The sequence below is a fragment of the Serratia sp. BIGb0163 genome, from assembly GCF_024809935.1.
In the GTDB taxonomy this organism is placed as follows: Bacteria; Pseudomonadota; Gammaproteobacteria; order Enterobacterales; family Enterobacteriaceae; genus Serratia; species Serratia quinivorans.
In genome coordinates this window covers 400,313-457,983 of the sequence record NZ_JANUDZ010000002.1, presented here as the reverse complement: position 1 = coordinate 457,983, position 57,671 = coordinate 400,313, and the positions used below count along the sequence as shown (strand labels likewise).

General features: G+C 54.2%; 59 protein-coding genes, 4 tRNA genes and 1 pseudogene (2 of these 64 running past the window's edge). 30 read left to right on the top strand and 34 right to left on the bottom strand.

Annotation, left to right across the window (positions count from 1 at the left end):
* Positions 1-675, top strand: partial view of a bifunctional chorismate mutase/prephenate dehydratase gene (pheA, locus tag M2406_RS13070; RefSeq protein ID WP_012005326.1) — the 3' portion only. 483 nt of this gene lie to the left of the window's left edge; 675 of the gene's 1,158 nt are visible here — the last part of the coding sequence; its start codon lies off the left edge, out of view; the stop codon is at positions 673-675.
* A 41-nt stretch (positions 676-716) separates the two neighbouring features.
* On the opposite strand, the gene tyrA is transcribed toward pheA, so the two are convergent.
* On the bottom strand, positions 717-1,838 hold the full coding sequence (gene tyrA, locus M2406_RS13065) for a bifunctional chorismate mutase/prephenate dehydrogenase (RefSeq protein ID WP_012005325.1): 1,122 nt from the start codon (positions 1,836-1,838) through the stop codon (positions 717-719).
* A 6-nt stretch (positions 1,839-1,844) separates the two neighbouring features.
* Positions 1,845-2,918, bottom strand: coding sequence for a 3-deoxy-7-phosphoheptulonate synthase (locus M2406_RS13060; protein ID WP_012005324.1), 1,074 nt, complete (start codon positions 2,916-2,918; stop codon positions 1,845-1,847).
* A gap of 584 nt (positions 2,919-3,502) precedes the next feature.
* Between M2406_RS13060 and M2406_RS13055 the strand changes: the two genes are divergently transcribed.
* Entirely contained in the window at positions 3,503-4,267 is a 765-nt protein-coding gene (locus tag M2406_RS13055; RefSeq protein WP_012005323.1) for a YdiY family protein, read from the top strand.
* 54 nt (positions 4,268-4,321) lie between these two features.
* On the opposite strand, the gene M2406_RS13050 is transcribed toward M2406_RS13055, so the two are convergent.
* Positions 4,322-5,218 carry a helix-turn-helix domain-containing protein gene (locus M2406_RS13050; protein ID WP_112362930.1) on the bottom strand — a complete coding sequence of 299 codons (897 nt, stop codon included), beginning with the start codon at positions 5,216-5,218 and terminating at the stop codon, positions 4,322-4,324.
* A gap of 235 nt (positions 5,219-5,453) precedes the next feature.
* On the opposite strand from M2406_RS13050, the gene M2406_RS13045 reads away from it, so the two are divergent.
* The 22 genes and pseudogenes from M2406_RS13045 to M2406_RS12940 all read left to right on the top strand — a co-directional run bounded on the left by M2406_RS13045 (position 5,454) and on the right by M2406_RS12940 (position 23,817).
* Positions 5,454-5,759 carry a hypothetical protein gene (locus M2406_RS13045; RefSeq protein ID WP_012005321.1) on the top strand — a complete coding sequence of 102 codons (306 nt, stop codon included), beginning with the start codon at positions 5,454-5,456 and terminating at the stop codon, positions 5,757-5,759.
* A gap of 74 nt (positions 5,760-5,833) precedes the next feature.
* Entirely contained in the window at positions 5,834-6,055 is a 222-nt protein-coding gene (locus tag M2406_RS13040; protein ID WP_259190280.1) for a TraR/DksA C4-type zinc finger protein, read from the top strand.
* Between the two features lie 4 nt (positions 6,056-6,059).
* On the top strand, positions 6,060-8,123 hold the full coding sequence (locus M2406_RS13035) for a replication endonuclease (protein WP_259190279.1): 2,064 nt from the start codon (positions 6,060-6,062) through the stop codon (positions 8,121-8,123).
* A gap of 63 nt (positions 8,124-8,186) precedes the next feature.
* A complete protein-coding gene (locus tag M2406_RS13030) occupies positions 8,187-8,381 on the top strand; it encodes a hypothetical protein (protein WP_026142210.1) in 195 nt (64 codons plus the stop codon).
* Positions 8,382-8,587: 206 nt separating this feature from the next.
* Positions 8,588-8,791 (top strand): tail protein X, encoded by a 204-nt coding sequence (locus tag M2406_RS13025; RefSeq protein WP_012005318.1) that lies wholly within the window; start codon positions 8,588-8,590, stop codon positions 8,789-8,791.
* Between the two features lie 3 nt (positions 8,792-8,794).
* Positions 8,795-9,013 (top strand): HP1 family phage holin, encoded by a 219-nt coding sequence (locus M2406_RS13020; protein ID WP_012005317.1) that lies wholly within the window; start codon positions 8,795-8,797, stop codon positions 9,011-9,013.
* Complete coding sequence (locus M2406_RS13015) at positions 8,997-9,509, top strand: lysozyme (RefSeq protein WP_259190277.1); 513 nt, start codon at positions 8,997-8,999, stop codon at positions 9,507-9,509. The genes M2406_RS13020 and M2406_RS13015 overlap by 17 nt, the downstream gene beginning before the upstream one ends.
* A 39-nt stretch (positions 9,510-9,548) precedes the next feature.
* On the top strand, positions 9,549-10,013 hold the full coding sequence (locus M2406_RS13010; protein WP_259190276.1) for a phage tail protein: 465 nt from the start codon (positions 9,549-9,551) through the stop codon (positions 10,011-10,013).
* Between the two features lie 88 nt (positions 10,014-10,101).
* The gene (locus M2406_RS13005) at positions 10,102-10,737 is read left to right on the top strand and encodes a phage baseplate assembly protein V (protein WP_017891671.1); all 636 of its coding nucleotides are present in this window, start codon (positions 10,102-10,104) and stop codon (positions 10,735-10,737) included.
* Entirely contained in the window at positions 10,734-11,084 is a 351-nt protein-coding gene (locus M2406_RS13000; protein WP_012005313.1) for a GPW/gp25 family protein, read from the top strand. Before M2406_RS13005 ends, M2406_RS13000 begins: the two co-directional genes overlap by 4 nt.
* 4 nt (positions 11,085-11,088) lie before the next feature.
* Positions 11,089-11,997, top strand: coding sequence for a baseplate assembly protein (locus tag M2406_RS12995; protein WP_259190275.1), 909 nt, complete (start codon positions 11,089-11,091; stop codon positions 11,995-11,997).
* Positions 11,990-12,511 (top strand): annotated as a pseudogene (locus tag M2406_RS26490) (phage tail protein I); the annotation flags it as partial. The gene M2406_RS12995 and the pseudogene M2406_RS26490, both read left to right, overlap by 8 nt.
* Before the next feature lie 2,768 nt (positions 12,512-15,279).
* A complete protein-coding gene (locus M2406_RS12985; RefSeq protein WP_259190273.1) occupies positions 15,280-17,064 on the top strand; it encodes a phage tail protein in 1,785 nt (594 codons plus the stop codon).
* Positions 17,064-17,492 carry a tail fiber assembly protein gene (locus M2406_RS12980; RefSeq protein WP_259190272.1) on the top strand — a complete coding sequence of 143 codons (429 nt, stop codon included), beginning with the start codon at positions 17,064-17,066 and terminating at the stop codon, positions 17,490-17,492. The genes M2406_RS12985 and M2406_RS12980 overlap by 1 nt, the downstream gene beginning before the upstream one ends.
* A 142-nt stretch (positions 17,493-17,634) precedes the next feature.
* The gene (locus M2406_RS12975; RefSeq protein WP_259190271.1) at positions 17,635-18,804 is read left to right on the top strand and encodes a phage tail sheath protein; all 1,170 of its coding nucleotides are present in this window, start codon (positions 17,635-17,637) and stop codon (positions 18,802-18,804) included.
* Positions 18,805-18,817: 13 nt separating this feature from the next.
* The gene (locus tag M2406_RS12970; RefSeq protein ID WP_006323695.1) at positions 18,818-19,327 is read left to right on the top strand and encodes a phage major tail tube protein; all 510 of its coding nucleotides are present in this window, start codon (positions 18,818-18,820) and stop codon (positions 19,325-19,327) included.
* 64 nt (positions 19,328-19,391) lie between these two features.
* Positions 19,392-19,679 (top strand): phage tail assembly protein, encoded by a 288-nt coding sequence (locus M2406_RS12965; RefSeq protein ID WP_259190270.1) that lies wholly within the window; start codon positions 19,392-19,394, stop codon positions 19,677-19,679.
* Between the two features lie 20 nt (positions 19,680-19,699).
* Positions 19,700-19,834 carry a GpE family phage tail protein gene (locus tag M2406_RS12960; protein WP_310473617.1) on the top strand — a complete coding sequence of 45 codons (135 nt, stop codon included), beginning with the start codon at positions 19,700-19,702 and terminating at the stop codon, positions 19,832-19,834.
* The gene (locus M2406_RS12955; protein ID WP_259190268.1) at positions 19,827-21,932 is read left to right on the top strand and encodes a phage tail tape measure protein; all 2,106 of its coding nucleotides are present in this window, start codon (positions 19,827-19,829) and stop codon (positions 21,930-21,932) included. Before M2406_RS12960 ends, M2406_RS12955 begins: the two co-directional genes overlap by 8 nt.
* Positions 21,933-21,948: 16 nt before the next feature.
* A complete protein-coding gene (locus M2406_RS12950) occupies positions 21,949-22,422 on the top strand; it encodes a phage tail protein (protein ID WP_112362939.1) in 474 nt (157 codons plus the stop codon).
* Positions 22,419-23,510 carry a phage late control D family protein gene (locus tag M2406_RS12945; RefSeq protein WP_259190267.1) on the top strand — a complete coding sequence of 364 codons (1,092 nt, stop codon included), beginning with the start codon at positions 22,419-22,421 and terminating at the stop codon, positions 23,508-23,510. Before M2406_RS12950 ends, M2406_RS12945 begins: the two co-directional genes overlap by 4 nt.
* Positions 23,511-23,598: 88 nt before the next feature.
* Positions 23,599-23,817 carry a DNA-binding transcriptional regulator gene (locus M2406_RS12940; protein ID WP_012005301.1) on the top strand — a complete coding sequence of 73 codons (219 nt, stop codon included), beginning with the start codon at positions 23,599-23,601 and terminating at the stop codon, positions 23,815-23,817.
* Between the two features lie 154 nt (positions 23,818-23,971).
* Here M2406_RS12940 and rplS read toward each other — a convergent pair whose 3' ends face one another.
* From rplS to ffh, 5 genes are all read right to left on the bottom strand, one after another.
* On the bottom strand, positions 23,972-24,328 hold the full coding sequence (gene rplS, locus M2406_RS12935; protein WP_012005300.1) for a 50S ribosomal protein L19: 357 nt from the start codon (positions 24,326-24,328) through the stop codon (positions 23,972-23,974).
* A 54-nt stretch (positions 24,329-24,382) separates the two neighbouring features.
* The gene (gene trmD / locus M2406_RS12930; protein WP_012005299.1) at positions 24,383-25,150 is read right to left on the bottom strand and encodes a tRNA (guanosine(37)-N1)-methyltransferase TrmD; all 768 of its coding nucleotides are present in this window, start codon (positions 25,148-25,150) and stop codon (positions 24,383-24,385) included.
* A 52-nt stretch (positions 25,151-25,202) separates the two neighbouring features.
* Positions 25,203-25,751, bottom strand: coding sequence for a ribosome maturation factor RimM (gene rimM / locus M2406_RS12925; protein ID WP_012005298.1), 549 nt, complete (start codon positions 25,749-25,751; stop codon positions 25,203-25,205).
* 18 nt (positions 25,752-25,769) lie between these two features.
* A complete protein-coding gene (rpsP, locus tag M2406_RS12920; RefSeq protein ID WP_004932501.1) occupies positions 25,770-26,018 on the bottom strand; it encodes a 30S ribosomal protein S16 in 249 nt (82 codons plus the stop codon).
* A 216-nt stretch (positions 26,019-26,234) separates the two neighbouring features.
* A complete protein-coding gene (ffh, locus tag M2406_RS12915) occupies positions 26,235-27,596 on the bottom strand; it encodes a signal recognition particle protein (protein WP_012005297.1) in 1,362 nt (453 codons plus the stop codon).
* Positions 27,597-27,765: 169 nt separating this feature from the next.
* Here ffh and M2406_RS12910 point away from each other — a divergent pair, with 169 nt between their 5' ends.
* Complete coding sequence (locus M2406_RS12910; RefSeq protein ID WP_017891659.1) at positions 27,766-28,557, top strand: inner membrane protein YpjD; 792 nt, start codon at positions 27,766-27,768, stop codon at positions 28,555-28,557.
* A gap of 40 nt (positions 28,558-28,597) precedes the next feature.
* Positions 28,598-29,887 carry an HlyC/CorC family transporter gene (locus M2406_RS12905; protein WP_012005295.1) on the top strand — a complete coding sequence of 430 codons (1,290 nt, stop codon included), beginning with the start codon at positions 28,598-28,600 and terminating at the stop codon, positions 29,885-29,887.
* A gap of 68 nt (positions 29,888-29,955) precedes the next feature.
* Here the strand turns inward: M2406_RS12905 and luxS are convergent, their stop codons facing one another.
* The 13 genes from luxS to pncC form a co-directional block, all read right to left on the bottom strand.
* Positions 29,956-30,471 (bottom strand): S-ribosylhomocysteine lyase, encoded by a 516-nt coding sequence (luxS, locus tag M2406_RS12900; RefSeq protein WP_004950350.1) that lies wholly within the window; start codon positions 30,469-30,471, stop codon positions 29,956-29,958.
* Positions 30,472-30,637: 166 nt separating this feature from the next.
* The gene (gshA, locus tag M2406_RS12895) at positions 30,638-32,200 is read right to left on the bottom strand and encodes a glutamate--cysteine ligase (RefSeq protein ID WP_259190261.1); all 1,563 of its coding nucleotides are present in this window, start codon (positions 32,198-32,200) and stop codon (positions 30,638-30,640) included.
* 82 nt (positions 32,201-32,282) lie between these two features.
* Positions 32,283-32,711 (bottom strand): YqaA family protein, encoded by a 429-nt coding sequence (locus tag M2406_RS12890; protein WP_012005293.1) that lies wholly within the window; start codon positions 32,709-32,711, stop codon positions 32,283-32,285.
* Entirely contained in the window at positions 32,708-33,274 is a 567-nt protein-coding gene (gene yqaB / locus M2406_RS12885; RefSeq protein WP_259190260.1) for a fructose-1-phosphate/6-phosphogluconate phosphatase, read from the bottom strand. The genes M2406_RS12890 and yqaB overlap by 4 nt, the downstream gene beginning before the upstream one ends.
* A gap of 227 nt (positions 33,275-33,501) precedes the next feature.
* Positions 33,502-33,578: transfer RNA gene (locus M2406_RS12880), tRNA-Arg, on the bottom strand.
* A gap of 50 nt (positions 33,579-33,628) precedes the next feature.
* Positions 33,629-33,705, bottom strand: a tRNA-Arg gene (locus M2406_RS12875).
* Positions 33,706-33,766: 61 nt separating this feature from the next.
* Positions 33,767-33,843, bottom strand: a tRNA-Arg gene (locus M2406_RS12870).
* Positions 33,844-33,846: 3 nt separating this feature from the next.
* Positions 33,847-33,939, bottom strand: a tRNA-Ser gene (locus tag M2406_RS12865).
* A gap of 310 nt (positions 33,940-34,249) precedes the next feature.
* Entirely contained in the window at positions 34,250-34,435 is a 186-nt protein-coding gene (gene csrA / locus M2406_RS12860) for a carbon storage regulator CsrA (RefSeq protein WP_002209449.1), read from the bottom strand.
* A 252-nt stretch (positions 34,436-34,687) separates the two neighbouring features.
* A complete protein-coding gene (gene alaS / locus M2406_RS12855) occupies positions 34,688-37,315 on the bottom strand; it encodes an alanine--tRNA ligase (RefSeq protein ID WP_135344655.1) in 2,628 nt (875 codons plus the stop codon).
* 133 nt (positions 37,316-37,448) lie between these two features.
* Positions 37,449-37,955, bottom strand: coding sequence for a recombination regulator RecX (recX, locus tag M2406_RS12850; RefSeq protein ID WP_012005290.1), 507 nt, complete (start codon positions 37,953-37,955; stop codon positions 37,449-37,451).
* Positions 37,956-38,019: 64 nt separating this feature from the next.
* Entirely contained in the window at positions 38,020-39,081 is a 1,062-nt protein-coding gene (gene recA, locus M2406_RS12845) for a recombinase RecA (protein WP_012005289.1), read from the bottom strand.
* Between the two features lie 112 nt (positions 39,082-39,193).
* Positions 39,194-39,682, bottom strand: coding sequence for a nicotinamide-nucleotide amidase (pncC, locus tag M2406_RS12840; protein ID WP_012005288.1), 489 nt, complete (start codon positions 39,680-39,682; stop codon positions 39,194-39,196).
* A gap of 250 nt (positions 39,683-39,932) precedes the next feature.
* Here pncC and M2406_RS12835 point away from each other — a divergent pair, with 250 nt between their 5' ends.
* The gene (locus M2406_RS12835) at positions 39,933-41,327 is read left to right on the top strand and encodes an MFS transporter (RefSeq protein WP_259190254.1); all 1,395 of its coding nucleotides are present in this window, start codon (positions 39,933-39,935) and stop codon (positions 41,325-41,327) included.
* A gap of 30 nt (positions 41,328-41,357) precedes the next feature.
* Here the strand turns inward: M2406_RS12835 and chbG are convergent, their stop codons facing one another.
* The 5 genes from chbG to M2406_RS12810 all read right to left on the bottom strand — a co-directional run bounded on the left by chbG (position 41,358) and on the right by M2406_RS12810 (position 46,261).
* Complete coding sequence (gene chbG, locus M2406_RS12830) at positions 41,358-42,119, bottom strand: chitin disaccharide deacetylase (protein WP_041418464.1); 762 nt, start codon at positions 42,117-42,119, stop codon at positions 41,358-41,360.
* 153 nt (positions 42,120-42,272) lie between these two features.
* Positions 42,273-43,136, bottom strand: a complete 864-nt coding sequence (gene chbR / locus M2406_RS12825; RefSeq protein WP_012005285.1) for a transcriptional regulator ChbR — start codon at positions 43,134-43,136, stop codon at positions 42,273-42,275.
* Positions 43,136-44,521: a glycoside hydrolase family 1 protein gene (locus M2406_RS12820; protein ID WP_259190253.1), complete on the bottom strand. Its 1,386-nt coding sequence runs from the start codon at positions 44,519-44,521 to the stop codon at positions 43,136-43,138. The genes chbR and M2406_RS12820 overlap by 1 nt, the downstream gene beginning before the upstream one ends.
* A gap of 49 nt (positions 44,522-44,570) precedes the next feature.
* A complete protein-coding gene (gene chbC / locus M2406_RS12815; protein ID WP_012005283.1) occupies positions 44,571-45,932 on the bottom strand; it encodes a PTS N,N'-diacetylchitobiose transporter subunit IIC in 1,362 nt (453 codons plus the stop codon).
* A gap of 11 nt (positions 45,933-45,943) precedes the next feature.
* Complete coding sequence (locus tag M2406_RS12810; RefSeq protein ID WP_020825274.1) at positions 45,944-46,261, bottom strand: PTS sugar transporter subunit IIB; 318 nt, start codon at positions 46,259-46,261, stop codon at positions 45,944-45,946.
* Positions 46,262-47,076: 815 nt separating this feature from the next.
* Between M2406_RS12810 and mutS the strand changes: the two genes are divergently transcribed.
* Entirely contained in the window at positions 47,077-49,632 is a 2,556-nt protein-coding gene (gene mutS, locus M2406_RS12805; RefSeq protein WP_012005281.1) for a DNA mismatch repair protein MutS, read from the top strand.
* An 80-nt stretch (positions 49,633-49,712) separates the two neighbouring features.
* Here the strand turns inward: mutS and rpoS are convergent, their stop codons facing one another.
* The 8 genes from rpoS to ftsB form a co-directional block, all read right to left on the bottom strand.
* Entirely contained in the window at positions 49,713-50,711 is a 999-nt protein-coding gene (gene rpoS, locus M2406_RS12800) for an RNA polymerase sigma factor RpoS (RefSeq protein ID WP_012005280.1), read from the bottom strand.
* Between the two features lie 53 nt (positions 50,712-50,764).
* Positions 50,765-51,751: a murein hydrolase activator NlpD gene (gene nlpD / locus M2406_RS12795; RefSeq protein ID WP_012005279.1), complete on the bottom strand. Its 987-nt coding sequence runs from the start codon at positions 51,749-51,751 to the stop codon at positions 50,765-50,767.
* Between the two features lie 324 nt (positions 51,752-52,075).
* Entirely contained in the window at positions 52,076-52,702 is a 627-nt protein-coding gene (locus M2406_RS12790) for a protein-L-isoaspartate(D-aspartate) O-methyltransferase (RefSeq protein ID WP_012005278.1), read from the bottom strand.
* Positions 52,696-53,457 (bottom strand): 5'/3'-nucleotidase SurE, encoded by a 762-nt coding sequence (surE, locus tag M2406_RS12785; protein WP_115183266.1) that lies wholly within the window; start codon positions 53,455-53,457, stop codon positions 52,696-52,698. Before surE ends, M2406_RS12790 begins: the two co-directional genes overlap by 7 nt.
* A gap of 271 nt (positions 53,458-53,728) precedes the next feature.
* On the bottom strand, positions 53,729-54,775 hold the full coding sequence (truD, locus tag M2406_RS12780; protein ID WP_012005276.1) for a tRNA pseudouridine(13) synthase TruD: 1,047 nt from the start codon (positions 54,773-54,775) through the stop codon (positions 53,729-53,731).
* Between the two features lie 4 nt (positions 54,776-54,779).
* Positions 54,780-55,253, bottom strand: a complete 474-nt coding sequence (gene ispF, locus M2406_RS12775) for a 2-C-methyl-D-erythritol 2,4-cyclodiphosphate synthase (protein ID WP_012005275.1) — start codon at positions 55,251-55,253, stop codon at positions 54,780-54,782.
* A 10-nt stretch (positions 55,254-55,263) separates the two neighbouring features.
* On the bottom strand, positions 55,264-55,971 hold the full coding sequence (ispD, locus tag M2406_RS12770) for a 2-C-methyl-D-erythritol 4-phosphate cytidylyltransferase (protein ID WP_012005274.1): 708 nt from the start codon (positions 55,969-55,971) through the stop codon (positions 55,264-55,266).
* Positions 55,972-55,974: 3 nt separating this feature from the next.
* Positions 55,975-56,295, bottom strand: coding sequence for a cell division protein FtsB (gene ftsB / locus M2406_RS12765; protein WP_012005273.1), 321 nt, complete (start codon positions 56,293-56,295; stop codon positions 55,975-55,977).
* A gap of 406 nt (positions 56,296-56,701) precedes the next feature.
* Here ftsB and M2406_RS12760 point away from each other — a divergent pair, with 406 nt between their 5' ends.
* Both M2406_RS12760 and M2406_RS12755 read left to right on the top strand, forming a co-directional pair.
* Positions 56,702-57,472 (top strand): basic amino acid ABC transporter substrate-binding protein, encoded by a 771-nt coding sequence (locus M2406_RS12760; RefSeq protein WP_012005272.1) that lies wholly within the window; start codon positions 56,702-56,704, stop codon positions 57,470-57,472.
* A gap of 116 nt (positions 57,473-57,588) precedes the next feature.
* On the top strand, positions 57,589-57,671 hold the beginning of the coding sequence (locus tag M2406_RS12755; protein ID WP_049767937.1) for an amino acid ABC transporter permease. Its footprint extends 637 nt past the window's final position; the window shows 83 of its 720 coding nt (coding positions 1-83); the start codon lies at positions 57,589-57,591; its stop codon lies off the right edge, out of view.

The window sequence follows — 57,671 nt, the reverse complement described above, 5'->3', positions numbered from 1 at the left end:
TCAGGTTCGATTAACGATGTCTACGATCTGCTGCAGCACACCAGCCTGTCGATCGTCGGCGAACTAACCAACCCTATCGATCACTGCGTCCTGGTAGCCAGCGATACCGATCTTGCCCAGATCGAAACCGTGTATAGCCACCCGCAGCCGTTCCAGCAATGCAGCCAGTTCATTAATCGTTATCCGCACTGGAAAATCGAATATTGTGAAAGCACTGCCGCAGCGATGGAAAAAGTCGCCAAATTGAACTCGCCAAAAGCCGCAGCGCTGGGCAGCGAAGCCGGCGGGGCACTGTATGGCCTGCAGGTGCTGGAGCACAATCTGGCCAATCAACAGCAGAACATCACCCGCTTCATCGTGCTGGCGCGTAAGGCTATCGACGTCTCCGAGCAAGTGCCGGCTAAAACCACGCTGATCATGGCCACCGGGCAGCAGTCTGGTGCACTGGTTGAAGCGCTGCTGGTGCTGCGCGAAAACGGCATCATCATGACTAAATTGGAATCTCGCCCGATTAACGGCAACCCGTGGGAAGAAATGTTTTATATCGATGTGCAGGCTAACCTGCGTTCTGAATCAATGCAGAAAGCATTGAGGGATCTGACGCCGATAACTCGCTCGCTGAAGGTGTTGGGCTGCTACCCCAGCGACAACGTGGTGCCGGTCAACCCATCCTGAATGAGATAAAAAAGGGTTCGGCATTGCCGAACCCAGATATTTTACTGTCGACTGTCATTCGCCTGGCGCAACAACGAACGGCTTTCCACCAGGAAACGCTGCGCGTAGTCGCCAAACCAATGCTCGACCTTTTGGAAACTCTGGATAAACGCCTGTTTATCCCCCTGTTCCAGCAGTTTTATCGCCTCGCCAAACCGTTGGTAGTAGCGTTTGATTAACGCAATGTTCTCTTCCGACGACATGATGATATCTGCGTACAACTGCGGATCTTGCGCAAACAGCCGCCCGACCATTGCCAGCTCCAACCGGTAGATTGGTGAAGAGAGTGCCAGCAACTGTTCCAACTGAACGTTTTCTTCCGCCAAATGCAGACCATAGGCAAAAGTGGCAAAATGGCGCAGCGCCTGAATGAAGGCCATATTCTGATCGTGCTCAACCGCGCTGATACGGTGCAAACGCGCGCCCCATACCTGCAGTTGCTCCAGCAACCATTGATAGGCTTGCGGCTCGCGGCCATCGCAATAGACCACCACCTGCTTGGCCACGCTGCCTACGTCCGGACCAAACATCGGATGCAGACCCACCACCGGGCCAGAGTGCGCTGCCAACATGGCATTTAGCGGGCGATTTTTTACCGACGCCAGATCGACCAGGATACAGTCTGCCGGCAGCGGAGGTAATCTTTCAATCACCTGCTCGGTCACGTGAATCGGCACGCTGACAATCACCATTCCGGCGTCTGCCAGCAAAGCATCGGCCTGCGGCCAGTCTTGCTGATCCAATACCTTGACCTGGTAGCCGGACAGCGTCAGCAGGCGATTAAACAACCGTCCCATTTGGCCGTTACCGCCGATGATGACAATAGGACGCAGCTGTGGGTTCAGGGTTTTAAAGCCTTTGTCGTTCTCGCTGACATAAGACTCACGCATTACCCGGCGCAGTACATCTTCAATCAGATCGGGCGGTACACCCAGATTCTCTGCCTCCTGACGCCGTGAGGCCAACATCGCCGCCTCACGCTCGGGAACATATACCGGTAACCCGTGGTGGCTCTTAACCTCACCCACTTCTGCCACCAGCTGCAGGCGTTTTGCCAGCAGCTCCAGCAGCGCCTTATCCACTTCGTCAATTTGATCGCGCAACGCGGTCAGTTCAGCCACCATAACTTACTACTCTCCAGTACGTGCCGTCAGCGCAGTGCCGAGTTCCTGGTGCATATGGCGCAGCAGCGTCTGGGTACTCTCCCAGTTAATGCAGGCGTCAGTAACAGAAACCCCGTAGCGCATATCTGCACGCGGTTGCTCAGAAGACTGGCTGCCTTCGTGCAGGTGGCTTTCCAGCATGATGCCGGTGATCGAACGGTTACCCGCTTTAATCTGCTCTACCACGGACTCGGCAACCGTCGGCTGACGGCGATAGTCTTTATTCGAGTTGCCATGGCTGCAATCTATCATCAAGGACGGGTGGAGTCCCGCGTCCCGCATCTGTTTTTCACAGGCCGCAACGTCTTCGGCACTGTAGTTCGGCGTTTTACCACCGCGCAGGATCACGTGCCCATCCGGGTTACCCTGCGTTTGCAGCAGGCACACTTGCCCTGCCTGGTTGATGCCGACAAAACGGTGTGGCATCGCCGCTGCACGCATGGCGTTGATTGCCGTCCCCAGGCTGCCGTCGGTGCCGTTTTTGAAGCCCACCGGCATCGACAAGCCTGAAGCCATCTCACGGTGAGTCTGCGATTCTGTGGTACGTGCACCAATCGCCGACCAGCTGAACAGGTCACCCAGGTATTGCGGGCTGTTCGGATCCAAGGCTTCGGTGGCCAACGGCAATCCCATGCCAACCAGGTCCAGCAACAGACGACGCGCGATGTGCAAACCGGCTTCAACATCAAACGAACCGTCCATGTACGGATCGTTGATCAGGCCTTTCCAGCCAACGGTGGTGCGTGGTTTTTCAAAATAGACGCGCATAACGATATACAGCTGATCGCTCAATTCAGCCGACAGGGTTTTCAAATGACGGGCGTAATCCAGGGCAGCATCCGGGTCGTGGATAGAACAGGGTCCGCACACCACCAGCAGGCGATGATCGCGCCCCTGCAAAATATCAGCGATGGTTTTACGCGCGGTAGCGATTTCATTTTCATCGCTGGCGCTGAGCGGGAACTGGTTCTTCAGTTCTTCCGGAGTGATCAGAATTTGTTCTGCACTGATATGAACGTTATTGAGCGCGTCTTTTTGCATGATGCTATTCCTGTCGTTTGCCGTTATGCGTAAGCGTTAATACAACCTTGAGCGTTTCAGGTCCTTACCATACCATGTGATGTAAAGTTTTCAATCCGATATCTGTAAATAAAAAATTACCACTGACAAACCCTCTTGAAATGCCATATTAAAAAAGATAACAATAAACATGTAATTGATTGTTTTATAAATAAAAATAAACAAAATCAATCAAGATCTTCGTTTATCTCCTTCAATCTTTAAGAATCGGAGTTATCGCCATTAAGTGTAAATTAAAATATACAGTATATTTTCCACCACAATGCATCAGGCCGCGATACAGCCCTCAGTCTCATCCAGATTATCGAGCACGGCTGCCCACCCGCTGTTGCCACCAGACGACAACCTTAGCCAAAACCCAGCCAAACGCTAAGGATACTCAGCATGATATGCCGCAGGAAGGGGTTAATTAAGTAGAAGAAAAGTGAATAAGTAAGGATGAGAAATTAAAAACTTAAGCTAATCGTAGCTATTTTGGTCGCCATGACGAACCGATATAATGTGACTGACATCACTTATAATCACTCTTAACAACTGGATCCAAAATGCTCTCTTTACGCGCTCGCCGCGCTATTCCGCTGTTCATTAGCTGCTTAACGACTTTCACCAGTGTTTCAGCCCTTGCCGACAATACGCTTTTCACCGCGATGGACGATCCGGCCACCGCTAAAAAGCCGTTTGAAGGCAACGTCCAGGCCGGCTACAACTCGCAGTCTGGTAACTCACAAAGCTCGACCCTGCTGGCCAACACCAGCATGACCTGGTTCAACAGCGATGCCGCCTACAGCCTGTGGGGAGCCGCCAACAACACCACCTCCTCTAACGTGCGCTCGTCTGAAAAGTATCAGGCCGGTGGCCGTACCCGTTATAACCTGTCCGATCGCAACTACCTGTTCGGTCAGGCAAGTTGGCTTAGTGACCGCTTCAACGGTTATGACTCCCGTTCCACGCTGACCGGCGGTTATGGTCGCCAAATCCTCAACGGGCCGCTCAGCGACCTGCGAGTTGAATTTGGTCCCGGCGTACGTCACGATGAATATCATGGCGGTGGTCGCTCCACCAAAGCGCTGGCTTACGGCGCAGCCAACTATTCGTATCAGTTGACCGACAATACCAAGTTCTCCGAAGGTGTTTCCGCACTGGCTAACGAAGAAACTACCTTGAACTCCGAAACCGCGCTAAGCGTCGCGATTAACGAAAGGTTCGCACTGCGTCTGGCTTATAACGTGACTTACAACAGCAAGCCGCCAGCGTCAGCACCGAAAAACACCGACACCACCACTTCCATCAGCCTGGTGTACGGTCTGTAATCTTTTCGGTTCCGCATTTCTTATACGACCAAGCCCATTATTAATGGGCTTTTTTTATGCCTGAGGCGTCAGAGTCAACCAGACCATGCCCAAGGCTTTCAGCGCATCGGTAGAGCACTGGAAGTCAGCATTTCCCCCACTGACCTGAACCTGATTACCCGGCAAACGCGCAATATCATAGACGTCGATATTGCCGTCGATATCGATCAGCCAACGGCCATTGGCAATGTGCGTCACCGCTAAATCCACCAGCCAGGATAACCGACCGCCGTCAATGTAGGCCGGTTGCGCTACCCCTGCCGGGATCAGCGAACTGTCCGCCAACCATTCTCCCGCCTCTTTCAACTGCCCGGCGACGAGCCGGTATTTCGGCAGCGCTTGCCCGCCCTTAGGTACCGTCACCGCCGTGCTGCCACTGCCCATTTCCCCCTGTCCGGTTGCCAGCCACAACAGAGAAACACCGGTATCCAGAGCGCAAGTCACCACGATATCTCCCGGGAAATAATTACGACGAACCCAGGTGCTCATGGTGCCCGACGAAATACCCAGTAAATCTCCCAGCTCTTTCTGCAAACTGAAACCATAGGCATCGAGAATGCGGCGCAGCACACCTTTACCGCCAGAGGCCAGAACCCGATCGTAAAGCGCTTTTCCCTGCGCGGGTTGAATCGGTTTACGTTCACTTTTTGCTTTTGCAAGCTCTCCGGTCATAAGCCAGGCCAAATCCGCCCCCGTAGCCAGCGCGCAGCTGATGATCACATAGCCAGGCACACTGCCACGTTGCTGCCAACTGCTGATGTTGTTAGGGGCTATCCCCAGGATTTCACTCAGCTCTTTCTGCGTGCCAACGCCATAAGATGAAAGGATCCTTTCAATCACTGCGCCTACTGAGGCGTTATCGTTCACAGTCTCTTCACGCATATCATCACCAATTAAAATCAAAATTTGCATTTACAAGTCGCATTTTGCGATCTAAAGTGCCGTATGAATGTTTCACAAACGGCTTAAATGTCACTTTAGTTAAGATGATGCGACATGATTGATGAAAATGCAAACATCCTGGTAGTCCAATAGCAAGTTATGCTGCCATTGGTTAACGGTAAGCTCACACAGTGATGGTGATTCGAACCGAGAGCTACCTCGCTTTTGCAAGCCCATATATCAATCCGCATCCAGGGAGGTTGTTATGCTGCTGGCGAGTGAAGAGCAACGGGCTATCGGCCTACGGCGTATCGCTGAAATCCGCCGCACGCTATTCGCCCAATATAAAAATCAGGCCGAGGAGATCTACAACACGGCACCGCTGCATCTACGTCACACGCTCTGCTTTCATGCAGGCCTGACCGAGCGTCACGTGATGCTGCAGTTCCACGAGATGAGTTATCCCCAGCGACAGAAAATTGTCGCTGCGCTCAATGCATTCATTGAACTGGGCAAATCACTGCCGCGCTATATCAGCGAAGAGGATTGCCTGCTGAATCAGAAAAAATAGCCGTTCTGCAACTTCTGGCGTGCAACCCGCCGGATGTCGTTCGGCCCAAATTTACCCTATCTGGAGAACACACCATGGCTGATACCATAGATATGGCGCAAGAACGCCAGGCGCTGATGCTCGAAAAGCAAATCGCGCACGCCAGGCCCGTAGTCACCCAGGCCTCTGCGCAGTTTTGCACAGACTGTGACGGGGCGATCCCGGAGGTACGACGCCGCGCTATTCCCGGCGTAAGCCGCTGCGTGGCCTGCCAGGAGATCTCAGAGGCTCAGCAACGTCACTTTATCCAGCGTTAATACGATGCCAGCTTCCCCCGGCCTTATTGGCCCCCCGCCTTCAGCCTCGTTTGAAGGTGCCTATCCCTGGAATGCCCCGCGGCCAGCCATTGGCCGCGAACCCACGCTAAACCGCGATCGGTTACGCCAGTGGCAAGCCGCGCTACGGCGCGTCAATTCTCTACCTTATTATCTGCGTATACAGTTTACCGAGCGCCACCAACATCTGTTGAGTCAACAAGGTTCGAAGGCTGCCTGGCACTATTTGGTGTTGGTTTTCGAACGTCGTATATGGCCGCGTATTCAGCAAGTGAATGATAAATTTGCTCTGAATCGGCAGGCCTCGATGCGCTTTGGTAGTGAGTCCGACAACTATAACGCTTTGCCCACGTTGGGTGACAAGGCGCTGGAACAGTTGGCAAAACGTATCGCCGGCCAGTTACTGGCGCTTTATCAAAGCGAGTGCGACACCCTACTGACCAGGCATGCGGGAGACTCTTCTGTCCTGCTGCGGGACGAAATTCAATCGCGGTTGTATGGCCAGATTGCCGGTATGGCACGCGCTTTTAATATTCAGCCCATGCATTGGCACTGTTATCGCAAGGGGTTGCTGGACAGCCACCGCGCGGTAGCGGCACTGTCGAGACTGACCAGCGATCGTTGGTGGCTGCGACGCCTGAAGATGCAACGTATGCAGTGGCGCGAAGCGCTGCTGATCGCCATTGGCAACGTCAGCCGCAACACATCACCCTATGCCAGCCGGCAAGCCATTCGTGACGTGAAGGCGCGACGCCAGTCAAACCTGGATTATCTTCGCCGCTGCGATTTGGAAAATACCGTTACCGGGGAGCGTATCGATCTGATGGAGAAAGTGCTCGGCAGCATTGCCAATCCGGCGATCCGCCGTATGGAGCTAATGAATACCCTCGCAGGCATTGAAACCTACGCCGCGCGCAGCAGCCACATCGGCCTGTTTGTCACCCTGACTACCCCTTCCCGTTTTCATCCCATGCGCACTGCCGGCGACCGCGGTAAGTCACGCTTTAATCACCGCTGGGACCGCGAAGATTTTACCCCCAAAGACGGCCAACGCTACCTGGTGAAACAATGGAGCAAAATGCGCACTGCTTTCAAAGATCGCCAGTTGCAGGTCTACGGTGTTCGCGTGGTGGAACCGCATCACGACGGCACACCGCATTGGCACCTGATGCTGTTTACCCCTCAACCCCATCGTCAGCAGGTGATCGATATTCTGCGCCGTTATGCATTGCAGCAAGATGCCGGGGAACCCGGAGCGCAAGAGAATCGTCTCCAGTATAAGCACCTGAATCGAGGGGGTGCGACCGCTTACATGGCCAAATACATTGCCAAGAATCTCGATGGCTATGCACTGGAGGAAGAACTCGATCATGAGACCGGTAGCCCGCTGAGTGAAACCGCCAATGCCGTCAGCGCCTGGGCCAGCACCTGGCGTATTCCGCAGTTTCATCCTTTTGGTTTGCCCAGCATAGGCGCATATCGCGAGTGTCGTCGCATTCGTGGGCAAAGCCTGACGCAGCAGTTCGATGCGCGAACCGAAGCCGTACGCGCCGCCGCCGATACGGGAGATTTTGCCGGTTATATCAATGCTCAGGGCGGTGCTAACGTGCCGCGCAGCCGGCAGTGGGTGCGCGTAGCGCGTGATGATGCGCCCATGCTGAACAGCTATGACGAACGAGTGCAAAAGGTGGTCGGTATTTATGTCCCCCATCTGGGCCCTGATCGGGTGTACCGGACACGTACGCTACAATGGCGCATCGTCGCTAAAAACCGCGAACCTGCGACACCTTGGAGTTCTGCCAATAACTGTGGATCCTCCTCCTTTAACGCCCCAAAACCGGCGCCCTCCGCACGCCTGACTCCAGCACAACAGCAGTATTGCCTGACTATTGCCCGCGATCTTCGGCGGACAGGCATCGATCCGCAGCGCTGGCAGTTGGAAGTATTAGCAAGAGGAGGGAAAATCAGCTTTGACGGACAACTTGTACAATTTCCGCTAATCAATGACTGGGCAAATTTTTACTGCACAAATGATAAATCCAATCATTGACGCCTTTAGCGTTTTGCTTAATACTGTATAAATAAACAGTATACTTAAGAGAGGGCAAGAACAGTGGAAATTATGGATAAACAACAGCTAACACTGTCCCGCATCCAGTTCATCGCCGATGTTTCGCAGGCTGCGCAGTGCAGTGCCGCCGAATTTCTGATCGCCATGTCGCTGATTTCGGATCTGGCCAGCCAGGTGTTGCCGGACAATGATTATCAAGAAATATTTTACCCGGCTGACGGACAGGACTCTCGCTAAATCAGCGTCTGCTTACGCTAAATCCCCTTTTCCAGCACCCGCCATCGGCGGGTGTTTTCGTTTCTGTGTTTGGCATTTTCTCCCTTCGGTTGTGCCAGCCCATCCACAACCCCATCGCGTTGCCGATGCCTGGTTCTCACGGGAAACTAGTGCTTATCCGGGGCCGTAGCGTCCATCTCAGTCAACCATATCGCAGGAGCGTAATGATGAAAATTTATGCACAACAAGGCGACACCATAGACGCGATTTGCTGGCGCTATTACGGCAGCACTCAGCGTCTGGTGGAGCAGGTCTATCTCGCTAATCGCGATCTGGCCGACGCAGGCCCGCTACTCCCCCACGGTCATCCGGTAGAACTGCCGGATCTGCCGGCGGCCGCTCAACGAGAAACCGTCAAACTGTGGGACTAAGCGATGGAAAAACTCACCTCAACGCTTGCCTACCTCACGGCGGCCTGTCTGGCCTGGATGGGGCGACATTCCACACAGGACATTGCCCTCTTGGTCGGCGCTGCGGTCGGTGTCGGTACTTTCGCAGTGAATTGGTACTACCGGCGTAAAAGTTACCAGCTGTTGAAATCGTTAAAAAAAAACGGTCTGAAACGCGGAGTCTACGATGAGCTCACTCGCTAAACGCTGCAGCGTGGCGGCTATTCTGGCCCTCGCCGCCCTGCTGCCACAGTTCAATACCCTACACACCTCTGAACAGGGATTGCGCCTGATTGCCGATTTCGAAGGCTGCAGACTCTCCCCCTACCAGTGCAGTGCCGGGATCTGGACCAACGGCATCGGCCATACCGCCGGTGTGAAATCCGGCTCCGTCATCGACGAACGTCAGGCCGCGGCCAATCTGATCGAGGATGTCCGCACCGTCGAACACGGCATCGCACGCTGCATGACCGTAGAGATGCCTCAGCCGGTTTACGACGCAGTCAGCGCCTTTGCCTTCAACGTTGGCGTCAGCGCTGCCTGCAATTCCACATTGGCCACCTTTATCAAACGCCAACAATGGCAGGCGGCTTGCGATCAGCTACCGCGCTGGATCTATGTCAAGGGCGTTAAAAGCCAGGGGCTGGAGCGCCGTCGCCATGCCGAACGTGCTCTATGCCTACAGGGTATTCAGCGCTGATGCTGGCTGCATCGCTTCAACCACTCAAGGAGAGACATCATGCTAAAACCCGAGCAGTTGCGTACTGCGCTGACCACCGCTCTGCCAGACCTACAAACGCATCCCGATAAGCTACGCATCAGCCTGGATAATGGCCGCGTGGTTTCAACATTAGGCCCTTCGCTGTCATTCGAATACCAATACCAGCTCAATCTGACGCTGAGCGACCAGACAACCGAAGAAGACCTGGTGATGGTCACTGTCTTGGCCTGGCTGCGCAGTCACCAGCCCGACATTCTCGCCAACCCGGATAAACGTAAAAACGGTTTTGCCTTTAAACGCGACGTCAGCGCCGCCGGCCAGCTGGATCTTCAACTGCAATTGACCGAGCGCATCCAGGTGGAACAGCGCGATGCTGCACTGCATATCACCCCCCTGGCCGAGCCACCGGAGCCGGAAAACGTCATTCGCTTCACCCGTGTTTACCTGCACGGCGAGCTGATCAGCCAATTTCAGCAGCCATAAACTGACCCTGGGGACGGCTTCGGTTGTGCTGGCGTCAGCTAAACGCCGCCGCGTTGTCGCCCCCCTTATACGGCGGCATTCTTAACAAATGAACACAGATAACTTCGATATTCAGCGCCTGGTGCGCAACCTGATACGCATCGGCACCATCAGTGAGCTCGACCTCGAACGCGGGCGCTGTCGCGTTGCCACCGGTGGCAACCTCACCGACTGGCTTAACTGGCTAACCGGCCGAGCCGGTGACGCTCGCTGCTGGTGGGCACCCAGCGTAGGCGAACAGGTGCTGGTGCTGTCGCTGGGGGGCGAGCTTGATACCGCCTTCGTGCTCCCCGGCATTTTTTCCGATGCCCATCCTGCGCCGTCAACCTCGGCTCAGGCAGCACACATCACCTTCCCTGACGGCGCGGTGATCGAATACGAACCAGCAGAGGGGGCACTGAAAGTCATGGGGATCAAAAGCGCCACCATTGAAGCCACAGAGCAGGTAAGCGTCACTGCACCGGCCATCACCTGTCGTGCAACGAGCAAGATCACGCTGGATGCCCCCGAGGTGGAATGCACCCAGCTATTAACCACCGGCACCATCGCCATCCGGCAGGGCGGCTCGATGACCGGCGATCTCAACCACTCCGGCGGCAGCATCAGTTCTAACGGCGTGGTGGTACATAGCCACACCCACGGCGGCGTGCAAAACGGCGGAGGCCAAACGGATAAACCAGCATGAATAACGCGAAATATCTTGGCATGAATCGCGGCTCAGGCCGCGCGATCACCGACATTGAACATATCCGTCAGTCAGTGAGCGACATTCTGATCACCCCAATCGGCTCACGCATCATGCGCCGCAATTACGGTTCGCTGCTGTCCGAGCTGCTGGATCAGCCGCAAAACGACGTGCTGCGGCTGCAGATTATGGCCGCCTGCTACAGCGCGCTGCTGCAGTGGGAGCCGCGCATTCAACTTAGTGGCATCACCTTTAACACTACCATCGACGGAAAAATGGTGGTCGACATTACCGGTAACCGTATCGATACGCCGGATACCTTTTCTCTTTCTGTTTCTGTGAGCTGACACCATGGCAACCATTGACCTGAGCTTATTACCCGCCCCCACGGTGGTGGATCCCCTCGACTACGAGTCGCTGCTGGCCGATCGCAAGGCCACGCTGATTTCCCTTTACCCGGAAGAACAGCGTGAAGCCATTGCACGCACGCTGACGCTGGAGTCGGAACCGATCGTCAAACTGCTGCAGGAAAACGCATACCGTGAGCTGATCCTGCGCCAGCGCATCAATGAGGCCGCTCAGGCGGTGATGCTCGGCTATGCCGGCGGCAGCGATCTCGATCAGCTTGGCGCTAACTTCCAGGTTGAACGCCTGATGGTCCAGCAGCCTGACAATACGGTCATTCCGCCGGTAGCGGCGATTATGGAGTCCGACAGCGATTTCCGCGTACGCATCCAACAGGCATTCGAAGGGCTGAGCGTGGCCGGCTCCAGCGGTTCCTACGAATACCACGGTCGTTCCGCCGATGGCCGGGTGGCCGACGTTTCCGCCACCAGCCCCAGCCCGGCCAACGTGCTGATTTCGGTGCTGTCGCGTGAAGGCGACGGCACCGCCAGCGCCGAGTTGGTGGCAATTGTCGATAAAGCGCTAAACGATGAAGACGTGCGCCCGGTGGCGGATCGGGTCACCGTCCGCTCCGCCACTATCGTCAATTACAATATCGATGCCGTGCTCTACCTCTACCCTGGTCCGGAAGCAGAACCTATCCGCCGCGCCGCCGAAGCCAAGTTAAAAAGCTACATCAGCGCCCAACACCGTCTGGGGCGTGATATCCGTCTGTCGGCAATTTACGCCGCTCTGCATGCCGAAGGGGTGCAACGGGTGGAACTGAAAAGTCCGCAGGCCGATATCGTGCTGGATAAAACCCAGGCTTCGTACTGCGCCAGTTATCTTCTGACCGTCGGAGGCTCCGATGAGTAACCGTCTGCTGCCGGTCGGCTCTTCACCGCTGGAGGTCGCTGCGGCTGCGGCCTGCGCCGAGCTGGCCACGATGCCGGTACCGCTGCGGGAATTGTGGAACCCGGCCACCTGCCCGGTCAACCTGCTGCCGTATCTGGCCTGGGCGTTTTCGGTCGATCACTGGGATGAGGGCTGGACGGAAGAAACCAAACGCAACGTCGTCTCCTCTGCCTTCTTCGTGCATCGCCATAAAGGCACTATCGGCGCCATCCGCCGCGTGGTCGAGCCCTTGGGCTATCTGATCAAACTGCGTGAATGGTGGGAAACCAACGCGGAACCCGGCACCTTTTCACTGGATATCGGCGTGCTGGAAAATGGCATCACCGAAGAAATGTACCTGGAAATGGAACGGATGATCGCCGACGCCAAGCCGGTCAGCCGCCACTTAACCGGCCTGGCGCTGAACCTGGAGGCCTCAGGTAATATCGAGGTGGCCGGTGGTCATTACGACGCCGAGATAACCACGGTATATCCGGATTATGTCGAGTTCGCCCGTCAAATGCTGGAGGGCCACTATCAGTTTTTACAACGTAATACCGGTACCACCCTGGATTCGACCCAACAACATTTTGTTCTCAACGCAGAACATGTTCTGGCCGACTCCCGCCATGAACGAGAGCTTTCACGCATGGCGGGATTGCCCAATGATGCCACCACCGAGGGGCAGGCGTTGCAAATTCTCGGCTATGCCCATGCCTACCTGGCGACCCAACAACAGAAGTATCTGGATCAGGCCATTGCCTGTTTCGATGCTTATGTGACTCATTTTTACGACGGCGCCCCCATCCCGAAAACCCCTCAGCGTTGGGTAGCCAACTGGATCGTCAACGCCAAGGAGCCGGTGCCGGCTAACTGGCCGGTAGACAGTAAAGATCCGACGCACAGCGGTTTCAAAGGCGTCCCCATGACCTTCATTAAAGGCAAAACGCAGATCCCGCAGGGCGCGCCTTACTGGGGGGAATATCTGGATATCGCCACCTTCGCCTTTGACGGCACTCTGGCCTGGGACGCCATCAATGCGCAGGTGCGTGCGGTTGACGCAGCCGGCAACGTGGACTGGAGCAGTGACGGTAAGCGTTACGACGTGGCGTGGATCATTAACTGGCAGGGTTATCAGATTAGCGCCGACGGTGACATTCTGGCCCAGGGTCTGCCCGCCGCGCAGTTTGGTACCGTTCAACTGAAAGATGACAGGCTCAGTGGCAGTCATAAGCTGAACTTCGCCAATCGTCAGCCCGTCGAGCACGGCGGCGTCATGATTGAACGTAATCAGGCTCAGCACAATCGTCCACTGCACGTGCCGGTCCCGCACAATGCCATGGGTAATGCGGCAGACGCCGAGCTATGGTTTGCCGATGCCTGTCACCTGCTGCACAAAATCACCGGCGAGCAACGCTATTTCAATGCCTGGAAAAGCGTTGAATTCACCGCAATGGAATACACCGATATTGACGCGCAGGATAAGTTCTTCCGCCAGAGTTTGCATGCCAATACTCCCTTCACCGACGGCATCTCCTACGACTGGTCATATCCTGCCGGTGCGCCCGTCAGTTATGCACGCAATGCCGATGGCATGATCACCCTGCGCAAAGAAGTGGCGTCACAGCAGTCATTGGAACAGCAATCGGTGTGGTTCCGCGTTGGCAAACAGTCAAAAGTTCGCACTACTTTCGGCGGTGTTGATGACCAGAACCAGCCTATTTCCTGCCGGTTGCAATTGGCCATAGCAGCGGAAAAGGATGCAAAACAAACCACCGACTGGGGCATCGGTCTGCCGCAGTCCACCCAGACGCAGGTAAAAACCTATGATATCGCGCTCACCAGTCTGGCGGCGTTGACTCGCGAGGATGGCTGCGATTATCTGCTGGCCGACCTGCGTGCGGTGACCGATTACGGCGGTTGCGTGATCGGCAGCCGGTTTGAAGAACAGGTTTACGATAGGCGCAGCGCAACGGTGATCAACGCCAGCTACCCCAACGATGACGCTGGCATGGTGATCGGCGCCTGGCTGACCGCCGAGGAACGTTTTCCGGTAAACCAACTGGTTTATCGTGCTGATGCCGACTTCAATCTGCGGCTTGAGGACGACGATAAATGGCGCTGGTACTGGATGCTGCCCGCCACCGAGGGTAAATGGAAGCTGGCAACCTTTGACCCGGCTGCCGCGGTGCTGAGCGGCTATCAGCCAGACCATCAGGATGGCGATGAGAAACCTGCCCGTCCTGATTTCAGCACGGTGGATCAGGTCACTATCCTGCAAGACGGCAATGTGGCGAACGCCAACTTCAGCTACTACGTACTGAATGATATTCCGCCAACCTTCAGCGCCGACGACGGTTACACCATCAAATACCGCGTCACGCTACAGGCAGACAACCCTTACACCGCACTGCTGGGGGATTGCACCCTGCTGGGCCATCGTCAGGACAGCCTGTTCTGCACGCCCGGCGTGATCCCCTTTTCCAATATCTATCAGGCAGACAGCCAACAGTTCGACGGCTGGCACGGCATGCCTTATCCAGGCTACCAATACCCGTTCATTTTCGTGCATGCCGACGCCGATCCTGACGGTGTAATGCTCAACAACATGACCGAGTTTCTGTGGCAATCGCAGCAGTGGTATCAGCAGCAGTTTGGCGTATTGGGGCCGGGAGCTTCCGCTTATATCTGGAATCGCTGGGACAACCTGAGCTATGGCAATGCGGACAGCTGGACCATGTATCACTGGGGCGATGGGACAGCCTGGTCTGGTTATCAGCCGCGAGCTTTCTTTGGCGCTGCACGTGCCTGGCATGAGCTGACACTGGCGGGAAAAACACCGCCAGCCAAACTGGTCGGTTATGTCGAAAACTGGCTGCGCTGGCTGATCGGCTTTACTCAGGACTCAGGCGGTATTACACCGACCGATTTCCCGATGACGGGTATCCCGCAGCCCAACAAACATGATTTTACAGGCCATATGTGCGGCCTGTGGTTGGCCGGCGCCGTGCTGGCAAAAATGGCCGGCAGTGAGATTTCCGGCACCGAACACTTTATCGAACAATGCGTTACAGAGTTACAGAAGAATTATCTCACCACTGGGGATGTGATGGATGGCGCCTGGTCACCGGCACCACGTCCCGGCACGGACAACGGGATGTTCTTCGGTTTTTGGTCGGGTGAAATCCTGCGCGGATTGAGCCTATATGTGATGTACAAGAACGGCCTGAATGACCTGGCCGACAAACAAAAGAGAGCAACGACATGACAGCAAAATATCGCGCCCTGCTCACCGATCAGGGTAAAGCGCTGCTGGCTAACGCCGCGGCAACCGGCCAGAAGCTGGAAATCACCCAGATGGCCGTCGGCGATGGCGGTGGCTCAGCCACTCTGCCCAGCGAAAGCCAAACCAAGCTGGTAAATGAAAAACGACGGGCGATGCTCAATTCCCTGCAGGTTAACGCCGACAGCGGCAACCAGGTGATCGCCGAGCAGGTGATCCCGGAAGATACCGGTGGCTGGTGGATCCGTGAATTGGGTTTGTACGATAAAAATGGCGTACTGGTGGCCGTGGCTAATACACCAGACACTTACAAGCCATTGCTGGCCGAAGGTGCCGGTCGTACTCAGGTAGTGCGCATGGTCCTGCTGGTCAAAGGTGACGCCAGCGCAGTGATTGTGGCAGACAAAACCGCCGTGCTGGTTTCCCGCGATACGCTGGATGCGGCTATCGCCGAACATGCCCGTTCACGTAACCACCCGGATGCCACCCTGCTGGCCAAAGGCTTCACCCAACTGAGCAGCGACAGCAACAGCAACAACGAAGTTCTGGCAGCGACGCCAAAAGCGGTGAAAGCGGTTAATGATGCAAGCCTCAAAAAAACCGATAACCTTTCGGATCTGACCAACAAAGCCGCCGCACGTGGCAATCTCGCACTGGGTAATGCGGCAACGAGAAATGTGGGGACTGAAGCTACAAATCTGATGGAGGTCGGCGCGTTCGGTTTCGGCGCAGGTATAAAGCATCATGCCGATGCCTATAGTAACCTTGGTGAAATTTATCGGGTGAATAACTTATCAAAAAACGCTCCTGGATCAGGTACCTATGGTGTTCTCAATCTCCCTTGCGATGGAGGACCCTCCAGCGGTTATTTGGCAATACAAAACAGCGCGGCTGCCTATATCGGTATTTCCACCGTTCCGGAGAAACCACTGTCGTGGTACCGAATTTATACCACGGCCTATAAACCCACGGCGGCAGATGTCGGGGCTTACAGCAAGGCCGAGGCCGACGGCAAGTTTGTCAAACAGATCGGCGATACTATAACCGGTGGCCTAACGGTTAATGGTTCTATTGAAACCAAGTCAGGGCTGACCACTCCGTCATTATCGGTGAATGGTAACTCGGTTATTTCAGGTCAACTGACAGCTAAAGCCGGCGTCGAACTGTTTGGGACATCTCCTTATATCGATTTTCATTATGGCAATACCAATACGGATTATGACGTTCGTATTATCAATGAAAAACAAGGGCAGCTCACTCTGGGGGCTAAAACCGTTCGAGCCAATGAAAATCTTTCTGTCGGTGTTGATGCTTACATTGATCGCACATTATATGTCGCAGGAGAAAGTCACTTAGGCGCTAATTTGTATGTTGGTGGCACTACATTCCAGACAGATGGCAATATTAGCGGCCCCGTTTGGGGAGGTTATCTGAACAACTGGATCAACGATCGGGTACGTGAAAGTGGTCAACTGTCAGTCAACGGCGACAGCTGGTGGTACAAAGACCACCGCACAGGTCTCTATTTTCAAGGTGGGCACGCGATCGGTAATATTACTGATAATGGAGAAGCCTATCGGATAGCCTTAAATATCTCCGTCCCTAATCGCCTGCTGCATGTTTCAGTCACTATCAAGAACTTTGCTCAGGGGTATCAAACCACCTGGAACCCGCAAGTGAGTGATTTAAGCGGGGCACGGGATGCTTTTACCTGGTTCCATGGAACCGCCGAGCGCGACGTCTATTGGATGGCAGTAGGATACTAATGATGACCACATATAAATTCAGTGCTACCACAACCAGCTTCTACCCTGCAGAAATGTTGGATGATTACCGCAAAGCAGGCACCTTACCTGACGATTTAGTAAGCGTAGATAATGAAGCCTATAACACATTCGTATTGTCTCCTCCTGAAGGCAAGATTAGGGGAGCCGATAAATCGGGTCGCCCCGCATGGGTCGAGGCGCCTCAGCCCACTAAGGATCAGTCAATAATGATGGCTATAACCAGAAAGCACCTGCAAGCTGAAAAAGCAGAGGCTGTTATTGCCCCATTATCACGCGCGGTTAAATTCGGTGAAGCAACACAGGATGAAACAACAAATCTTATCGCCTGGGAAAGGTATTCCGTCCAACTCAGCCGGATCAAACCAGAAGATGCCCCAGACATCGACTGGCCGCAGCCGCCGCAATAATCGCACCTTCAACGCCCCGCCGGGGCGTTTTTTTTATCTTGATTTTCCTGCTGTTGTATCAGTTCTCATACATACCCAATGAGATGCGCGGCCCCATCGCGAAGGGCATTCTGTTGTTACCAACCACAAACGGAGTAATGCTATGGGTGATTATCACCACGGCGTGCGTGTCCTCGAAATCAATGAAGGCACCCGCGTAATTTCCACCGTCTCGACGGCGATTATTGGCATGGTTTGTACTGCAGAAGATGCCGATACAACCCTGTTCCCTCTCAACACTCCGGTGTTGATCACTGACGTTCTGGCCGCCAGTGGCAAGGCCGGCAAAAATGGCACCCTGGCACGCTCGCTGCTGGCGATTGCCGAGCAGGCCAAACCGGTCACCGTCGTGGTACGTGTGGCAGAAGGCAAAGACGAGGCCGAAACCACCTCCAATATCATTGGCGGCGCCGATGAAAACGGTAAATACACCGGTATGAAAGCCTTGCTGGCGGCACAGGCCGAACTGGGCGTGAAGCCGCGTATTCTGGGTGTGCCAGGCCACGACAATCTGGAGGTAGCAACCGCACTGGCCGGCATCTGCCAACAGCTGCGTGCCTTTGGTTATATCAGCGCTTACGGCTGCAAGACCGTCTCCGACGCCATCAAGTACCGCGCAGGCTTTAGCCAACGCGAACTGATGTTGATCTGGCCAGACTTTGTTAACTGGAACACCACCACCAACAGCAGCGACATCGCATACGCCACCGCTCGTGCGCTGGGTCTGCGCGCCAAGATTGACCAGGAGACTGGCTGGCATAAGACCCTGTCCAACGTCGGCGTCAACGGCGTCAGCGGTATTTCAGCCAGCGTATTTTGGGATCTGCAAACCGTCGGTACCGATGCTGACCTGCTAAACGAAGCCTGCGTCACCACCCTGATCCGCAAAGATGGCTTCAAGTTTTGGGGCTCACGCACCTGTTCCGACGATCCATTATTCCAGTTCGAAAACTATACCCGCACCGCGCAGGTATTGGCTGACACCATGGCCGAAGCTCATCTGTGGGCAGTTGACCGCCCGGTTACGCCAACGCTGATCCGCGACATGATCGACGGCATCAAAGCCAAGTTCCGCGAGCTGAAATCCGCCGGGCTGATCATTGACGGCAACTGCTGGTACGACGAAAGCGCCAACGATAAAGAAACCCTGAAGGCCGGCAAACTGTTTATCGATTATGACTACACCCCGGTACCGCCGTTGGAAGATTTAACCCTGCGTCAGCGCATCACCGACCGTTACCTGGCGAACTTCGCCGCGTCCGTGAACAGCTAAGGAGACCTGAATAATGGCACTGCCAAAAAAACTGAAATATCTGAACCTGTTTAACGACGGCTTCAACTATATGGGCGTGGTCTCCGCCATGACCCTACCAAAACTGACCCGTAAGCTGGAAAAATTCCGCGGCGGCGGCATGAGCGGCGCAGCCTCGGTGGACTTCGGTCTGGATGACGATGCGCTGGTAGTCGAATGGACCATGGGCGGCATCGATGAGCTGGTGCTGAAACAATGGGGCCGCGTCGACGCGGTACCGCTGCGCTTTACCGGTTCTTTCCAGCGTGACGACACCGGCGAAGTATCAGCACTCGAAGTCGTGATGCGCGGTCGCCACAAAGAAATCGACAGCGGTGACTTCAAACAAGGCGAAGACACCGAGACCAAGGTTTCTACCGACTGTACCTACTTCAAACTGAGCATCGACGGCAAAGAGCTGATCGAGATCGATACCGTCAACATGATTGAAAAAGTCGACGGCGTGGATCTGCTGGCGGCCCACCGCCGCGCTATCGGCCTGTAATTTATCACTTCAATGGCCAGCCTTGGTGCTGGCCCTGCTTCCCTGACAATAATTGGATACCCCCATGGAACTGAATGCATCCCCAGAAAATACCGTTGTACTGGAAACACCGATCAAACGCGGCGACAGCGAGCTCCGTGAAGTACAGGTCACCAAACCGAATGCAGGCAGCCTGCGCGGTATTGGTCTGGCGGCACTGGCCAACGCCGACGTCGACGCCCTGATCACCATCCTGCCGCGCGTCACCTACCCGAACCTGACCAAAGAAGAGTGCGCCCGACTGGAGCTGCCGGACCTGATCGCGCTGGCCGGCCAGGTGATCGGTTTTTTGTCACCGAAATCGGCCGAGTAAACATCGACCCCGTTCTGACCGTGGACGATCTGATGGCGGATGTCGCAGTGATTTTTCACTGGCCGCCATCGGAGATGAACGGCATGACGCTGACAGAGCTGATGGAATGGCGCTATAAGGCCCTTCAACGTAGTGGAGTAAAAACAGATGAGTAGCAGCGGGCAGGAACTGGAGTCACAAAACGAGATAATTAAAGGGCTCGAAGCGATCGAAAAACAGACCAGCGCTCTGATGAAGCAGTTGCGTCAACCCCTTGGTAATAAAAGTCTATACAACATGCTGGGTAATGATATTCGACGTGCGGAGAAAAACCTGAAAATCCTGCATAAGCAGGAAAATGGCATCGATTCATTCAGGAAAAATAATCAGGAACTGGTTAAAACCAATAAATTATTGACAGCATCGCGGAAAAAATATTCCGTGCTTGAAACGTTGGCAAAAGGTAGCGCGCCGGGTCAACATTCCCAACAAATGAATAACGAAGTTGCGCTGGTGGCGGAAACCATTAGCGCTTTGGAGAAAAAGCACGGACTGCTCAAAACCATCGATCGCAACCAGCGCGATAGCCTGACCAGGCAAGGTATTGATCTTAAGTCACTCAGCAACGAGCAACGACAGCTTCGCGACAAAACAATCAATGCCAATGCCGCTATTGTCTCGATGAAAAACCAACGGCAGGTGATGACCGGCCAGAGATTCAGCACCGCACATGCCGCTAATCAGAATCGCCGTGAAAACCTCAGCCAAATAAACAACGCTAGTGCCGCGGGCTTCACCATCGCAAAAACGGCCGCCATCGGCGGAGCCAGGTTGCTGGCTCCAGGTGTTAATTTCGAAAAACAGCTTTCTCAATTGCAGGCGCAACTCAAGCTGGATAAATCCGATCCGCAACTTGCCGCACTGAGTCAGCAGGCACGCAGTATGGGCCAATCTGGCACCTCACCGGATAAAACAATCCAGGCGCAAACGGCACTGGCTAAAAAAGGGTTAGGTGCCAATGAAATCATGGGGGCATCACCTGCCGCGCTCAGGCTGTCGAATGCCACAGACAGCGGCGTCAATGAAACTGTCGAGGCGATGACCGCGGTGCAGAACGCTTTTAATCTGCCCGCCGACCAGTTCGATCGGATTGCCGATGTGCTGGCACTAGCCAGTAGCCAATATGGTATGACGGTACAATCCGTCGGTGCAGCCTTGAAAAGCAAAGCAGGCTCAGGGACCGACCTGTTCACTGCGGCGCAAAGAATTGCCCCCGCAGGCACAGAAAAACTGCAGGCCAACCAGGTTGGCGGTGCCGCGCAGCATTTGGTCACCGTCAAAGGCGACAATTTGGATGGGGACATCCAAAAGTTGTTTGCCTCCTGGGACAGCCTGCGGATCAATTTGTTTTCCGGCCAAAGCGCAGCCCTGCGGGAGCTGACCCAAACGGCGGCGCAATGGTTGGTGCAACTGAATTCCTGGGTGACCAGTAACCCCGCATTGGCCAGCACCTTGTTGCAAGTCGCCGGCGGACTCACGTTATTGCTTGGTGGGCTTAGCGGCGTCAGCCTGGTCGCCACTCAGGTACTCCAGGGGTTCACCATCATTAACGGCGCAATCCTCAAAGCCGGGCAGGCCATGATTTGGCTGGGGCGCATGGCAATGGCCAACCCATTGCTGGCCATTGTCGGCTTGATTGCCATTGCGGCTTTTGCGGTGATCGAAAACTGGGACAAGCTGGCACCATTCTTTAGCAATCTGTGGGAGAGCATCTCTGCTGGATGCAAAGCAATGGAGAAGAACATTACGGACACCATTGATAGCTGGATAAAAAAATTCATGTCGCTGACTGACTGGCTCCCCGATTGGATGTCATTTGGCAGTAAAAACAGCGCTACAGGCCATACCGAAAATCAAGATGACGACGATGGCTTTTCGTTCGCCGGCAAGTTCGATTCGGGCGGGAGTATTCCTGCCGGGCAATTTGGCCTTGTGGGTGAAAACGGCCCGGAACTGATCGGTGGTCCGGTGCAGGTGACCAGTCGTCGCCGTACGGCAGCGATGTCGGCAGCATTGCTGTCGCTCAGTGCCCCGGTGATGGCAGCCTCGCCGGCACCGGTTTCACCCGCAACGCAGATCCAAATCCCGTCAGTCACTATCAATATCACCGCCAGCGCCGGCCAGAGTGAGCAAGATATCGGTCGTGAAGTCGCGCGGCAATTTGAGTTGCTGACGCGACGTCAGGCCGCAGATGCTCGCAGCCGAATGAGTTAATTGAGGAGAAAAAACCATGATGCTTACCCTCGGCATGTTTGTTTTTATGCTGAAAACCGTGCCCTACCAGAGCATGCAGCGCAGCAGCAGTTTCCGTTGGCCAACCAACGCACGCATCGGCCAGCGCCCTTCCGCGCAGTTTTTGGGTGCCGACAGCGAAAAAATCACCCTGACAGGGGTGCTGATGCCGGAAGTCACCGGCGGAGCACTGTCGTTGATGACGTTGCAACTGATGGCTTCTCAGGGACGAGCCTGGCCGCTAATTGAAGGCAGCGGCACCATTTATGGCATGTATGTCATTGAGAACATAGCTGAAACCAAAACCCAGCTTTTCTCTAACGGTAGCGCCCGGCAGATTGAGTTCACCATCAACCTGATGCGCGTTGATGAGTCACTGATCAGTATGTTTGGCGATCTGCGCCAGCAGGCGCTGGATTTGGCGGACAAGGCAGGGCAAGGCGTGCAACGCATTGGGGGGTTGCTGTCGTGATCACCCAAACGCCATTGCCTATAGGGGCGCAAGTAGCCCCGGACTATGCCCTATTTCTGCAACAGCAGGACGTGACGGAAACCTTCAGGCACCGGTTGCTATCCCTTACCCTGACTGATAACCGGGGTTTCACCGCCGACCAGTTGGTTCTTGAACTTGACGATACCGATGGTCAGGTGGTGATGCCGGCACGTAATCAGGTGATTACCCTAAAGCTAGGCTGGAAAGGCCAAGGGTTAGTCAATAAGGGCAAGTTCACCATTGATGAAGTAGAACATCAGGGTGCGCCGGACAAACTCACCCTGCGCGCCCGCAGCGTCGACTTTAGAGGTTCGATGAACACCGCTCGCGATCGTTCTTATCATGACAAAACTCTGGGGGAGATCGTCAATAAGATAGCGAACCGCAACCGTATGGGTAACACGCTGGCGGCGGGACTGGCCGAAATAAAGATATCCCACATTGACCAGGCTCAAGAAACAGATGCCGCATTCATTACCCGGCTAGCCACCATGAATGGCGCGGTAGCAGCTATCAAAGATGAGCGCCTGCTGTTTCTCATCCCAGGCTCAGGCCAAACAGTTTCAGGCAAACCCATAGCACCGCTTATCCTGCAGCGTAGAGACGGCGACCAGCACTATTTTAACCTGGCCGATAGAGGAAATTACTCCGGCGTTCGCGCCAAATGGCAGGATACCGAGCACGCCCAACAGCAACAGTTGACAGTACAACGTCAAAATGGCGCCGCCGACAACGCAGAAAGCTCCAACTATCTCGCGGGGGACAGCGATAACGTTTTCACCTTACCCAGGGTCTATACCAACAAAGAGGCCGCCATTCGGGCAGCCAAGGCAAAATGGGAACGAATCCAACAGGGAAGCGTGCAGTTCTCTATCAATCTGGCAATGGGCCGGCCCGAACTTTATCCGGAGATGCCTATTCAGGTACGCGGATTCAAAGAGGCCATCGATCGGCAAAGCTGGATAATCAATACGGTGGTTCACACGTTAAACGGCAGTGGTTATGTCACCAAAATCGCTCTCGATGTGCTGACTCAACGGGTTGAGTTCGCCATTATCGAATCTTGATTTTCATTTGAGTTTTAATCTTGCTTTTGCAAGTCATTGAGCTATTATAAGTCACATAACTTGATGCAGTCGAAAGAGGGATTCAACTATGATGCACTGTCCACTTTGCGGTAGCGTGGCCCATACTCGCTCCAGCCGTTACCTCAGTGAAGCGACCAAAGAGCGCTATCACCAATGCCAGAACATTAACTGTAGCTGCACCTTTGCCACGCACGAGTCCGTCGCGCGAGTGATTGTGAAGCCTGGCGATATTGTTCCGGCTCAGCCGCACCCGGAAAAAAGTAAACAGCGTGTCGCGGCGCTGTAACGCAAAGAGCCTGCCACCGCAGGCTTTTTTATATCTGCGGAAACTTACTTTTCCGAAAACAAATCTTGCAAATGCAATCAACAGATTTTAAGCATAAAAAAAGGGGTCGGCATATTGCCAACCCCTTCATAGTTATTAACTTTTGGATGCAGCGTTAGCCGACGCGGTTCAGACGCTCTTTGATACGAGCAGACTTACCAGTACGCTCACGCAGATAGTACAGTTTGGCTTTACGAACGGCACCACGACGTTTAACAGCAATGCTGTCAATTACTGGTGAGTGAGTCTGGAATACACGCTCAACACCTTCGCCGTTGGAAATCTTACGAACAGTGAATGCAGAGTGCAGACCGCGGTTACGGATAGCGATAACCACGCCCTCGAATGCCTGCAGACGTTTTTTGCTACCTTCAACGACCCATACCTTAACTTCCACGGAATCACCCGGACGGAATGCAGGTACGTCTTGCTTCATCTGCTCTTGTTCAATTTGCTTAATAATGTTGCTCATAATATGTCTCTTACCCTAGGTAAACTGATATATCGGTCCCGTCGAGCCAATTGCTCAGACGTTCCCTTCATAGTCCTGCTGCTTGGTCTGATGTTCCCGTTGGAACTCAGCCAGCAACACCGCTTGCTCGTCAGTCAGAGCTAGGCTTTCCAGAAGTTCAGGTCTTCTAAGCCAGGTACGGCCCAGCGACTGCTTTAAGCGCCAGCGACGTATCTCGGCATGGTTGCCCGACAGTAAAACTGGCGGAACCTCCATCCCTTCCAACACCTCAGGACGGGTATAGTGCGGGCAGTCCAGCAATCCATCGGCAAAAGAGTCCTCTTCTGCTGAAGCCTGATGGCCCAGCACACCCGGTATAAAGCGGGCGACTGAATCAATCAGGGTCATTGCCGGCAGTTCCCCGCCGCTGAGGACGTAATCGCCGATTGACCATTCTTCATCAATTTCGGTTTGGATTACGCGCTCGTCTACCCCTTCATAACGACCGCACACCAGAATCATCTTCGGGTTGGCCGCCAGTTCGCACACGCCGGTTTGATCCAGCTTGCGCCCCTGAGGTGACAGATAAATCACCTTTGCTCCCTCGCCTGCCGCTGCTTTTGCTGCATGAATGGCTTCCCGCAAGGGTTGCACCATCATCAGCATTCCCGGGCCGCCGCCATAAGGGCGATCGTCCACGGTACGATGCCGGTCGTAGGTGAAGTCACGAGGACTCCAACACTGCACGCTCAGCAGGCCATTTTTTACTGCCCGGCCAGTCACCCCGTAATCGGTGATCGCGCGGAACATCTCAGGAAACAGGCTTACAATACCAATGAACACAAGCCAATCCCCTTACTGTCATTCCACTTGTTTCGACCGTTTAATTCGGAGGTCAAAAACCAGGATCCCAATCTGCTTCAATCACGCGAGCAGTGAGATCGACTTTCTTGATAACCTGCCCATGAAGAAACGGGACCAACCGCTCCTTCATACCGAATGCATCTTTCAGGTTTGCCCGCACGACCATGACGTCGTTAGAACCGGTTTCCATCATATCGATGACTTTACCCAGTTCGTATCCGGAAGTGGTGACTACCTGGCAGCCCATAAGGTCTTTCCAGTAGTAATCATCGCCTTCCAGCGGAGGCAACTGCTCGGAATCTACGACAATTTCGCAATTGGTCAGTAAATTCGCAGCATCCCGATCGTCAATGCCTTTGACCTTGATGATCAGATCCTGACTGTGGCGTTTCCAGTCTTCCAACTCGACAAACTGCCACTGACCAGAGCGCTGGATTAACCAGGGCTGATAGTCAAATATGCTTTCGGCGTTCTCGGTGGATGAAAACACTCTGAGCCAACCACGGATGCCGTAAGTAGACCCCATCTTACCGAGTACAATCGGCTGCTTAGGTGCTACCGGTTTGAGTTGCTTGCTCATTGCCACCACCGCGACAGATTAAGCTGCTTTCTTAGCGTCTTTGATCAGCGCATGAACGCGATCAGAAACGGTAGCACCCAGACCAACCCAGTGCTCAATGCGATCCAGGTCCAGACGCAGTGCTTCAGCCTGACCAGATGCGATTGGGTTGAAGAAACCTACACGCTCGATGAAACGACCATCACGAGCATTGCGGCTGTCGGTCACTACTACTTGATAGAACGGACGCTTTTTTGCGCCGCCACGTGCCAAACGAATTGTTACCATAACATCCTCTTTAGTTAATAAAACAGCCGGGCCCCATTGAGGGAACGGGGCCCGGTTGCAATATAAAAAGCCCGAAAATTTTACTCATTTTGGCGCAAAAAGCAATCGAAAGCGTAGTTCGTCGTCAACTACTTTTTATCGCCGGTAATATTTCGGGCGGTTTTCACCGCGAACGGCAAATGCTTAAACAGGCTCACCCCAGAGGGCAAGCGGCTGTCAGCGGCCTGGGAAGCCCGGCGGCATCATACCTTTCATGCCGCGCATCATCTTCGCCATTCCACCTTTCTTCATCTTTTTCATCATGCGTTGCATGTCGTCGAACTGCTTTAACAAGCGGTTAACATCCTGCACCTGCATGCCGGAACCCACCGCAATACGACGCTTGCGCGAACCTTTGATGATTTCCGGTTTGGCGCGCTCTTTCAGCGTCATCGAGTTGATCATCGCCTCCATACGCACCAAAACCTTGTCGTCCATCTGCGATTTTACATTGTCCGGCAGTTGGCCGGCGCCGGGCAGTTTGCTCAGCATGCTGGCCATACCGCCCATGTTACGCATCTGTTTGAGCTGCTCCAGGAAGTCGGTCAGATCGAAACCGTCGCCCTTCTTCAGCTTGTTAGCCAGTTTTTCCGCCTGTTCACGGTCAACTTTGCTTTCGATATCTTCGATCAGCGACAGTACGTCGCCCATGCCGAGAATGCGTGACGCCACGCGGTCCGGATGGAATGGCTCCAGCGCTTCGGTTTTCTCGCCCACGCCGAGGAACTTGATCGGTTTGCCGGTAATGTGACGGATGGACAGCGCAGCACCGCCGCGCGCGTCACCATCGACCTTGGTCAGCACCACGCCGGTCAGCGGCAGCGCCTCGTTAAAGGCCTTGGCGGTGTTGGCCGCATCCTGGCCGGTCATGGCGTCGACCACAAACAGGGTTTCCACCGGCTTGATCGCCGCGTGCACCTGTTTGATCTCATCCATCATCGCTTCGTCAACGTGCAAACGGCCGGCGGTATCGACGATCAGAACATCGTAGAATTTCAGCTTGGCCTGTTGCAGTGCACGGTTAACGATGTCGATCGGCTTTTCTTTAACATCGGACGGGAAAAAGTCGATGCCGACGCTTTCCGCCAGCGTTTCCAACTGTTTGATCGCCGCTGGGCGATAAACGTCAGCGGAAACCACCAACACTTTTTTCTTCTGTTTTTCTTTCAGGAACTTACCGAGCTTGGCGACGCTGGTGGTTTTACCGGCACCCTGCAGGCCCGCCATCAGCACCACTGCCGGCGGCTGTGCCGCCAGGTTCAGCTCGGTGTTCACTTCGCCCATCGCGGAAATCAGTTCGCTCTTGACGATTTTTACGAACTCTTGCCCCGGCGTCAGGCTTTTGTTGACTTCATGACCTACCGCGCTCTCTTTTACGCGATTGATAAAGTCCCGCACCACCGGCAGCGCAACGTCCGCTTCCAGCAATGCCATGCGCACTTCACGCAGGGTTTCCTTGATATTTTCTTCGGTCAGCCGCCCACGGCCGCTGATATTGCGCAGGGTGCGCGACAAACGATCGGTTAAATTTTCAAACATCGTCTCTTGCTCAACGTGTAATGACAGGCCGCTCTGGCGACATAATTGCGGCGATTATAACACGAAGCTAAGAGGATCTCTGCCTCAGCGTTGGAGATCGGTTGGAGTGGGACGCGCACGACGCTATACTGACAATCCAATTCACCACGCCGAAGCAAAATTAAACGCTATGCCAGTTTTCTCCATTGTGGCTTTGATCGCCTACCTGCTCAGCCTTGGACTGATTATTCCCAGCTTGTTGCGGAAGAACAGCGCATACCGTCGGCTTGCTCTCGTCTCGGCGGTGGTGGCACTGGTTTGCCACGCCATCGCACTGCAGCAGCGTATTTTTGACGTTAGCGCCGGACAAAATCTCAGCTTGCTGAACATCGGTTCGATAGTCAGCCTGATCATCTGTTCGGTCATGACCTTTGTCGCCTCGCGCGACCGCGGCTGGTTCCTGCTGCCGATTGTTTATAGCTTCGCGATGATCAATCTGGCCTTCGCCAGCTTTATGCCGGGTGAGTTCATTACCCATCTTGAAGCCAGTCCGGAACTGATGGTGCATATTGGCCTGGCGCTGTTCTCCTACGCTACGCTGATTATTGCCGCGCTGTATGCGCTGCAACTGGCCTGGCTGGACTACCTGCTGAAAAACAAAAAGCTGTCGTTCAGCGCCGACATGCCACCGCTGATGAGCATCGAACGCAAAATGTTCCACATCACCCAGATCGGTGTCGTGCTGCTCACGCTCACGTTATGCACCGGCCTGCTGTATATGGATAACCTGTTCAGCAAAGAAAACGTGCACAAGGCCGTGCTGTCGATCATGGCATGGTTTGTCTATATCGTTTTGCTGTGGGGCCATTACCATGAAGGCTGGCGTGGCCGCCGTGTCGTGTGGTTCAGCTTTGCCGGCGCCTTTCTGCTAACGCTGGCCTACTTCGGCAGCCGTCTGATCCAGCAAGTGATGGTTCGCTAAGCCCTCAGGCTATCTTTCTCCATACATAAGGAATACCGCGTTGGAGCACGTTTCGACAGGGACCCTGATCATTATCCTGGTGGTTATGATCGTGGTTTCCGCTTACTTCTCAGCATCCGAAACCGGCATGATGACGCTAAACCGCTATCGTCTCCGTCATCTCTCCAAGCAGGGCAACCGCTCTGCCCGCCGGGTCGAAAAACTACTGCAAAAGCCGGATCGTCTGATTGGCCTGGTGCTGATCGGCAATAATCTGGTCAACATTCTCGCCTCGGCGCTGGCAACCATCGTCGGTATGCGTCTGTATGGCGATTTCGGCGTAGCTATCGCCACCGGTATCCTGACGTTTGCCGTGCTGTTGTTCGCCGAAGTGTTGCCGAAAACCTTCGCTGCGTTATATCCGGAGCGCATCGCCTTCCCCAGCAGCGTTTTACTGGCACCGCTGCAGAAGGTGATGTTTCCGCTGGTGTGGCTGCTTAATGGCATCACCACGCTGGTCTTGCGCCTGTTCGGCATCCACACCAACGTGCGGGTCAGCGATGCCGTCAGCAAGGACGAGTTGCGCACCATCGTTAATGAATCCCACTCACAAATTTCTCGCCGCAATCAGGACATGTTGATTTCCGTGCTGGATCTGGAGAAGGTGACGGTCGACGACATCATGGTGCCCCGCAACGAGATCGTCGGCATCGATGTCAACGACGACTGGAAGTCGATCATGCGCCAGCTCACCCACTCGCCGCACGGTCGCATCGTGCTGTATCGCGGCTCACTGGATGATGCTATCGGCATGCTGCGGGTACGCGAAGCCTACCGCCTGATGACCGAGAAGAAAGAGTTCAACAAAGAGAACCTGCTGCGCGCCGCCGACGAGATTTACTACGTGCCTGAAGGCACGCCGCTTAACGTCCAACTGGTGAAATTCCAGCGCAACAAAGAGAAAGTCAGCATCGTGGTGGACGAGTACGGTGATATTCAGGGGCTGGTGACGGTCGAAGATATCCTGGAAGAAATCGTCGGTGATTTCACCACCTCCATGTCGCCAACGCTGGCGGAAGAGGTCAATCCGCAAAGCGACGGTTCGGTCCTGATCGACGGTACCGCCAACGTGCGCGAGTTAAACAAGGCATTCAACTGGACGCTGCCGGCCACCGATGCACGCACCATTAACGGCATGCTGTTGGAAGAGCTCGAAGAGATCCCTGAGGTGGGCACCCGGGTTCGTGTAGGCCATTACGACGTTGATATCCTCGACGTGCAGGACAATATGATCAAACAGGTGCGGGTCACGCCAATAAAATCGCTGCAGTCCAGCGTCCAGCAACACTGACCGCCCACCAGAAAGGAAAAAAGACGCGAACATCGCGTCTTTTTTTATCGCTGTAGCCCGGTGACGAACTAGATGTGCAGTTCCTGCAGCTTCTCTTTCGGCAGCGCCAGCTCTTCGTTGTGATTCACTACCACGTCGTGATCAAGGATGTGCTTGGCGATTTCCTGCGCTTCTTCCAGTGAGTGCATGTGGTAAGTACCGCACTGGAACTCATTCAGCTCAGGAATTTTGCGCTGATCGGTCACTTTCAGCACGTCACTCATTGCCGCTTTCCAGGCATCGGCAACTCGCTGCTCTTCCGGCACGCCAATCAGGCTCATGTAGAAGCCGGTACGGCATCCCATCGGGGAGATATCGATAATCTCAACGCCCTGGCCATTCAGATGGTCACGCATAAAACCGGCAAACAGGTGTTCCAACGTATGGATGCCACGCTCAGGCATCACTTCCAGATTCGGGCGGCAAAAACGCAGATCGAATACGGTGATGGTATCGCCATGAGGAGTTTTCATGGTTTTCGCAACGCGGACAGCCGGGGCTGCCATGCGGGTATGGTCTACGGTGAAGCTATCCAGCAGTGGCATTTCGTTACCTCCTCGTAAAAGAGTATTTATTTCGAAACTTTTTTATCTATCCAGGAAACCTTTTCTAACTCAGCGAGTCTGAATATGTGAAAGACGCGCATTTGTTATCATCATCCCTGTCATCAGAGATGCATATTTGGCCACATTGATGTGGCCTTTTTCTTTTTCAGCTCCCGCCATGTTGCTTCAGGAACTCTTCAAAGCTTAGCGTATCACGGGCTTCTACGTTACGTTGGCGCTGCCATGAGGCTTCCTGCTCCTTCGCCAATTCGGCTTCAGTCAGGATTTCCAACGGCTCTTCAATCAGCATCTGACGGTATTGCTCAGCTAACTGCAGGCCCACACGACCGGTGCCCTCTTCCTTCATCGCTTTCAGGATACGGGCCGAGAACGTCAGTTCCGGATCGTCAAACGCTGCGACCAGTTCGTCACACACCTGCTGATACTGGCGATCGCCGGCTTCGCTATCCAACACTTCCGCCACGCGGCGCAAATCGTCGAACAAGGCTTTGCCTACTTTTGCCAATGGCTCACGGCTGTCATCGCAACCTATGCCAATGGTCTGTCCCGGTTTACGCCCTTCGAGGATCACCCGGTTCCAGTTTTTGCGCGTGCAGAGCAATTCATCACTGCTCATCTCTGGCGCATCGGCCAACACACACCATATCAGGAACAGGTCCAGGAAACGTGCCTGTACCGCATCCACGCCGATTGGCGAGAACGGGTTGATGTCCAGCGAGCGAACTTCGATGTATTCGATACCGCCGCGCAGCAGCGCATCTGACGGTGTCTCACCGCTTTTAGTCACCCGCTTCGGCCGGATTGGTGCATAGAGTTCGTTTTCGATCTGCAGCACGTTACTGTTCAACTGCAGATGACGATCGCCATCTTTCACACCTAATTTGGCAAACTCTTCCGAAGGCGTAACAATCGCCCGCTTCAGGCCTTCAACATAACTTTGCAGGTCGTTAAAGGTAATGCCCAGATTGCTTTGTGATTTATTGGTGTAACCCAGGTCACTCAACCGTAGCGAAGTGGCATACGGCAGATAACACATACCCTGTTCTGTACGCTCAAACGGCAACGTGGTCTCGCGCCCTTTGAGGAACGAGGAACAGATCGCCGGCGATGCGCCGAACAGATACGGGATCACCCAGCCAAAACGATAATAGTTACGGATCAGACGGAAATAGCCCGCTGAAATCTGTTCCTTACCGCTTTCTGCGTCTTTAACGCCGGCCCATGCCTGCCAGAACTCCAGCGGCAGGGAAAAGTTGTAGTGCACGCCGGAAATGGTCTGCATCAGCGCGCCGTAACGGTTCTTCAACCCTTCACGGTATAACGTCTTCATGCGGCCAATATTCGACGAGCCGAACTGCGCCAGTTCAATGTCCTGCTCGGCTTCAATAAAGCACGGCATGCTGAGCGGCCACATGCGCTCCTCACCCAGATTACGCGCCACGTGACGATGAATATCACGCAAGAACGTCAACAGGTGATCGAGGTTGTCGTCAACCGGCGTAATAAATTCTAACAGCGCCTCGGCAAAGTCTGTGGTTATCCAGTGGTGCGTTAATGCCGCCCCCAATTTTTCCGGATGCCCGGTTGTTGCAAGCTTTCCGTCTTCGGTGACACGCAGCGTTTCACGCTCAATGCCGCGACGAATGCCTTTTAATGCATGGGGATGGGCTTCCAACCAAGAAAGCGCCTGGGATACGTCCGGGATCAAATTGACCTCCCGCTTCTAAAAACAAGAACTCGTAAGCATACTGAATCTGCACCCGAGAGAATATTGAGTTATATTCACGTCGTTAATGCCACCAGGCCATTCCCTGTAGCGTTATCATAGTCAAAATGATGTAACGCAGCGCCTTTCCGATACACAGAAATAGCGCAACAGGGCCCCAGGGCATGCGCAGCCAGCCTGCCAACACGCACAACAAATCGCCCACTACCGGTACCCAACTGAGCAACAGCGCAGCCGGGCCAAAGCGTTGCATCCACCCAAGCGCTGTATCCAGCCCTCGCTGTGGTTTCAACGCCGGTAACAGGCGCCCGATAATGACATTGGTCAGCCCACCGAGCGTATTGCCCAACGTCGCGGCCAGCACCAGTAACTCCGGTGAGACACGGCTGTTGGTCAGCAAGGCAACCAAAATAATTTCTGAATTTCCCGGCAACAACGTCGCACTGAGAAAGCTGCCGCCGAATAACGACATCACCGCCAGCGTACTACTCACAGCGTACGAACGTCTACCACGGCCATATTGGCGCTTTTCGCCGCCTGGATGCCGAAATCTGCGTCTTCAAACACTACGCATTTCTCCGGCGGTACGCCAATCAGTTCGGCACAGCGCAGGAAGGTGTCCGGCTCCGGCTTGTGATGCTGCACATCATCGGCGCCCACGATCGCATCAAAGCAGTGGAACAGGCCCAGATGGCGCAGCAGAGTTTCCGCCATGCGATGCTCACTGCCGGTACCCACCGCCATTGGACGGCGGCCATGGTAGGCCTTCACCACCTCAATCAGCGGCAAGGGGCGCACGCTGTCCAGCAGCATAATCTCTACCGCTCGGGTTTTCTCTGCAGCCAACTGATGGGGATCGAGATCGGCCTGATGGCTGGCAATAATCGCCTGGGCAATATGCCAGGTCGGAGAACCGCTCAACGCCATCACCGCGGGCTCATCAAACGTCATACCGTAACGGGACAACACTTCACGCCACGCCTTTCGGTGCGTCGGCTCGGTATCGAGAATGGTGCCGTCCATGTCGAAAATAAGACCCTGATAGCGGTCGTACATCGTTACTCCATGATCGTTGAGGAAAGAAAACTACTTTAGCGTAAAGCCGGAAGGTTGTCGCTGATCGCGTAATAGCGGAATGTGCTGTGCACAAGAGGAAAGATGATGGGATTACAGCAGCGTATCGCCGAATGCCAGAAAGCGAAAAAACGGCCAAGGCGTGATTACAATGGCTGATTATCGAATGCCAGAAAGCGAAAAACCCGCCAAGGCGGGTTTTTCTTAGATGGTGCATCCAGGAGGATTCGAACCTCCGACCGCTCGGTTCGTAGCCGAGTACTCTATCCAGCTGAGCTATGGATGCATTACTATTTTTGGTTTGTCTGCTTGAAGAAACAAGTTTGACAGAAAGAATGGTGCATCCAGGAGGATTCGAACCTCCGACCGCTCGGTTCGTAGCCGAGTACTCTATCCAGCTGAGCTATGGATGCACAGGAATTCTTTTTTGATACCGTATGGTACGTTGTTACTACCCCACCATACTGCAAAATATGGTGCATCCAGGAGGATTCGAACCTCCGACCGCTCGGTTCGTAGCCGAGTACTCTATCCAGCTGAGCTATGGATGCAAATGGCGGTGAGGCGGGGATTCGAACCCCGGATGCAGCTTTTGACCGCATACTCCCTTAGCAGGGGAGCGCCTTCAGCCTCTCGGCCACCTCACCATACGCTTCTTGCGAATTGTGCCTAACTTGCTTTGGAGAAGCTCATCGGCACTGCGTGGCGCACATATTACTTTCTCCGACTTTTAAGTCAAACAATTTTTCCCATCTCATGTGCGTTTGCACAATTCACACTCAACATGGGCGATTTCACGTCAAAAAGATTGTTTTATCAACAGACAATAACAGTGAATCAGCAAACAAAGTGGGAGGAGCTGCAGGAAGATTTAACAGGGTAAGTCAGAGGATGGTCTGTGGGGGGCACAAAAAAGCTCAGTAGCGTCTCGCTGAGCAACGAGACGCTGCATCGAAATCAGTAAGTCGTCGGTTGAGACTTCTCTGCCTGAATGCGCTGATAGATTTCTTCGCGGTGAACTGACACCTCTTTGGGGGCATTCACACCAATACGAACCTGGTTGCCCTTGACCCCTAACACTGTGACAGTGACCTCATCGCCAATCATGAGGGTTTCACCAACTCGACGAGTCAGAATTAACATTCTTTGCTCCTTGAAAGATTAAAAGAGTCGGGTCTCTCAGTTTCCCCGTCATTATCCATCATATGCTGCGAAAACGTAAGTCATGTAATCCACAATAAGTGTAAGCAGACTTGGTCTCACCTCAGATAATGATAAGTTTAGCCGACCTGAAAAACTTTGTTCCCGTAATTGTAACCAAATTGTGTTAGCACAGGTTAAAAACGCCATAATCAGTAATGAGTTATGGCGTTTGTAAGTGCTATTTATTTATATTCACAGTTTCGAGGCCACCCAGGCTTCTACGCTGTCTAATGCCGCTGGCAGGGCGCTGACATCCGTTCCCCCGGCCTGCGCCATATCAGGGCGTCCGCCCCCTTTACCGCCAACCTGCTGCGCTACGTTACCGATCAGCTCGCCGGCTTTTACCCGGTCGGTCAGATCTTTGGTCACGCCGGCAATCAGGCTCACCTTATCATCCGCCGTGGTGGCCAGCACGATAATCGCGGAACCCAGTTGATTTTTAAGATCATCAACCATAGTACGCAGCATTTTGGCCTCAACGTTATCCAGTTGGCTGACCAACAGCTGTACACCGTTAACCATTTTCGCCTTGCTGGACAACGAAGCGCTTTCTTGTGCCGCCTGCTGGTCCTTCAACTGCTGCAGCTCTTTTTCCAATGCGCGGGTACGATCGAGCACCGCACGCACTTTGTCCGTCAGGTTATTGCTGTCACCCTTAACCAGATGAGCAACGTCCTGTAGCAGATCGTTTTGCTGATGCAAGGTAGCAATCGCGCCATCACCGGTTACCGCTTCAATACGGCGGATACCTGCGGCGGTACCAGACTCACTCAGAATGCGGAACAGGCCGATGTCACCGGTACGGCTGGCATGGGTGCCGCCACACAGTTCGGTCGAGAAGTCGCCCATGGTCAGTACGCGCACGTTGTCGTCGTACTTCTCACCGAACAGCGCCATAGCGCCCTTCTCTTTGGCATCATCCAGCGCCATAACCTCGGTCTGCACCGGCAGGTTACGACGAATCTGTTGGTTCACCAAGTCTTCCACGGTGCGAATTTGCTCCGGCTTCATCGCTTCAAAATGCGAGAAGTCGAAACGCAGGTATTTATCGTTAACCAACGAGCCTTTCTGCGCCACGTGCTCACCCAACGTCTGGCGCAGTGCAGCGTGCAGCAGGTGGGTTGCGGAGTGGTTCAGACGAATGCGGTTGCGTCGCACGGTGTCGATCTGCGCGTCAACACGGTCGTTCACCTTCAGCGAGCCATGAGACAGCTTACCCTGATGGCCAATAGCCTGACCGTATTTCTGGGTGTCGCTCACTTCAAAATCAGCATTGGCAGCTTTCAGCACGCCCTTATCGCCAACCTGACCACCGGACTCACCGTAGAACGGAGTCTCGTCCAGTACCACCACGGCCTCTTCACCGGCGTGGATCTCGTTCACCGGCTGACCATCACGGAACAGCGCGGTCACGGTGGACTGCTGTTGCTCGTGGTCATAACCGCTGAATTGGCTGGCACCATCAACACGGATCATGCTGTTGTAGTCTGCGCCGAAGCCGCTGGACTCACGCGCACGGCGGCGCTGTGCTTCCATTGCCTGCTCGAAACCGGCTTCATCCACTTTCAGACCACGTTCACGGCACACGTCTGCCGTCAGATCGACCGGGAAACCGTAAGTGTCGTACAGACGGAATGCAGTTTCACCATCCAGGGTATCGCCCTGCAAGTTGGCCAGCTCTTCGTCCAGCAACGTCAAACCACGTTCCAGAGTGCGGGCAAACTGATCTTCTTCGGTTTTCAGCACTTGCTCAACCAGTGACTGCTGACGCTTCAATTCGTCGGCTGCCGGCCCCATCACTTCGATCAGCGGTGCAACCAGCTTGTAGAAGAAGGTGTCTTTCGCACCCAGCATGTTGCCATGGCGAACGGCGCGTCGGATGATGCGGCGCAGCACATAACCACGACCTTCGTTGGACGGTGTAACACCGTCTGACACCAGGAAAGCACAAGAGCGAATGTGGTCGGCGATCACGCGCAGGGATTTGTTATCCAAATCTGTGGCACCGGTCACCTTGGCCACGGCGGCAATCAGCTTGCTGAACAGGTCGATTTCATAGTTGGAGTTCACGTGCTGCAATACGGCGGCAATACGCTCCAGCCCCATACCGGTATCTACCGAAGGTTTTGGCAGCGGCAGCATAGTACCGTCGGATTGACGGTTGAACTGCATGAAAACGAGGTTCCAGATCTCAATGTAGCGATCGCCATCTTCTTCCGGGCTGCCCGGTGGGCCACCCCAGATATGATCGCCGTGATCGTAGAAAATCTCGGTACACGGGCCGCATGGACCGGTATCACCCATCTGCCAGAAGTTGTCAGAGGCAAAGGCGCCGCCTTTATTGTCGCCAATGCGGATAATACGTTCTGCCGGCACACCAATCTGCTGCTGCCAGATGTCGAAAGCTTCGTCATCGGTTTCATAGACGGTCACCCACAGCCGCTCTTTCGGCAGGTTAAACCAGTTTTCACCGGTCAAGAGTTCCCATGCGTAGCTGATGGCATCATGTTTGAAATAATCGCCGAAGCTGAAGTTGCCCAGCATTTCAAAGAAGGTGTGGTGACGTGCGGTATAACCGACGTTCTCCAGATCGTTATGCTTACCGCCCGCACGCACACAACGCTGTGAGGTAGTGGCTCGGGAATAGGCACGCTTGTCCAGCCCCAGGAAAACATCTTTAAATTGGTTCATGCCGGCATTGGTAAACAGCAATGTCGGATCATTGTCAGGCACCAGGGAGCTGCTCGCTACAACCTGATGGCCCTTACTATGAAAGAAATCGAGAAACGCTTGACGGATCTCAGCGGTGCTCTTGCTCATAATTTTCCCGGAAAGGCTAGAATAACGACACGTGAGCAAGATACGCGACATCCTGACGATGGCACCTAGCTCACGAACAAAAAGTGGGGATAAGATAAATTTTCTTCAAGGGGAAGTAAAACCCCGTGTGCGTTCATTGCGCAAAATCACGGTAAATTGACTGAATTTCTTCCTGGAAGAAGCCACGATAGAGCAGATAACGCTGCACTTTGGCTTTCTCTTTCCAGTCCGTTGGCAGTTGATCGCCAAATTTACGCTGCGCCACCTGTTTGGCCTGTTCACACCAATCAATCTCGCAGTCCGCCAGCGCCGCCTGCGTCAGTTCCTTATCCACACCTTTTTGCATCAATTCGGAGCGGATCCGCTGCGCGCCATAGCCTTTACGGCTGCGGCTACCAATATAACTGCGGGCAAAGCGTTGATCGTCCAGCCAGTTATGCTGGTAACAATAGGCAATAACCTGTTCTATAACGGCAGGGTCAACGGGTTCTTCAGGCAGCGGAGCGGAGGACGAGGGAGTTTTGGTGCCAAATCTGGCTTTCGCCATAAATGGCTGCGCCGCAAGTTTGCGGCGCAGTTCAGCTTCACTATGATCGCGTTGCGACAGCAGGCGCATGGCGCGGCTTAGCAAGTCATTCATTTTTCAAGCCTGATTTAGTTGACGTTCGTGAACCTATAACGATGTCCACGAACGCCAGCAGCGATTAAAACTCTTCGCTGGTTTCAGCTTCGTCGTCGAAGCCTTCGTTGGTTGCAGCAACCAGTTCGCCGTTGCTGTGCAGCAGCAGGTCACGCAGTCGTTTATCCAACTCGGCAGCAACCGCCGGGTTCTCTTTCAGGAAGTTACAGGCGTTGGCCTTACCCTGACCGATTTTATCGCCGTTGTAGCTGTACCAGGCGCCGGCTTTCTCGATCATCTTGTGCTTAACGCCCAGATCGACCAATTCACCACGGCTGTTGATACCTTCACCGTACAGGATTTGGAACTCGGCCTGTTTGAACGGCGCAGCGATTTTGTTTTTTACCACTTTTACGCGGGTTTCGCTGCCGACCACTTCATCGCCTTCTTTAACCGCGCCGATACGGCGGATATCCAGACGGACAGAAGCGTAGAATTTCAGTGCGTTACCACCGGTGGTGGTTTCAGGGTTACCAAACATCACACCGATTTTCATACGGATCTGGTTGATGAAGATCAACAGCGTGTTGGCGTTTTTCAGGTTACCGGCCAGCTTACGCATCGCCTGGCTCATCATACGCGCCGCCAGGCCCATGTGTGAGTCACCAATTTCACCTTCGATTTCCGCTTTTGGCGTCAGCGCCGCTACGGAGTCAACGATGATCACGTCAACCGCGCCAGAGCGGGTCAAGGCATCACAGATTTCCAGCGCTTGCTCACCGGTGTCCGGCTGCGAACACAGCAGGTTGTCGATATCAACACCCAGCTTTTTCGCATAAATCGGATCCAGCGCATGCTCGGCATCGATAAACGCACAGGTTTTACCTTCGCGCTGTGCCGCAGCGATAACCTGCAGCGTCAGGGTAGTTTTACCGGAAGACTCCGGGCCATAAATTTCAACGATACGACCCATTGGCAGGCCGCCCGCACCCAGTGCGATGTCCAGTGACAGTGAGCCGGTAGAGATCGTTTCTACGTCCATAGAACGGTCTTCACCCAGACGCATGATGGAGCCTTTGCCGAACTGTTTCTCAATCTGGCCCAGTGCCGCAGCTAGCGCCTTTTGCTTGTTCTCATCAATAGCCATTTTTGCTCCTTCGTTACGCAATGTCGGTGTTACCCCACACTGCCACTGATTGTATGTTGTGCAGGAAATGTCACTAATTATACTGTATGGTCATACAGTATCAAGCCTAATTTTACAAAAAATCATCAAGCGCGGTTTGCAGCGCAAAAATCGTCGCCTGAAGCCGCACGGCATCACGATCGCCGGCAAATTGCTTCCTGTGCGCCAGTACCCGTCCAGAGCCGTCGGCAAAGCCAAACCAGACGGTGCCCACCGGTTTTTCCGCACTGCCGCCGTCCGGTCCGGCAATGCCGCTGACCGACAGCGCCAGGCTGGCACGTGCTGCGTGTAACGCCCCCTGGGCCATCTCGCGCACCACCTCTTCGCTCACTGCGCCATGGGCCGTCAGAGTCGCCTCCGCCACGCCCAGCAACTCATGCTTTGCCGTATTGCTGTAGGTGACAAAACCGCGATCGAAATAGGCAGAACTCCCGGCAATGTCAGTGATGGCTTTGGCGATGCCGCCACCGGTGCAGGATTCCGCACAGGTGATCCACTGGCCGTTGGCCTTCAGTTTTTCGCCCACCGCAATGCTGAGTTTACGCAGTTGATTTTCACTCATAACCTCTCCTTAGCGAATCAGGTATATGCGCCCGATAGTAGCATTTATCAAGTTTGCCCGAGCGTGCGTTGACAGAAATGCGCGCCGCTTCGCAGGCGAGGCGGTGTTAAGCGGCAAACCAAACTGCTAGTATCGAATGTAACGCCCGGGTTAACGGGCGGTGTTTTGCACGAGGGATCTCACCGGGTTGCCTTTGCCGCCGGCAGGGTCAACCCCAGGGCAAACCAGGATAAAAGATTAGGATGATAGAGTGAAAAAAACGTTAGGCGTCTTCTTTCCGTTGTATACCACCACCCTGCTGATGCTGCTGGGTTCAGGGTTGCTCACCACTTACATCTCCCTGCGTTTAACCTCTATCCACGTGACCGGTGCGCTGATCGGGGCGATTATTGCCGCCAACTACATCGGCCTGGTGATCGGCGGCAAGGTCGGGCATTTTCTGATTGCCCGCGTCGGCCATATCCGCGCCTACGTTTCCTGCGCCGGCATTATCACCGCGGCGGTGTTGGGGCATGGCCTGACGGAATATATTCCCGTGTGGGTGGTGCTGCGGCTGATTATCGGCATGTGCATGATGTGTCAATTCATGGTGCTGGAAAGCTGGCTGAACGATCAGGCGGAATCCAATCAGCGCGGAACGGTTTTCGGCTTTTATATGGCGGCCACCTATCTGGGTATGTCATTGGGTCAGGTGGTGTTAATGCTGCAGAGCAATCTCGGCATTACCACCCTGCTGCTGATCGCCCTGTGCTTTGCACTCTGCCTGGTACCTATCGCCCTCACCACCCGCACCAACGCACGGCATATGTCACCAGCTCCTATGGAGCTGCGCTACTTTATCGGGGCCATTCCCAAGGTGCTGGCGACCACGCTGGTGATCGGCATGGTGGTGGGATCTTTCTATGGTTTGGCACCGGTGTACGCAAGTCTGCAATCGCTGACCACCCAGCAAACTGGCCTGTTTATGGCGATAGCCATCTTCGCCGGGCTGGTGGCGCAGTTCCCACTCAGTTGGCTGTCAGACCGTTACAACCGAACGCTGCTGATGCGCATCAACGCCATTTTATTGATCGTAGCTTCCCTGCCGCTGGCGTTGGTACCGCACATTGATTTTCCGGTGTTGCTGGTGGTGGGCTTTATCGTCAGCATGTTGCAGTTCACGCTGTATCCGCTGGTGGTCGCCCTGGCGAACGATTTGATCGAACCGGAACGGCGCGTATCCCTCGCCGCCTGTTTGCTGATGGCCTTCGGTGTCGGTGCCAGTATCGGCCCATTGGCGGTCGGTTCACTGATTGAACCGTTAGGCGGCAATATTCTGTATGCCTTCTTCTCGCTTTGCGGCGTGCTGCTGGTGGGCTTCAGCCGGACGGTAAAACAGGACGAGTCGCAGTTTGCGCAGGATGCGCCATTGCCACATATTCCGCTGCCTGACAGCCTGACCAGTTCCCCACTTTCTCCGGCGCTAAACCCAACCTTCGATGAGCAGATAATTCACGACACCATGCCACCACCGGAGGCGGCGCCTGATCCGGTAGAACCGCAGGTCAGTGAAACGTCGGGGGAAGAAGAAGCCGAGGCGGCCATCCCGCAGGGGGCCGATCCTGATGAAGATACCGGGCTGAAGAAGGCCCACTCGATGCTTTAAGCGGGCCATATTTATATCAGGTTGTGCCTGTTACAGATCGAGGAAAGAACCCAGGCGGTAACCGCGTTCCGCGATCGCGGTTTTAAGCCCCGGCGAAGTCAACACGTCCACTTCGGCCAGCCGTGGATAGCAATACTTGCTCGCCAAAATAGTGTTATCCAGAAACGCCGGGTGGCACATCATCTCCACCGACCGGGCGCCGCGTTGATCGGTGCGCTCAAGCACCTGTAAAAACAGCGCCTCGGATATTTCCTCACCATAAAAGCCCGCATCAAACCATTCGGTGCTGTGGCCATAGCGCAGTGGAATGCCTTGCCGTTCAACCTCCTCGCGACCTATGCGCAACGGCAGGGATTTTGACTGGGCAAAAGCTTCCACCAGCGGATAAATCTGCGGCAGCATGTGCACGTGATGGTGGCTGTCGATATGCGTCGGCGCTTTACCGAACACCGCGACGAATTTGTCATATTGACTCACCAACTCGTCGTGAATTTCATCCAGATCCAACTGCGCGGACTCAGCCCTTTCCCATAACCACTTGCCCAATTCCCCACGTTCGTTGACCAGCGACGACATGGCCGTCAGGGGCTTCCCGTGGGTCAGCACAAAGTGCAGGCCAATCTGCAGCCCGGAATAGAGCTGGCTGAGCCTGGCGGCATGGTGTACATCCACGCTATTGACCATGGCAGTGGTTGAAGAGACAACCCCGTAGTGATACGCCTCGATAACGCCATAATTCTGGCCCTTGCTCAGACCAAAATCGTCAGCATTCACTATCAGTAACTTTTCCATTTTGGCATCCATTTAACAAATTTTTGGCAAGGGAATACCGTCCGTCAGGTACGGCAATTCCCCTTCGCTTAAGCAAAGAAATTTATCTCATCAGGCTATTGGCGGCCTGAAAGGTATTCGGAATATCGGCGTTAATGCTTATCGGGAGCGGCCCTAAATAGGGCCGTAGAACTTTTTTCGGTAATTACCCGGCGTCACTTCAGTGAGTCTTTTAAAGTTTTTAATAAACAGGCTCACGTCGCCATAGCCCGAATCAAAAGCAATATCCGAGACCGAATAGTTGGTGACCTCAAGCTGGGTTTTGGCGAAATTAATGCGGATTTCATTAATCACCTGCATCGGCGTTTTATGGTAATAACGCCGCATTGCCCGGGTCAGGTACTCCTGGGTTTTACCCGACAGCTCAACCATATTGAGCAACGCCTTTTCACCAAACATCGCTTTATCATGCATGCCGGCCAGGGTGTTCTTCAGCCACTGAGGTATATCATCCCCCTCGCCACTCTCTTCTTTATAATGACGAATGCGGCTGATGATATAAAAGGTCAGCGTTTCCAGAAACTCGGCAAAATCATCCTCACGGAACTGTGGGGAACCTACCACCGACTCGATATAAGCCAGAAACTCATTCTTCAGGCTATAGGCCTGAGAGGCGACAAAGCAGCGAGGCAGTTGCTGCAGGTAGTTTTCTTCAAAGAAAACCTTGCCGACCGCCACGTTAAAGATTTTCGCGGCGCCGAACTCATAGAAGCTCTGGTGACGCGAGCCAATGGGGATAAACACAAAATCCCCCCGCTCCAGCAGCACCCGCTTGCCGTTGATCTCCTGATAGCATTTGCCGCTCAGGACGATAGTGAATTCGTAATAGTCATGCTGATGCAGCCCGGTGGCGCTCTCCACCTTGTTATAGATAAACAGATGGAAATCTTTGCAGTTAAAAAAATCCTGCTCCCGAATCAGCTTAACGTCGTTGGTATTCAGCGAAACCAGGTTGTCAGACACCGCGCGCGCTCCCATTAATCAAAACCGTTTTGCCTGGCCGTCTCGGCAAACCAATAGCCGCTCTTTTTAATCGTACGTTGCTGGCTATCCCGCTCCAGCCGGACTAACCCGTAGCGATTCTTGTAGGCATTGAGCCAGGACCAGCAGTCAATAAAGGTCCATAGATGGTAGCCCTTACAGTTGGAGCCCTCGGACAACGCCTGATGCAACCATTTCAGATGGTCACGAATAAAGTCGATTCGATAATCGTCCTCTACCCGCCCACTGGCACCGATGAAGGCCTCTTCGCCCTCCACACCCATACCGTTTTCTGAAATATAGCAGGGAATGTTGCCGTAGTTTTCCTTCAGATCCATCAGGATGTCATACAGGCCTTTTTCATAGATTTCCCAGCCGCGGTGCGGGTTAATCTTGCGGCCCGGCATGGCGTAATAGCTGAACAGGTCTTCCGGCATGGTTACCGGGTCGCTGGCCTGATAACCTTCTTTTGCTTTGACCCTGCGCGGTTGGTAGTAATTGACGCCCAGAATATCCACCACCCCATCGGCAATCAGCTGCGCGTCTTCCGCTGCTGTCTGCGGCAACAAATCATTGGCCCGCAGTAAATTCACCAAATCGTCCGGATAACGCCCTTTGGTCACCGGATCGAGGAAGCTTTTATTCAGCAACAGATCCGCATAGTGAGCCGCCACGCCATCTTCCTGGCTGTCCGAACGAGGATAGGTCGGACTCAGGTTCAAAATAATGCCGATAGAACCCTGGTTCCCCAGCGCCCTGAACTCGCTCACCGCTTTGGCATGGGCCAACACGCTGTGGTAAGCCACTGTAATTGCCCTTTTGAAATCAATGACACAAGGATAATGCAGGTCGTTCAGATACCCGGCTTCGACCGGGACAATCGGCTCATTAAAGGTGAACCAATGGCTGACTCTGTCGCCGAACAGGCTGAAACAGGTTTTGGCATAACGCGCGTAGGCATCAACCACCGCCCGGCTTTCCCAGCCACCTTGTTGCTGCATGCACAGCGGCATATCGAAATGGTAAAGATTGATAAATGGCGTGATGCCCTGGGCTAACAGGCTGTCGATCAGCGCATTATAGAAAGCCACCGCTTTCGGATTCACTTCGCCATCCCCTTGCGGGATCAACCGCGACCAGGAGATAGAGGTTCTGAAGCTATTATGCCCAAGGTTTTTTAACAGCAGGATATCTTGCTGGAAGTTGTCATAAAACGTGGAGGTCTCGGACGGGCCGACCTGATGATGAAAACGTTCTGGTGCAATCTCATACCAGTAGTCGAAGATGTTCTGGCTTTTGCCATCCCGTGCGGCAGCCCCTTCCGACTGGGGTGCCGAGGTGGCGCTTCCCCACCAGAAATCGTCAGCAAATTGATATTTCATCCGAAGCCCCTCTAAAACCGGGGCAGCGGATTGCTGCCCCAGACTGCAGTTAGAATTTCAACGCTTTGGCGATGTCTTCTTCGCTTTCCGTTGCCTGATCAATCTGGCTCTGCGCCTTGTTGGAGATCATCACAAACGGCAGGTAAATCAAGGTCGCGACGCCCAGGTTGAAGAAGCTCAGCAACATGGCAACGATACTGCCGTTAGTGTTGAAGAACGCCCCCAGCCCCACCGGCATGGTCCATGGCGCAATATTGGTGATTGGCGGGATAAGCCCGGTGTAATAAGCCACCGTGGTAATAATCGTCAGTACCGGCTGAACCAGAATAAAGGGAATAAACATCACCGGGTTCATAATCACCGGCAGACCGAACAGGATGGGTTCGTTGATCTGGAAGATGCCCGACGGCGTCGCCAGCTTGGCGACCTGACGATAATCTTCACGGCGTGAAGCGATAAAGATGGCAATAATCAGCCCCAGTGTCGAACCCGTCCCGCCCAGATAGATGTAGGAGTCAACGAACGGCTTCGCCCACATGTGGAACTCTTTACCCGCAGCCACCGCGGCTTCGACGGAACCGTACTTGTTGTACAGCTCGACGTTCTCCAGCGCGAATGGCGTCATGATACCGCTGTCCAGTGCGGCCAACGCCATTGAACCATGTACCCCGAAGAACCACAGCAGAGAGGAGAACATCACATACACCCAGCCCACTACGCTGCCCATTTTTGCCAGCGGTGCCGAGATGCTGTCCATGATGATTTGGTGGAAGTTGGTGCCCCACAGCGTCAGACAATAGGCCAGTACGCCCATGATCGACAGGATAAGAAAGCCGGGGATCAAGGCCGAGAACGAGCGTGACACTGAAGAAGGTACGCTGTCCGGCAGGCTGATCACCCAGTTGCGGCGCACCACAAAGGTAAACATCTCTGCCACCACCAGGCCGATCACCATACCGGAAATGATGTTGGCGCCACCCAGCCAGTTAGCGCCTACGGCATAAGCCTCACCGACGCTAAACGGGGTCACGGTCATAAAGGCGGCAACTGCCAGCAGTGCTGCGGCCAACGGGTCGACTTTGCGCTCTTCAGCTAAAGCCATACTGATAAAAAAGGGCGTCATCAGGGACATAATCCCCAGGGTGCCGTTATAAACGCTGCCACCGATGGCCTTCAGGCCATTCAACGTCTCAATGGTAGACGCATCCAGCCGCACCCCCATTGAAAAGAAGAACGAGCCTTCGCCGAAGCTAAGAAACACGTTGTTGATCAGCACGAACATCGCCCCGGTCAACGTCAGTGGCATCAAGCGAATGAACCCGTTTTTGATGGCATTAACATGGGGCTGTTTACCAATTTTCACGGCAAAGGGCAGAATGACCTTTTCCAACGAGGCAATTAACGTATTCACGGCAGACCCCTTTATTGGTTAGCTTTTTTTATGGTGGCGACTGCGGCCTTCAACACGCCCAGGCCATCGAGCTTGCCGTATAAGGCAGAGTCGATCACTTCAACGGGCTTGTTGGGTAACTGCTTTTGCACTTCGGCCAGCGTGTAGGCAATCTGTGGCCCAAGCAGAATCAAATCCGCCTCGGCACCCTTTTCTGCGGCCAACGCCTCAGGATAGGCGGCAATGATCACCGGCACTTCGTACTTCTCGGCCTGTGCTTTCATTTTTGAAACCAGCAGGGAAGTCGACATACCAGCAGAACAAAACAGATAGATTTTTTTCTTTTCCATACCCAATCCCTCAAGATAATCAAAAAAGCCCCGTGTCATTTGTTTGCCAGATGCAATAGCCATTGCCTCACGCACATTCCTTATGAAAATTTCCGTTACTTTGCCCTGGTTGCAGACAGTATACGGAGGCAGTGAAGCGGAACGGTAAGCCATCACCAGTAAGAACCGTCTCTGCTTGACCTTCCTGATTGACCCTCTTCACATTTCACATAAAAAAATAGTGTGATCTGTCTCGCAAATAACCTTTAATTACTGAATAAATTCGTCATAAATAAGCAAATAACAATTATAAACAGTAAGTTATAAACATGCAGAGTATTTATGGATAATTCTATGCGCGGGGTCATCCATCGTTCGATTGATGAGCATAAAATCGTTCGCCCTTGATTAGAACACTTCAGCAAGATAAGGCTATCCAGCGGGTGGAAAAGAAGTGGTAAATGGAAGAATTTTTGGGGCTGGTTTGGCAGGTCAGGCTCAGACAGGGCTGGGTTACTCTTCGGGACAGATCGCCTGATTGGGGTAACACACTGCTTTGATTGCCCACTAAGGACATCTCTGTATCCCCCAAGATTAACCTGTGCAACGCTCTCCCCTGCCTTACAAATCGACTTTGCGTAAAGCTTCCCATTTTTACCTGTGACAGCCGATTGCCCGCTGGGCTAGTATAGCGACAGTATTAAGGGCTTATTGATCCTTACCGCCGTCAACCACTGCTCTATCGAGTGGTTTTTTTGTGCCGCGGCGTGAACCCTAATGATGACAATCAACATCACAACCAACTTTAAATTCAATGGATTGGAAACAGTAATCTTATGAATAGTACCGATAAGCTCGATTCACACACGCCGATGATGCAGCAGTATCTGCGCCTCAAGGCACAGCACCCCGAGATCCTGCTGTTTTACCGCATGGGCGACTTTTACGAGCTGTTCTATGACGATGCCAAACGTGCTTCCCAACTGCTGGATATCTCGCTGACCAAACGCGGTGCCTCAGCGGGCGAGCCCATTCCGATGGCCGGCGTCCCTCACCATGCGGTCGAGAACTATCTGGCCAAACTGGTGCAGCTTGGTGAATCCGTCGCCCTGTGCGAACAAATCGGCGATCCGGCCACCAGTAAAGGCCCGGTGGAACGCAAAGTGGTGCGCATCGTTACGCCAGGCACCATCACCGACGAAGCCCTGCTGCAAGAACGTCAGGACAACCTGCTGGCGGCCATCTGGCAGGACGCACGCGGCTTTGGCTACGCCACGCTGGACATCAGCTCAGGTCGTTTCCGCGTGGCCGAACCGGCAGATATCGAAACCATGGCGGCAGAGTTGCAGCGCACTAATCCTGCCGAGCTGCTTTACCCCGAAACCTTTGAACAGATGTCGCTGATTGAACAGCGCCATGGCCTGCGCCGTCGCCCACTGTGGGAGTTTGAGCCCGAGACTGCACGCCAACAGCTGAATCTGCAGTTCGGCACCCGCGATCTGACCGGTTTCGGCGTTGAACAGGCCCATCAGGCACTGCGCGCCGCCGGTTGTCTGCTGCAATATGTTAAAGATACTCAACGCACCTCATTACCGCATATCCGTGGCATCACCATGGAGCGCCAGCAGGATGGCATTATCATGGATGCCGCCACGCGGCGTAACCTTGAGCTGACCCAGAACCTGTCCGGCGGCAGCGAAAATACCCTGGCGGCCATCCTCGACCGCAGCGTGACGGCAATGGGTAGCCGTATGCTTAAGCGCTGGCTGCATATGCCGACCCGTGACATCAAAGTATTGAATAACCGTCAGCAGGCGATCGGCTCCCTGCAGGATCTGTATAGCGACCTGCAACCTTCGCTGCGTCAGGTGGGAGATCTGGAGCGCATATTGGCCCGTTTGGCATTACGCAGTGCCCGTCCACGCGATCTGGCCCGTATGCGTCATGCTTTCCAACAGTTGCCGGATATCCACGCGTTACTGAAAGGGGTAGAAACCCCGTATGTGCAACAGCTACTGTCACAGGTCGGTCAGTTTGATGAACTGCAAGACTTGCTGGAACGCGCAGTGGTCGAAGCCCCGCCGGTGCTGGTACGCGACGGCGGCGTTATCGCTCCCGGCTACAATAGCGAGCTGGATGAATGGCGCGCACTGGCCGATGGTGCCACCGACTACCTCGACCGTCTTGAGATCCGCGAGCGCGAAAAGCTGGGGCTGGATACGTTGAAGGTCGGCTTCAATGGCGTGCATGGTTATTACATTCAAGTCAGCCGTGGGCAGAGCCACCTGGTACCGATCCACTACGTGCGCCGTCAGACGCTGAAAAATGCCGAACGCTACATCATTCCCGAATTGAAAGAGTATGAAGACAAGGTTCTGACTTCCAAAGGGAAAGCGTTGGCGATCGAGAAGGGTCTGTACGAAGAGTTGTTCGATTTACTGTTGCCGCACCTGGGCGATTTACAGCAAAGTGCCGCTGCATTGGCCGAGCTGGACGTGCTGGCCAACCTGGCTGAGCGTGCCGAAACGCTCAACTACGCCTGCCCAACCATCAGCGAACAGCCCGGTGTACGCATCACTGAGGGCCGCCATCCGGTGGTCGAACAGGTACTGAGCGAGCCGTTTATTTCCAACCCGCTATCGCTGTCGCCTCAGCGGCGGATGTTGATCATTACCGGCCCTAATATGGGCGGTAAAAGTACCTATATGCGCCAAACGGCGCTGATCGTACTGATGGCACACATCGGCAGCTACGTGCCGGCGAGCAAGGCGGTCATCGGCCCGGTAGACCGAATATTTACCCGCGTGGGCGCGGCAGACGATCTGGCCTCCGGCCGTTCTACCTTTATGGTAGAGATGACTGAAACCGCCAATATCCTGCACAATGCCACCGAAAACAGCCTGGTGCTGATGGATGAAATTGGCCGCGGTACCTCAACCTACGACGGTCTCTCCCTGGCCTGGGCCTGCGCCGAGAACCTGGCCAGCCGCATTAAAGCCATGACGCTGTTCGCCACCCATTACTTTGAGCTGACCACGCTGCCGGAGAAAATGGAAGGCGTGGTTAACGTGCATCTGGACGCGCTGGAGCACGGCGACACTATCGCCTTTATGCATAGCGTACAGGACGGTGCCGCCAGCAAGAGCTATGGCCTGGCGGTTGCCGCTCTGGCCGGTGTGCCACGTGAGGTGATCAAACGCGCGCGCCAAAAACTGCGCGAGCTGGAGGCGATATCCAGCCATACCGCGACGGGTACCGTTGATGCCACCCAGATGACGCTGCTGAATGAGGAAACCTCACCGGCGGTTGAAGCGCTCGAGGCACTGGATCCGGACTCACTGTCACCTCGTCAGGCGCTGGAGTGGATTTACCGCCTGAAGAATATGGTCTGACCCTTCGCAGGTCGCAGGCATAAAAAAACGGTGAGCATAGTGCTCACCGTTTTTATTTTGATGCGATTCAACTGCCTGGGTTACTCGCGGAACAGTGCCTCAATGCTCAGGCCCTGCATTTGCAGAATTTCACGCAGACGGCGTAAACCTTCAACCTGGATCTGACGTACTCGCTCGCGAGTCAGGCCAATTTCACGACCCACATCTTCAAGCGTTGCCGCTTCGTAGCCCAGCAGGCCAAAACGACGCGCCAGCACTTCACGCTGTTTGGCGTTCAGTTCGAACAACCATTTAACGATGCTCTGTTTCATGTCATCGTCTTGCGTGGTGTCTTCCGGTCCGTTGTCTTTCTCGTCGGCCAGAATGTCCAGCAAGGCTTTCTCCGAATCCCCACCCAATGGCGTATCGACAGAAGTGATACGTTCATTCAGGCGCAGCATACGGCTGACGTCATCGACCGGCTTGTCGAGTTGCTCTGCAATCTCTTCAGCGCTCGGTTCATGATCCAGTTTATGAGAAAGCTCGCGCGCGGTGCGCAAATAGACATTCAGTTCTTTAACAATGTGGATAGGCAAGCGGATAGTACGGGTTTGGTTCATTATCGCCCGTTCAATCGTCTGCCGGATCCACCAGGTTGCGTAAGTCGAGAAACGGAAACCGCGTTCTGGGTCAAACTTTTCCACTGCGCGGATCAGACCGAGGTTACCCTCTTCAATCAGATCCAGCAGCGCCAGGCCGCGATTGCTGTAACGGCGGGCGATTTTCACCACCAACCGCAGGTTACTTTCAATCATTCGGCGGCGGGACGGCACGTCACCGCGCAGTGCACGCCGCGCAAAATAAACTTCTTCCTCTGCGGTCAGCAGCGGAGAATAACCGATTTCGCCAAGATAGAGCTGCGTCGCATCCAATACGCGTTGGGTCACGCCTTGTGACAACAACTCTTCTTCCGCTAAATCACTCTCACTGGCCTCTTCTTCAACCAGTGCTTTTTCGTCGAATGATTCCGCTTCCGTTGCGTTCTCGTCGAAATCCGCATCGTCATGTAACTCGTTAACTTTCAGCGTATTTTGGCTCATATGCTGCTCCTACCCGTGATACCGCGAGCAGAATACAGCGTATTCTGCCCAATCTATCGCTGCGGAAGATAACGCAGCGGGTTTACGGATTTCCCCTTGTAACGAATTTCAAAATGCAAACGTACTGAACTGGTTCCGGTGCTACCCATGGTGGCTATTTTTTGACCCGCCTTCACTTCTTGTTGTTCCCGGACCAGCATTGTGTCGTTGTGAGCGTAGGCGCTCAGGTAATCATCATTGTGTTTGATGATGATTAGATTACCGTAACCCCGTAAAGCGTTGCCTGCGTACACTACACGACCATCGGCGGTAGCGAAGATAGGCTGCCCACGAGTCCCGGCGATATCGACACCTTTATTCCCACCTTCTGATGAGGAAAAGTTATCAATAATCTTACCGTCAGTCGGCCATCTCCAGGTACTTACTGGGGCGCTGTTGCTGACGGTGCTGCTCACTGGGGGAGCAACGACCGGTGCGGTAACAGGGGCTGTTGCGGTAGTTGCCGCCACTGCGCCTGCTGCAGGTAACATCTTACCTACATTCTGTTTACCCGAATTATCAGAATACGCGTTAGTTGATGGAGAATCAACCGTTGCAGTTTGTATCTGAGAGGTCGATGGTGGCTTAGGAACACCGCCGCTGGTCGCGTCTGTTGCCGCCAGCATACCGCCGTTTCCGTTGGCGGAACCATTACCAAGCTGAATGCTTTGGCCCACATTCAGGCTGTATGGCTCAGGGATATTGTTGCGCTGGGCCAGGTCACGGTAATCGTTTCCGGTGATCCAGGCGATGTAAAACAGCGTGTCTCCGCGCTTAACCGTGTAGGTATTGCCGCTGTAGCTCCCTTTGGGGATCGAAGTGTAACTGCGGTTGTAAACAATGTGCCCTTCAGCGTTAGCTTGCGCTCCAGCGTTGCTGGATGCGGCGGCTCCGCCACCGTCCACGCTACTAATAGGGGCCGATGTCGATTCAGTGTTCGTACAACCTGCCAACCACAAACTTACCATCGTACACACCGCAACCCGGCGTAATGTAATCATTGGGCTTCCCGTGCTCATGCTTCCCCCATGACAGCAATATCAGCGATATATCCAAATACCCTTTACATGGTAGCTGAGCTTTTAACATTCTCTCGATTTCTACCCTGAAAGGTGCCCACGGCCGATCCCTGAACGTCAGGAAATCTCATACCGGAGCCTCAAAACAGCGCGCCAATGCTAACCACATTAGCGCTGCTGCACCATAAGACAACTACGCAGAAAGGCAATTGTATTGAAAATTAGTTTTATTGAAACGTTAAAACATTAACCGGAGGTGATGAAAGTGCAACAGATTTCGTTTCCTGCCGAAAATTCAGACAATCGCTAGGCCAGTTCACCCTTCACCAGGGGAACAAAACGCACCGCTTCGACGGTATCGATAACAAACTCGCTTCCCTGTCGCCGAATGTACTTCAGAGTTTGGGCCTGCTCACCGACGGGTAACACCAGAATGCCACCGTCGTCCAACTGCTCCATCAGCGCCGGAGGGATCTCCGGCGGCGCTGCCGTGACAATGATGGCATCAAACGGCCCTCGCGATGCCCAACCCTGCCAACCATCGCCATGACGAGTGGAAACATTGTGAAGATCGAGTTGTTTCAGCCGCCGCTTGGCCTGCCATTGCAGCCCCTTAATACGTTCAACGGAACAAACATGCTGCACCAGATGCGCCAGGATAGCGGTTTGATAGCCAGAACCGGTGCCGATCTCCAATACTCTGGAGGTTGGCGTCAGATTCAGCAGTTCGGTCATGCGTGCAACCATATAAGGTTGAGAGATAGTTTGGCCGGAGCCAATAGGTAACGCCGTATTCTCATAAGCCTTGTGTTCAAGTGCCTCATCAACAAAGCGTTCACGCGGCACTGCTTCGATCGCCTGTAGCAACCGTTCGTCCCGGATCCCCTGTTGACGCAGCTGCGTCAGCAATGTTTGCATACGCTTGTTCACCATTCCCCGCCAACCCCTGCTTTGGTTAACCACGTTTTTACCACGTCCTGGGCTGCATAAGCGGTTAAATCCACCTGCAGTGGCGTGATGGCCACATAACCCTGTTCTACCGCAGCGAAATCCGTGTCCGGCCCGGCATCAAACTTATCACCAGGCGGCCCAATCCAATAGAGATTTTGCCCACGCGGATCTTGTTGGCAGAACACTTTGTCAGCCGGATGACGACTACCGCAGCGGGTCACACGAATGCCCTTAATCTGGTCCAGCGGCAAATCCGGCACGTTGATATTCAGAATTTTACCGGTTCGCAACGGTTCGCGCTGTAACGCACGCAGCACCCGGCAGGTGATCACCGCGGCGGTCGCATAATGCTGATGGCCGTTCAACGACACGGCCAGCGCAGGCAATCCCAAATGGCGTCCTTCCATAGCAGCCGCTACGGTGCCGGAATAAATAACGTCATCACCCAGATTGGGGCCCGCATTGATGCCGGAAACCACGATATCCGGCGCAGGCTGCATCAGGGCATTCACTCCCAGATACACGCAGTCTGTCGGCGTTCCCTGCTGTACGGCGATATCTCCATTGGGCATCGTCAGGGTGCGCAATGGAGATTCCAGCGTCAGCGCATTGGAAGAACCACTGCGGTTACGATCGGGTGCCACAACTTGCACTTCGGCGAACTCTCTCAATGCCGCCGCCAGCACCTGGATGCCCGGGGCGGTCACGCCGTCGTCATTACTCAGCAATATCCGCATAAAAGATTGTCTTCTTTTTTATCTCTCAATCAGAACGCCTTTAACGCGGCCTGGTATTTAAATACTCGAAATCAACGCCCAAAAGGAGGGACTTAACCAGCAGATATTATGTTTACTCCCCCCGACATGTCCAGTCACCAAGGGAAAAGACGATTTTTCGCGCTGCTTCCAGGCCTCGTGTTAGCACCGAAAACCGCAGTTGGGCAAACACACCTCATTACGTCGTCATGCTCCAGACGAAAAAAAACCTGCATAAGCAGGTTTTTAATTATTACTCACTAATATCCGCATCACTACTGTCCTGCCGCATAATTTCGCGCACCACGCTGGTGGCAAAACTGCCGGCCGGCAGCCAAAAACGCAGTTCAACGGTGGCATCATCCCACCATTCCCAGTGCATGTTTTTTGGCTGTAACAGCAACGCACGGCGGGCCGGATCAACACGCTCACGCTTTAAAAGCGCCATCAGTTCCGGTTGCTCCAGCAAGCACTGCTGTTCAAAACTCAGTGCTTCACCGGCGGTACCGGGTTCGCCGTCACCCGGCAAAGGAGCGGTAATCATCAGTTCGCCGGCATCCAGCCGCTGTTGCAGCGCTTCCAGCTCTTCCGGCTTGGCGACAAACCAACTGCCACGCCCACTGAGCTGTAAGGCATCGCCTTCCAGCACGGTATGTTGTTGCTGGTTGGCCAAGCGTCGGCTGGCAATCAAATTAAACAGCGCACTGCGGCTGGCGGAAAGATAAAAACTGCGCTTGCTGCGTTCTTTAACCCGGATTTCATCATTTGCCCAACGGCGCGCCATCACCAGGTTATTGCCGCCGCGACCAAAGCGCTGGCTGCCAAAATAGTTTGGCACGCCGCCGGTTGCAATCGCCTGCAGCCGCGGTTCGACATCCTGACGGTCGGAAATATGACGCAGCACCAGCGTGAAAGCATTGCCTTTTAGCGTGCCTATACGCATTTTGCGCAGGTGGCGGGCGCTGGCCAGCACTTCGCAGCCTTCCAGTGAAAACTGAGTAAAATCAGGTGTCTCTTTGCCCGGTAGATGCAGGCAGAACCATTGTTCGGTCACCGCATGGCGATCTTTCAGACCCGCGTAACTGACAGAACGGGCGTGAATACCGGCAAAGCGCGCCAAATAATCGGCGACAAACTGAGTGTTACAGCCGTTCTTGCGGATGTTCACCAGCACATGTTCGCCTTCGCCGTCCGGCTCAAAGCCCAGGTCTTCCACCACCACGAAATCTTCCGGGTTGGCTTTCAACACGCCGGTGCTCTGTGGCTGGCCATGCAGCCAGGTCAGGTTAGCCATATCCATGCGTTTATTCCTTGATCAACAAGGCGACCGCTTCACAGGCAATGCCCTCGCCGCGCCCGGTGAAACCGAGCTGTTCGGTGGTGGTAGCCTTAACGTTGACGTCGTCCATATGACACTGCAGATCTTCCGCCAGGAATACGCGCATTTGCGGGATATGCGGCGCCATTTTAGGGGCCTGGGCAATAATGGTGATATCCAGATTCCCCAGACGATAGCCTTTGGCACGGATGCGTTTCCAGGCCTCACGCAGCAGAACACGGCTGTCGGCCCCTTTGAATGCCGGGTCGGTATCCGGGAACAGCTTGCCGATATCCCCTAACGCCGCCGCTCCCAACAGAGCATCGGTCGCCGCATGCAGCGCCACGTCACCGTCGGAGTGAGCCAGCAAACCTTTTTCATAAGGGATACGAACACCACCGATCACCAGCGGCCCTTCGCCACCAAATTTATGTACGTCAAAACCGTGACCGATACGCATGATGCGCTCCTTAATTGTCCAACTGAGTTAAGTAAAAGGCCGCCAGCGCCAAATCTTCCGGGCGCGTGACTTTAATATTGTCCGAGCGTCCACTGACCAGCAGCGGATGATAGCCACAATGCTCCAGGGCAGAAGCCTCATCGGTGACCGTCGCACCGTCATCCATCGCTCGCTGCAGGCAGAGCTTGAGCAACGCCAGCGGGAACAGTTGCGGAGTTAACGCATGCCACAGATCCTGGCGTTCAACGGTGTGTGAGATAGTACTGCGACCAGGTTCGGCACGCTTCATGGTATCACGCACCGGCGCGGCCAAAATGCCCCCCACCTCGCTGTGTTCGGTGATCGCCAGCAAACGTTCCAGATCTTCGGCATGCAGGCAGGGTCTTGCCGCGTCGTGTACCAGCACCCATTTGGCCTCGCCGGCCAGTTGCAACCCGGCCATCACCGAATCGGCGCGTTGCTGACCGCCGACGGTGACCCGCACGCGGGGATCTTTGGCAATCGGTAACTGGTGGAACTGCTGGTCATCGGGACCGATCGCCACAATCACCTGCGGAATACGCGGATGGCGCAATAGCGCATGGATCGCGTGCTCGAGAATGGTTTGGTGGCCGATGGTTAAATACTGCTTCGGGCAATCCGCCTGCATACGGCTGCCGATACCGGCAGCGGGCAGGACGGCAATCACCGGTGGAAAGGTTCCTGCGGAGTGATTCATGCGTTACTTTTGTAGGTTATTTTGCGAGGAGGACGCCGCGTTGCGTCTGGATTGGTCAGGAACCAGACGATAGAAAGTCTCACCGGGCTTGATCATGCTCAGTTCATTGCGCGCACGCTCTTCGATCGCTTCCTGACCGCCGTTCAAATCGTCGATTTCGGCGAACAGCTGATCGTTACGCGCTTTCAATTTAGCATTGCTGCCCTGCTGGACCGCAACGTCATCATTGACCCGCACGTAATCGTGAACACCATTTTTGCCCAGCCACAGTGAATACTGTAACCAACCGAGCAATGCCAGCAATAACAGCGTAAGTTTTCCCATCTCCGCCCCCTGAAAAACCGCCTAATCATCCCACAACTTTTCGTTGGACTCCACACTGGGAACGGCATTTCACCGCCAAATTCAGAGTAGGATGAGAATTTCTTGAGTTTATAACCTAAATTCGCGCCGAAAGCGGCAAAAAAAAGCACTTTCACCCGATAAGTCACCGCTCGACCTCTCTGTAATCCCACTCTCAGAGTTTTTATCGGTTATGCAGCAAGAAAAACTGGCTGCACCGCCGTTTCGCCAACGCTTCCGCCAATCGCAATGGAAAAGTGCATATTTATCACCATTAAAAATCACACCATCAGGTAGGAGTTGTATTTTTATTCATTGAAGGTTATTTTTATGCACACATAGTGCATAAATAAATCCAATGAATGACTTTTAATTATCGGGGATAGTGATGTTAAAACGCATAATTCTGATTGGCGCCTGCCTGGCCGCCACCCTGTCGGCTTCTGCTCTGGCGGCAGAACCCACTTACGTCGTCGGCTCCGGCGGCACCTATCGTCCGTTCGAATTCGAAAACAGCAGCAAACAGCTGGAAGGCTTTGATATTGATATCATCAAGGCCGTCGCCAAGGCCGAAGGCTTCCAGGTCAAGCTGGTAAATACACCGTGGGAAGGCATCTTTGCCACGCTGAACTCCGGCGATCGCGACATCATTATTTCCGGCATCACCATCACCGATAAACGCAAGCAAATGGTTGATTTCTCTGCGCCTTATTTCCCGGCGGAGCAGACCATCGTGGTTCCCAAAGACTCTCAAGTGAACTCTATTGCCGCGCTGAAAGCGCTGAAAGTTGGCGTGGTGAACTCCAGCACCGGCGACATCGTGGTATCCGACGTGCTGGGTAAAAACAGCACCGCCATCAAACGTTTCGACAATACCCCGCTGCTGCTGCAGGAGTTGTACGAAGACGGCATCGGCGCAGCCGTAGGCGACGTTGGCGTAGCCAAGTTCTACATAAAAACCCACCCGGAAAAAGAGTTCAAATTGGTGTCAGACGCCAAATTCGAACGTCAGTATTTCGGCATTGCCGTTGCCAAAGGCAACGATGAACTACGCGGTAAAATCAACGCCGGCCTGAAGAAAATCATCGCCGACGGCACCTACGCCAAAATTTACCAGACCTGGTTTGACAGCAACGTGCCGACACTGCCTGCCGAATAAACCTTAAGTGACCGGAGCTCGCCCGAGCTCCGGAGCAACACTATCGTGAGAACACCGAGAAGGAACACCCATTGAATTTCCGTTGGGAGATTATCCAGGAATATGCCCCGTTGTTTATGGAAGGCGCCTGGATGACCATCAAATGCACCATTATCTGCGTGATACTGGGCACCACCTGGGGGCTGCTCCTGGGGTTAGG

Bases quoted from the DNA above. Each gene is read 5' to 3' on its own strand.
- yqaB (WP_259190260.1), bottom strand. From the start codon at position 33,274: ATGTACGACCGCTATCAGGGTCTTATTTTCGACATGGACGGCACCATT.
- mutS (WP_012005281.1), top strand. From the start codon at position 47,077: ATGAATAGTACCGATAAGCTCGATTCACACACGCCGATGATGCAGCAG.
- tyrA (WP_012005325.1), bottom strand. From the start codon at position 1,838: ATGGTGGCTGAACTGACCGCGTTGCGCGATCAAATTGACGAAGTGGAT.
- M2406_RS12955 (WP_259190268.1), top strand. From the start codon at position 19,827: ATGAGTAGCAGCGGGCAGGAACTGGAGTCACAAAACGAGATAATTAAA.
- pncC (WP_012005288.1), bottom strand. From the start codon at position 39,682: ATGAGTGAAAATCAACTGCGTAAACTCAGCATTGCGGTGGGCGAAAAA.
- chbR (WP_012005285.1), bottom strand. From the start codon at position 43,136: ATGGGAGCGCGCGCGGTGTCTGACAACCTGGTTTCGCTGAATACCAAC.
- rpoS (WP_012005280.1), bottom strand. From the start codon at position 50,711: ATGAGCCAAAATACGCTGAAAGTTAACGAGTTACATGACGATGCGGAT.
- rplS (WP_012005300.1), bottom strand. From the start codon at position 24,328: ATGAGCAACATTATTAAGCAAATTGAACAAGAGCAGATGAAGCAAGAC.
- M2406_RS12820 (WP_259190253.1), bottom strand. From the start codon at position 44,521: ATGAAATATCAATTTGCTGACGATTTCTGGTGGGGAAGCGCCACCTCG.
- M2406_RS12940 (WP_012005301.1), top strand. From the start codon at position 23,599: ATGATGCACTGTCCACTTTGCGGTAGCGTGGCCCATACTCGCTCCAGC.
- M2406_RS13005 (WP_017891671.1), top strand. From the start codon at position 10,102: ATGAACACAGATAACTTCGATATTCAGCGCCTGGTGCGCAACCTGATA.
- M2406_RS12985 (WP_259190273.1), top strand. From the start codon at position 15,280: ATGACAGCAAAATATCGCGCCCTGCTCACCGATCAGGGTAAAGCGCTG.
- M2406_RS13035 (WP_259190279.1), top strand. From the start codon at position 6,060: ATGCCAGCTTCCCCCGGCCTTATTGGCCCCCCGCCTTCAGCCTCGTTT.
- ftsB (WP_012005273.1), bottom strand. From the start codon at position 56,295: ATGGGAAAACTTACGCTGTTATTGCTGGCATTGCTCGGTTGGTTACAG.
- M2406_RS13060 (WP_012005324.1), bottom strand. From the start codon at position 2,918: ATGCAAAAAGACGCGCTCAATAACGTTCATATCAGTGCAGAACAAATT.
- rpsP (WP_004932501.1), bottom strand. From the start codon at position 26,018: ATGGTAACAATTCGTTTGGCACGTGGCGGCGCAAAAAAGCGTCCGTTC.
- M2406_RS12965 (WP_259190270.1), top strand. From the start codon at position 19,392: ATGGAACTGAATGCATCCCCAGAAAATACCGTTGTACTGGAAACACCG.
- ffh (WP_012005297.1), bottom strand. From the start codon at position 27,596: ATGTTTGAAAATTTAACCGATCGTTTGTCGCGCACCCTGCGCAATATC.
- M2406_RS12760 (WP_012005272.1), top strand. From the start codon at position 56,702: ATGTTAAAACGCATAATTCTGATTGGCGCCTGCCTGGCCGCCACCCTG.
- ispF (WP_012005275.1), bottom strand. From the start codon at position 55,253: ATGCGTATCGGTCACGGTTTTGACGTACATAAATTTGGTGGCGAAGGG.
- M2406_RS12970 (WP_006323695.1), top strand. From the start codon at position 18,818: ATGGCACTGCCAAAAAAACTGAAATATCTGAACCTGTTTAACGACGGC.
- M2406_RS13010 (WP_259190276.1), top strand. From the start codon at position 9,549: ATGCTAAAACCCGAGCAGTTGCGTACTGCGCTGACCACCGCTCTGCCA.
- M2406_RS13020 (WP_012005317.1), top strand. From the start codon at position 8,795: ATGGAAAAACTCACCTCAACGCTTGCCTACCTCACGGCGGCCTGTCTG.
- luxS (WP_004950350.1), bottom strand. From the start codon at position 30,471: ATGCCACTGCTGGATAGCTTCACCGTAGACCATACCCGCATGGCAGCC.
- M2406_RS13000 (WP_012005313.1), top strand. From the start codon at position 10,734: ATGAATAACGCGAAATATCTTGGCATGAATCGCGGCTCAGGCCGCGCG.
- truD (WP_012005276.1), bottom strand. From the start codon at position 54,775: ATGGATATGGCTAACCTGACCTGGCTGCATGGCCAGCCACAGAGCACC.
- M2406_RS12975 (WP_259190271.1), top strand. From the start codon at position 17,635: ATGGGTGATTATCACCACGGCGTGCGTGTCCTCGAAATCAATGAAGGC.
- alaS (WP_135344655.1), bottom strand. From the start codon at position 37,315: ATGAGCAAGAGCACCGCTGAGATCCGTCAAGCGTTTCTCGATTTCTTT.
- recX (WP_012005290.1), bottom strand. From the start codon at position 37,955: ATGAATGACTTGCTAAGCCGCGCCATGCGCCTGCTGTCGCAACGCGAT.
- surE (WP_115183266.1), bottom strand. From the start codon at position 53,457: ATGCGGATATTGCTGAGTAATGACGACGGCGTGACCGCCCCGGGCATC.
- csrA (WP_002209449.1), bottom strand. From the start codon at position 34,435: ATGTTAATTCTGACTCGTCGAGTTGGTGAAACCCTCATGATTGGCGAT.
- M2406_RS13045 (WP_012005321.1), top strand. From the start codon at position 5,454: ATGCTGCTGGCGAGTGAAGAGCAACGGGCTATCGGCCTACGGCGTATC.
- recA (WP_012005289.1), bottom strand. From the start codon at position 39,081: ATGGCTATTGATGAGAACAAGCAAAAGGCGCTAGCTGCGGCACTGGGC.
- ispD (WP_012005274.1), bottom strand. From the start codon at position 55,971: ATGAATCACTCCGCAGGAACCTTTCCACCGGTGATTGCCGTCCTGCCC.
- M2406_RS13055 (WP_012005323.1), top strand. From the start codon at position 3,503: ATGCTCTCTTTACGCGCTCGCCGCGCTATTCCGCTGTTCATTAGCTGC.
- M2406_RS12910 (WP_017891659.1), top strand. From the start codon at position 27,766: ATGCCAGTTTTCTCCATTGTGGCTTTGATCGCCTACCTGCTCAGCCTT.
- rimM (WP_012005298.1), bottom strand. From the start codon at position 25,751: ATGAGCAAGCAACTCAAACCGGTAGCACCTAAGCAGCCGATTGTACTC.
- M2406_RS12810 (WP_020825274.1), bottom strand. From the start codon at position 46,261: ATGGAAAAGAAAAAAATCTATCTGTTTTGTTCTGCTGGTATGTCGACT.
- M2406_RS12950 (WP_112362939.1), top strand. From the start codon at position 21,949: ATGATGCTTACCCTCGGCATGTTTGTTTTTATGCTGAAAACCGTGCCC.
- chbG (WP_041418464.1), bottom strand. From the start codon at position 42,119: ATGGAAAAGTTACTGATAGTGAATGCTGACGATTTTGGTCTGAGCAAG.
- nlpD (WP_012005279.1), bottom strand. From the start codon at position 51,751: ATGATTACATTACGCCGGGTTGCGGTGTGTACGATGGTAAGTTTGTGG.
- M2406_RS13050 (WP_112362930.1), bottom strand. From the start codon at position 5,218: ATGCAAATTTTGATTTTAATTGGTGATGATATGCGTGAAGAGACTGTG.
- M2406_RS13040 (WP_259190280.1), top strand. From the start codon at position 5,834: ATGGCTGATACCATAGATATGGCGCAAGAACGCCAGGCGCTGATGCTC.
- M2406_RS12995 (WP_259190275.1), top strand. From the start codon at position 11,089: ATGGCAACCATTGACCTGAGCTTATTACCCGCCCCCACGGTGGTGGAT.
- M2406_RS12980 (WP_259190272.1), top strand. From the start codon at position 17,064: ATGATGACCACATATAAATTCAGTGCTACCACAACCAGCTTCTACCCT.
- M2406_RS12790 (WP_012005278.1), bottom strand. From the start codon at position 52,702: ATGGTGAACAAGCGTATGCAAACATTGCTGACGCAGCTGCGTCAACAG.
- M2406_RS13025 (WP_012005318.1), top strand. From the start codon at position 8,588: ATGAAAATTTATGCACAACAAGGCGACACCATAGACGCGATTTGCTGG.
- M2406_RS13015 (WP_259190277.1), top strand. From the start codon at position 8,997: ATGAGCTCACTCGCTAAACGCTGCAGCGTGGCGGCTATTCTGGCCCTC.